The following is a 54,242-nucleotide window of genomic DNA, read 5'->3' as shown; positions in this document are numbered from 1 at the left end:
CGATGTCGTCTATGTGAATTACGGTCTGCCCGAGGATTATGAGGCGCTGGCGCGGATGGGAATCAGCGTGAAGGGCAAGATCGCGCTGGCGCGCTATGGCGGCGGCTGGCGCGGGTTGAAGCCCAAGCTGGCGCAGGAGCAGGGGGCGATCGGCTCGCTCATCTATTCGGACCCGGCACAGGATGGCTATGGCGATGCCGAGGTCTATCCCAACGGCGGCGGGCGGCCCTCGACGGGTGTGCAGCGCGGCTCGGTGGCGGACATGACGCTGTATCCGGGTGATCCGCTCACACCCGGCTATGGTGCAGTGAAGGGCGCCAAGCGGCTCGACCGCGCGACGGCGCCGGCGCTCATGAAGATCCCGACGCTGCCGATCTCCTATGGCGATGCGATGAAGATTTTTGCTGTGATCGGCGGGCCGATTGCGCCGGCGCAGTTCAAGGGCCAGCTGCCGCTGTCCTACCACACCGGCGGGGCGGGCAAGGTGCAGCTGCGGCTGAAGGTGCAGAGCGAATGGTCCCTGAAGCCGGCGAACAATGTGATCGCCAAGCTGGTGGGCAAGGACCGGCCCGATGAGTGGGTGGTGCGCGGCAACCATTTCGATGGCTGGGTGTTCGGCGCGTCCGATCCGCTTTCGGGAATGGTGGCGATGATGAGCGAGGGCAAGGCGCTGGGGGCGATGGCCAAGGCCGGGTGGCAGCCTTCGCGGACGATCGTCTACACCGCCTGGGATGCCGAGGAGCCGCTGCTGCTGGGGTCGACCGAATGGGCCGAGCACCATGGCGACGAGCTGCGGAAGAAGGCGGTGGTGTATCTCAACTCCGATTCGAACGGCCGCGGGTTCTTCTCGGCACAGGGCAGCCACCAGTATCAGAAGCTCGTCAACGCGGTGGCGAACGATGTGAAGGATCCGCAGACGGGGGTGAGTGCAGGTGCTCGCCTTCGCGCGAAAGTGCGTGCCGATGCCTATGACGGGCGCGGGCGATTGAGCGATGCAGCGCTGGTGGCGGCCGAGGCCGGGGGCGACCTGCCGATCGGGCCGCTGGGCTCGGGATCGGACTATTCGGCGTTCCTGCAGCATCTCGGCATCCCGTCGCTCAACATCAGCTATGGCGGCGAGAACGAGAGCTCGGGCAGCTACCATTCGATCTACGACAGCTATGACCATTTCGTGCGCTTCGACGATCCGGGGCTGGTGTATGGCGCGACGCTTTCGCAGACGATGGGGCGGATGGTGCTGCGGATCGCCGAGGCCGAGGTTGTGCCGGTGCGCTTCACCGACCTCGCCGCGACGGTGAAGGGCTATCTGGCCGAGGTGCGGGCACTTGTGAGCAACCGCCAGCGGCAGGACGAGAAGCGCGCGGGCCTGACCGCTGCCGGCATCTACAAGCTGGCGAGCGACCCCAAGGTGCCGGTGGCGGAGCTGCCCGAGGTGGAGAAGACCCCGCAGATCGAGCTGGCGGCGCTGGAGAATGCGGTGGCGACTTTGGAAGCCAGCGCGCGCGCCTATGATGCGGCGTTCGCCGCCAAGGGGGGCAGCCTCGATGCCACTGCGCGCGACCGGCTCAACAAGGCGCTGATGGGGATCGACCAGGCGCTGCTGATCCCCGAGGGGCTGCCGTTCCGGCCTTGGTACCGGCATTCGCTCTACGCCCCGGGCCGCTTCACCGGCTATGGCGCCAAGACCCTGCCCGGCGTGCGCGAGGCGATCGAGGAACGACGCTTTGCCGATGCCAATGCTTATGCGGGGAAGACGGCGGAAGCGATCCTGCGCTTTGCGGCGCGGATCGATGCGGCGCGGGGGGTGATGGGGTAGGAAGGGGCCTCCGGCGGCTGGGGGCGGCGCCCCCAGACCCCTTGCGTTGCGGGTTTGGGGCGTTTGCAAAGCTGTCCGGATGGCGGATATCTGTCGCCCTAGTCAGCGTGCTTGCCCCTCGCGGCACCAGCGTAAGCCCGCCCAAGCAGGACAAGCTCATCCTCGAACTGCTGCGACAACAGGAACTCTGCGTCCTCCAACACGGCAGCGCGCATCGCGCCGAGCAGGGCGCGGCTAAGCACAAAGAGCTGTATCCGATCAAGCGGAGCGGCGCTGCGACTTGCCATACCCGCTTCAGCCTGGGCAAAGGCCATCTGCAACTCCGCTGCTGAGAGCTGACGCAACAACGCCAATACCACCACCCGCCGCGCGCGTGTTCGCTCGCCGAAAGCGCGTAGAAAGGTTCGGATCGCTTGTCGGTCGGGAGCGACGCTGCCTGGTTTGGGTGCTGGATCGTTTCTGAGTTGAGCGCCTACGAGCGCCATCTCTCGTCTGCCCATCTCCACCAGGATCGCATGTTTGTCCGGAAAATAACGGTAGATTGAGCCCACCCCAACGCCGGCGCGTTCAGCAATGGCGTTGGTGTTGAAACCGGGCTCACCCGCGATCTCCAGAATCTGAGCTGCCGCCTCGAGAATCACATCCACGGTTGCCAGCGAGCGCTGCTGGCGCGGCCTAACCCTCTGGATAGCAACAACTTGTTCAGTCATACTTGCCTATCCTTGCCCCTTTTGGAACTGGAGTAAGAAAAGCGGAGCTTTGCTCATAGCGTTGTCGAAGTCGAGGTTGGGGAGATTGTGATGACTTGGGCCAAGGAGCGGTTGGACGCACTTGTTGCCGGCACGGCGGTTACCCCGCCGGTTGTGGAGACGCTGCGCCTTGGCACCCTTCGGGAATGGGGTGAGGGCTGGATCAAGAAGGACTGGGCGCCAGCGCCTGAGCTGCTGAATTCCGACGGTTCGCTGTTTGGCGGCTATATAGCTGCGCTGGCTGACCAGGCACTCGCGTTTGCCGCAATGACCATGGTGCCGCCCGATGCGGCTTTTCGGACCATCAATCTGCACGTCAATTTCATAAGGGTCGGCCGGGCACACCCATTGTGGATCGAAGCTCGGGTCGTGGCGACGACACAGCGGTTGCTTACGGTTCGCGCTGATTTCCGCAGAGATGACGGCACGCTGATTGCCGAAGCCTCCGCGCAGCAGCTTGTTGCACCATTCGGCGCCCGAGCAGAAAGCGGCCAATAGATTGCAAGCGACACTATCGCATTTTGCAAGGGCTGGGCTCGGTGCAGGCATTTGATTGCGCTGCGCGCGGGGATGGCGGCCTGGACGGTCCTTGGGCCCCGGGTCGAGCCCGGGGCGACGGTGAATTTTGGGCTTCATGCCTCCCAAAATGGGGTGCAGGGGACAAGTCCCCTGCCCGCCGGAGGCCCCTTTACTTCGCCTCGGGCGGGGCGGGGAACTTCACGTCGGGGGTGGTCTGGTCGATGTCGTGGCGGATGAGCCAGCGGCCTTTGCGGTCGCGGGTGTAGACGATGAGGGAGCGGCCGGCGTCCTTGTATTCGCGGCCCTGGGTGCGAAGCGTGAACCAGTATTTGTTCATCGAGAGGGCGGTGTTGCCGCGGACTTCGAGGCTTTCTTCGAGGAGCAGGAAATCGGCGTCAGGCGGGGTGCGGAGGCGGTTGGCGAAATAGCCGCGCACGGCGTCCCGGCCGGTGAGTTTGGGCTGGTCGTGGAGGGCGACTTCGGGATTTTCGGCGTAGAGGGCCATGAGGGCTTCGAGGTTGCCGGCCTTGAAGGCGCTGACCCATTCGCGGCCGGCGGCGCGGACGGCATCCTCCTTGGGGCCGGCAAGTGCCGGGGTGGCGACCAGCAGCAGGGCGAGCAGGAGCGGCTTCATTTCTTCAGTTCGCGGGCGAGCGCCTTGGCGGTCTTGGCGCCATAGGGGGGCTTGAAGCCGGCGAGGCCGGCGAGATCGAGTTTCGGCTGCGAATAGACGCTGCGGGCGTGGCTGAACTCCTTGAAGCCATCATGGCCGTGGTAGCGGCCCATGCCCGAGGGGCCGACGCCGCCGAAGGGCAGGTCTTCGGCGGAGATGTGGAAGATGACGTCGTTGATCGTCACGCCGCCCGAGAGGGTGCGGTCGAGCACCAGCTGGGCTTCGTCCATGTTGGTGCCGAACCAGTAGAGGCCGAGGGGGCGATCGCGGCGATTGACGGTGGCGATGGCGTCGTGGATCTTGTCATAGGCCTGCACCGGCAGCAGGGGGCCGAAGATTTCCTCCTGCATCACGGTCATCTCGTCGGTGGCGTTCTCGATGATGTGGAGGGGCATCTTGTTGCCGTTCTGGCTGGCGAAGTCTTCGTTGGCCGGGTTGACGATGTGGACGGTGGCGCCCTTGGCGCGGGCATCCTCGACATGCGCCTCAAGCCGCGCACGGTGGCGATCGCCGAGGACGCTGGTGTAATCGGGGTTGGCGAGCATCGTGGGATAGAGCTTGCCCGTGGCGGCCTTGAGCGCGCCGATGACGAGGCCCTGCATTTCATGGGGAACGAGCAGATAATCGGGGGCGAGGCAGATCTGCCCGGCGTTCATCAGCTTGCCCATGGTGATGCGTTCCGCGGCGGATGCGACATCGGCGGTGCGGCTGATGATGGTGGGGGACTTGCCGCCGAGCTCGAGGGTGACGGGGACGAGGTTCTTTGCGGCGGCGGCCATGATGTGGCGGCCGACGGGGGTGGAACCGGTGAAGAGGAGATGATCGAACGGCAGGCCGGAGAAGATGCGGCCGACGGTGGCATCACCGGTGACGACGGCGACTTCGGACGGATCGAAATAATCGGCGATGAGCTTCGCCATCAGCTCGGAGGTGACGGGGGTGAATTCGGAGGGCTTGATGAGCGCGCGGTTGCCGGCCGCGAGCACGCCGGCCAGCGGTGCGAACGTGAGGTTGACCGGGAAATTCCAGGGACTGATGATGCCGACGACACCCTTGGGGCAATAGTCGATCCGCGCCTTGGCGCCGAGCAGACCGAGCGGGAAATCGAGGTTGCGCTTTTCGGGCGCCATCCAGACTTCGACATATTTGAGGGCGTGCTTGAGCGGCTTGACCGAGGCCATGAGGTCGGTGACCAGCGACATTTCGCGGCTGCGGTGGCCGAAATCCTCGCTCATCGCGTCGACGAGCGCATCTTTATGCGTGAGCAGCAGGTCGAGGGCGCGCTCGAGCCGGCTGCGGCGGGCATCGGCCTTGACCGGGCGCTCGGCCTCGAAGGCGGCGCGCTGGCGGGCGAGCAGCGTGAGCATCGCGGTCTCGGGATCGTTGATCTTGATGGCGGTGGCCATGTGGCCCTCCCTGAAATGACAATATGAACGTGAGCGATGTGGGCAGTGCTTGCAAGGGTGCCGACTGCCGCGCATCGTGCTGCGCAAGCATAACATGCCTTGAGGGGAAATTTCATGGCCGCATGGCCCGCAATGTCGATCGCACAGGCACACGCGGCACTCACCGCCCCCGGGCAGATGCTCGAGATCGAGACGGTGATGATCGAGGGGCGGCCGGTGAAGGCGTGGAAGCATGCACCGCCATCATTGGCGCATGTGTTTGCCGCCGGGCGCGGGCATGGGGACAAGATCTTTCTCGTCAACGAGGACGAGCGGGTGAGCTTCGAGGCGTTTGCCCGCGCGACGCTGCAGCTGGCGGAGCATTTCAAGGGGTTGGGGCTCGCCAAGGGGGACCGGGTGGCAGTGATCATGCGCAACCTGCCCGAATGGCCGGTGGCGTTCTTTGCGGCAGCGCTTTGCGGCGCGATCGTGACACCGCTCAACGCCTGGTGGACGGGAGCGGAGCTGGAGTTTGCGCTGGGCGATTCCGGCACGCGCTTCGTGGTGATCGATGGCGAGCGGCTGTCGCGGCTTTCGGAGCATCTCGGGTCGCTGCCGGGGATCGAGGCAGTGCTGGTGGCGCGGGGCGATGGGCAGGAGACGGCCGATCCGCGGGTGTCTGCGCTGGAAGACGTGATCGGGACGCCGCATGGCTGGGCGGCGCTGCCTGACCGGTCGCTCGGCGAGATCATGCTGCAGCCCGAGGACGAGGCGACCTTGTTCTACACCAGCGGCACCACCGGCAAGCCCAAGGGGGCGCTCGGCACGCACCGCAACATCGTGTCCAACATCATGGCGAGTGCGTGCTCGGGGGCGCGCGCCTATCTGCGGCGGGGCGAGATGCCGCCGGTGCCCGACCCTGCTGGGCCGCAGAAGGCGACGCTGCTCTCGGTGCCGTTCTTTCATGCGACCGGCTGCCATGCGGTGCTCTCCCCTTCGCTCTTCGCCGGCGCCAAGCTGGTGCTGATGCGGAAGTGGGAGCCGCTGGAGGCGATGCGGCTGATCGAGGCCGAGCGGGTGACGGGATGCGGCGGGGTGCCGACGATCGCCTGGCAGATCATCGAGCATCCCGATCGGCATCGTTTCGATCTCTCCAGCCTCGAGACGGTGAGCTATGGCGGCGCGCCTTCCGCACCCGAGCTGGTGCGGCAGATCAAGGCGGTGTTTCCCAAGGCGATGCCGGGCAATGGCTGGGGGATGACCGAGACGAGCGCCACCTTCACCAGCCATGTCGGCGAGGATTACGAGCATCGCCCCGACAGCTGCGGGCCGGCGGTGCCGGTGTGCGAGCTGCAGGTGCGCGATCCGGACGGGCGTGTGCTGCCGCCGGGCGCGGTCGGCGAGCTGTTCGGCTATGGGCCGAATGTGGTGAAGGGCTATTGGAACCGGCCCGAGGCGAATGCCGAGACGTTCGTCGATGGCTGGGTGCGCACCGGCGATCTGGCGCGGCTCGACGAGGAGGGCTTCTGCTTCATTCTCGACCGCGCCAAGGACATGCTGATCCGCGGCGGCGAGAACATCTACTGCGTCGAGGTGGAGAGCGCGCTCTACGAGCATCCGGCAGTGATGGACGCAGCGCTTGTCGGCCGCCCGCACCGGACGCTGGGCGAGGAGCCGGTGGCGTTCGTGACGCTGGCACCGGGGGCAGATGCGAGCGCGCTGGAGTTGCAGGCGCATGTTGCCGCCCGGCTGGCGGCGTTCAAGGTGCCGGTGGCGGTGATGCTGCAGGCCGAGCCGCTGCCGCGCAATGCCAATGGCAAGATCCTGAAGCGCGACCTGAAGGCGCTGCTGGAGGCGTGAGGGGGGAGCCCGCGGCTTCGCTTCGGGAACCAGATGCTTGTGCACAAGTTGACATGCTCAATCATTCGAGGATGTGACCATGGGCAAGGGCTGTTTGTTGTGGATGATCGGAGTGCCGTTGCCGGTGGTGCTGCTTATCTGGTTCTTCTTTTTCTAGACGCGCGGCTGGGCTAGAGAGGGCCGATTCCTTTCAGAAAGCCCCTTTCCCATGAAGTTCTTCGTCGACACGGCCGATATCGCCGAAATTACTGCGCTTGTGGAAACCGGCCTGCTCGATGGCGTGACGACCAACCCGTCGCTTATTGCCAAATCGGGGCGCAATTTCCTCGAGGTGGTGAAGGAGATTGCCGACATTGCGCATGGTCCCGTGTCTGCCGAAGTGGTGGCGACGGACTATGCGACGATGCTCAGGGAAGCGGAGGTGCTCCGCAAGCTGGCGCGCAACATCTGCATCAAGCTGCCGCTGACCATGGACGGGCTGCGCGCGTGCAAGGCGCTTTCGGGCGAAGGCACGATGACGAACGTGACGCTGTGCTTTTCGGCAAACCAGGCGTTGCTCGCTGCCAAGGCGGGAGCGAGCTTCATATCGCCGTTCATCGGCCGACTCGATGACATCAGCCAGGACGGGATGGAACTGATCGCCGACATCCGGCTGATCTACGACAATTACGAATTCAAGACCGAGATCCTGGCGGCGAGCGTGCGGCACCCTGCGCATGTGCTGGCGGCCGCGAAGATCGGCGCCGATGTGGCGACGATGCCGGCGGCAGTGATTCGCGCGCTGGCCAACCACCCGCTGACCGACAAGGGGCTGGAAGGCTTTGCCACCGATTGGGCGAAGTCCGGCCAATCCATCCTTTGAACGGTTCGATCATTTGAGCGGCAGCCGCCCGCTGGCCGCGGCGGCAGCGGAATGGCTCGACCAGTGCGCGCACCAGCGGCGGCTCTCGCCGCACACGCTGCGCGCTTATGCGGCGTCGATCGAGCGCTTCGAGGATTTTCTGTCGCGGCATTTCGGCGGGGCGGTGACGCTCGTGCATCTGGAGGCGCTGACCGCCGCCGATGTGCGCGGCTTTCTGGCGATGCGGCGGGGCGAGGGGCTGGCCAGCACCAGCGTGGCGCGCGAGCTTTCCGCACTCCGCACCTTTGCGCGCTTCGTGCGGGGATCGGGCCTGAAGCTGGAGGCGCTGGCGGGGGTGAAATCGCCCAAGCTGGCGCGGCGGGTGCCGCGGCCGCTGAGTGCGCCCGATGCACATGCGCTGCTGGCGATGACGAATGATGGAGACGCGCCGGAATGGGAGCGACTGCGCGATACGGCCGTGCTGCTGCTGCTGTGGGGAGCGGGGCTGCGGATTTCCGAGGCGCTGGCCTTGAGCGTGGCAGATCTGCCGCTCGGCGAGGTGCTGACGATTTCCGGCAAGCGCGGCAAGGTGCGGCAGGTGCCGCTGCTGCCGGTGGTGCGCGAGGCGGTGGATGCCTACCGGGCGCTGATGCCGTTCGCGGTGACCGAAGGGGCGGTGTTCCGCGGGCGGCGGGGCGGGCCGCTCGATGCCGGGCATATACGGGCAGCGATGCGCGCGGCGCGGCCGGCGCTGGGACTGCCGACAAGTGCGACGCCGCATGCACTGCGCCACAGCTTTGCGACCCATCTGCTTGGCGCGGGGGCGGACCTGCGGGCGATCCAGGAGCTGCTGGGGCATGCATCGCTGTCTTCGACGCAAATCTATACGGCGGTGGATGCAGCGGCGCTGCTGGATGCCTATCGCGGGGCGCACCCCCGCGCCTGAGGCGGCAGCGGCGACCGGTGGCTGGGCCAGCCGGTCGCCGCAGCGCTCATTCCTTGTTGTCGCGGTTCTCGTTGCGGTCCCCGGCGATGGCGCCGGCGGCACCGCCGACGAGGGCGCCACCGACGGGGCCGACACCGACCGCCTGGCCGGCGACGGCACCGGCGCTGCCGCCGATGAGCGCGCCGCTGCGGCCGCTGTTGCAGGCACCGAGGGCCAGAAGGGCGGTGGTGAGAAGGATGGGGGTCGTCATTCGCATCGGGAGGCTCCTGTGGTTTCAGGCCCCGCTTGCATCGACGACATCGGCACCCCGTGCGAACCAGACTCCCGGCCTGGAAGCGAGGGTGACCAGCAATTGCTCGATCGCGTCGATGCGATAGGGCAATCCGCTTATATAGGGAGTCAGATGAACCGGGAGCAACCGGCCGCCGTGCGCATCGACCTCGCCATCGAGCCAGTCGTGCGCATCGAGGAGCTGCTCCTTGAAGCTGGCGGCGCTCTGCTGGCAGGTGGCGATGATCTGGCGATCGGACAGTTCGTGGTTGAGGGGGAGGTTGACGAGCGCGCCGGCGGGGGTCGTCATGCGGTAGGGCAGCTCGTCGTTGACCCAATCGAGACAGTAGCGAAGCCCGGCTTCGGCGAGCAGGCGGGGGGTGTTCCAGCTTTGCGAGCGGGCGATGCTCAGCCAGCCCGAGGGGCGGACGCCGGTGACGGCGTGGAGGACTTCGAGCGAGGCGGTGATGAGGGCACGTTCGTCGGCTTCCGGCAGGCCGGTGGCGATGGTGCCGTTCATGTCGGTCGAGTGCGCCACCACTTCATGGCCGGCGGCGACGATGCTGCGCGCCAGATCGGGGAAGCGCGCCGCCCAGCGGCTGTTCATGGCGAAGCTGGCGTGCGCGCCGACCTTGGCCACCGCTTCGACGAGGCGCGGCACGCCGAGGCGCGAGCCATAGTCGCGCGCGGTGAAGTGGCGATAATCGGGGAATGGCGTCTGCATGTGGCCGGGGGCGCGGAAGGGCGTATCAGTGGGGGTGAGCGGGAAGAATTCGCAACTGATGACGATGACGACCGCGACACGCTTGCCGTTCGGCCAGGTGATGGGCGGGCGCGTGTGGAGGGCGGACCAGGGGAAGAGATCATGGTCGAGCCCGCGGCGGCGGTGCGGGTATTCGAGGTAGCTCGGATCGAGGCTCATTCCCCTGCCCTCCCCCCGGTTCGCCATGCATCGGCGATGGCACCGGCGGTGGTGATCCAGGCGCGGCCATCGGCGGCGATGTGGCGAAGCACCTCCTCGAAGGGGCCGATGCGGTGCGGCTGGCCGATGAGATAGGCGTGGAGGGGGATGCACATGACCGTGCCGCTGTTTTGGCCCTCGCGGGCGAGGCGGTCGAACTGGTCGATGAGGGCTCGGGCGTATTCACGCGGGCTCATGTTGTAGATGAAGAAGCCGTAGTGATCGTTGACTTCGAGGCTGTAGGGCATCGAGATCAGGTCACCCGAAGCGGTGCGCACCCGGCCAGGGCGATCGTCGTGGTAGAGGTCGCAGGTGTAGTCGAGGCCGTATTCGGCGATCAGGTCCATGGTGCGCGGGGTGTGGGTGAGGGCGGGGGCCAGCCAGCCGCGGATGCGCTGGCCCGTGGCGGCCTGGACCGTGGCGATGCTGTCTTCGATGATCGCGCGCTCCTGGGCCTCGTCCATGTCATAGGCGTAGCGGGTGTTGTAGATGCCGTGACTGAAGAACTCCCAGCCGCGGGCGTTGGCATCGGCGACGACCTCGGGGATATGGTCGCAGAGCGCCACCGACAGGCTGACCGAGCCGGGGAAGCCGTGGCGCGACATGGCATCGGCCATGCGCCAATGGCCGACGCGGTTGGCGTGGTCGCGGTGGCTGTAGCCGACGACATCGGGATGCGGGCGTGCCCAGCTCTTGCGGCGCGGGTGCGGCGGCGGATCGAGCTCGTAAAATTCGAGGTTGGGGGCGACCCACACGGCGCAGGTCTTGCCGCCGGGCCAGCGGATGGGGCGCGGGTCAGGGATGGGGTCGTAGAGCTGGGGGTCGGAAGGGGCGGGAGGATTGGGCATTTGTCCGGACAATAGCCGGGGTGATGCGACGATGCATCGGTTTTTCGGGGCTTGTCGCGCGGGGAAGAGTGCGGAACACTCACGCCATGCGGATGAATGGCCTGTTGCGCTGGGGGCTCTGGGTGCTGGCGCTCGGCTGCGGGCCACTGCTGCTGTTCATGGCGGCGCATGTGGTGGGGCTGACAGAGCCAAATCCCAACCCGGTGGGGCTGGGGATGCTGTTTTTCGTGACCGTGTGGCCCGGCGTGGCGCTGGTGGTGGCGGGGCTGATGCTGGCGGTGCTGCGGCGCTGAAGGCTCAGGCGCCGGTGAGGATGCGGTCCACCAGCTGCTTCACCGTCGGCACGAAGCCGTTCGAATAGAACGGGTCCGAGGCGAAGCGATAGGCGCTGTGGCCGCCGAACATGAGGTTCTGCTCGGTGTCCCCGCCATGCGCGATGTCCTGCAGGGTTTTCTGGATGCAGAAGCTTCGCGGATCGGCGAGGCGGCCGGTGGTGTTGGTCTCGGTATCGGACCAGCTCGAAAAGGCGCATTGGCTGAGGCAGCCCATGCAATCGGCCTGGTCCTTGCGGATCATCGCCTTTGAATCGGGGGTGACGAAGACCAGCGTGTTGTCGGGAGTCTTGAGCGCGTCGGTGAAGCCTTCGCCGTGCCATTCGCGGGCGCGCAGCAGATCATCGCGCGTCACCCAATAGCGCTTGGCGCCGACGCCGACATCGAGCTGAAATTGATGATCGCCGGTGGCGGTGGTGGAGAAGGCGACCTGCCGCTCCGACCGGGCTTCGAGATCGCGCAGGAAGGGGTTGCGGACGGCGGAGGAATAGAAGCCGGTCGGCGAGAATTTGTGGAGGAGGACGTCGCCCTTTTCGAGCGTCATCAGCCTGGCCTTCCAGCCTTCGGGAATCGGGCTTTCCTTGGTGAGCAGCGGGCGGGTGCCGAACTGGAAGACGATGGTGCCGAGCTCGGGATTGTCCAGCCAGTCGGTCCATTCGTCGAGGCGCCAGACGCCGCCGGCCATGATGATGGGCACGGAATCGCTGATGCCGGTTTCGCGCATGGTGGCGCGCAGATCCTTGACGCGGGGATAGGGGTCCTGCGGGACGCGCGGGTCTTCGGCGTTGCTGAGGCCGTTGTGGCCGCCGGCGAGCCAGGGGTCTTCATAGACGACGGCACCCAGCCATTCGGCGGCCTTGCTGTAGGCGCGCTTCCAGAGCGCGCGGAAGGCACGGGCGCTGCTGATGATCGGGTAATAATGCACGCCGTAGTGCGCGGCGATCTCGGAGAGCTTGTAGGGCATGCCGGCACCGCAGGTGACGCCGTTGACCATGCCTTTGGTGCGCTCGAGCACGCCGTGGAGGACACGCTGGGCGCCCCCCATCTCCCAGAGCACGTTGATGTTGATGCCGCCGATGCCGCGCTGCAGCTCGGAAGACGCCATTTCATAGGCGCGGGTGACCTGCTGGGCGGCACCCTCGATGGCATATTCCACCAGCTCCTCGTGCCGCTCGCGTCGCGTGAGAGCATTGTAGACCTGCGGGATAATCTTGCCGGTGGGATCGTAGCTGTCGGCGTTGACGGCCGAGATGGTGCCGACGCCGCCGGCCATCGCCCAGGCGCCGGAGGACTGGTGGTTGGTTGCCGCCACGCCCTTGCCGCCTTCGACGAGCGGCCAGACTTCGCGGCCGCCCATGGTGATGCTGCCGATGCCCTGCAAGATTGTCATTATCGTCCCTTCACTGGCTTCCATGCTTGGGACAGGGCGGCAATGCAAGCGCCTGCGGCCTTTGCGCCGCAATGTTCACGCAGCGAACGGAACGGTTTCATGATTGCTGCCGAGCCACTCGGCCGGCGGATCGACTTCATCGGAGATGACGTGGAAGCGGGTGACCGTTGCCGCGCCAAAGGCTGTGGAAATGGCGACATCGGCGGCATCGCGCCCCACCGCCATCAGCACTCGGCCGTGGCGCGGCGTGACATGGCGGGCATCGACATCCCACCAGCGGCCACCGAGCCACACCTGGGTCCAGCCGGAAAAGTCCATGGGGCCGGGCACGCGCGGCCAGCGGATGTCTCCGAGCCAGCCGGTGACGTAGCGCGCCGGAATGTGCATGGCCCGGCACAGGGCGACCGAGAGATGCGCGAAATCGCGGCACACGCCCTCGCCGTCGGTGAGAGCATCATGGGCGCTGCGATCCCCGCGCGCGCAATTGTAATCGAAGCGGATGTGGCCGTGGACGAAATCGAGGATGGCCTGGACGCGCGGCCAGCCATCGGGAAGCGCGCCGAACTGCTGCCATGCCATGGGAGACAGCTTCTCGACCTCGCAGTAGCGGCTGGCGAGCAGGAAGATGAGCACGTCGTCGGGCAGGTCGGCGATCGGGTGCTGGACAGCATCGACCGGAAGCACGTCGGGCGAATCATCGCCTTGCACGAGAAAATCCGACTGGAAGCGGATGGGGCCTGCGGGTGCGGTGAGCCGGTGCGCGCGATTGCCGAAGCTGTCGATATAGCTGCGCACCGGCAATGCCGGCGACACGGTGAGCGCATCGTTGCTGAGCAGGCGGCTGCCCTGGCTTGGGTGGAGACTGAGCATCATGATGAGTTCGGTCGGCTTGGGGCAACTGAACTGGAGATCGAAGCCGACGCGAAGCTGCATTGATGCGCCTTTAGCGGGAGGATGCGCATGGACAACGGCAGCCCCTGCAGCTGGTTCCCTGGGGCCGGTCTCCTGGGTCAAGTGTCAGCGCCTGGGCGCCGAACCGTCGCGGACCAGCCTGGCGAAGATCCACCAGCTGCCGATGCCGTAGAGACACAGGTTGAGGAGGATGAGCCAGACCCAGAAGCCGACCGGATCGAGCCCCTGGACGATGCCGAAGCGCGGGTTGGAGGATATTTGCGATACGCCTGCCATGGCGAGGCCCAGCCAGCTGAAGGCCATGTTGATCTTGTGCGCGCGGAGGTGCTTCGGCTCACGCCGGCGCAGCCAGCGCCGCAGCGCGACCGTGCCGGCGATGAGCGAATAGAGGCCGACAAACGCCAGGATGTAGAAGGGAAGGAACGGCGTGCCGGGGCGGAAGGTGGCAAGCGCGGTGAGCAGGGCGAGCAGCATGGCGATGATGTAGATCCGCCCGAGCAGGGCGTGGCGTGGCGTGCCCTGGCCGATGGTGAGCTGGTGGAGCCCCAGCGGCAGCGCGATGGAGGAGGCGACGAGATGGGCGAGGATGAGCGGCGAGAGATTGGCGAACATGGCGAGGTCCCCTGTTGACCGGACCGGTGTTCCGCAGGTGGCACGCTTGCTGCAACGCCGGTTTCGCCTATTCTGCCTGCGCTTTCGCCAACCTTGTCCGTTGCAGGATTGACGCTTCGTGGAATCGACCCGCACCCCTTCCCCGCGTGTGACCACCGTTGCCAGCCTTGCTGCCGTGCTGGCGTGCGTGCTGGCCGGGCCGTTCGGGACACAGGTGCTGCCGCTGCCAGCGCGGGCGCTGTTCTGGCTGCTGCTGATCGGCTGGAACAGCGCCAAATGGTGGGGCTGGTACAGCTGGGTCGGCGAGCGCGCCGAGGGGCGGCAAGAGGCGATCACCACGGCAGTGCTGGGGGCGGTGCTGCTCAACGCGCTGCTGCCGGTGGAGATCGAGACCGCCTATCGGCTCGTCGGCATGCCGCTCAGGTTGGACTGGTGGGCGTTGTTCGTGCAGGCCGTGCTGATTTCGGCGAGCATCTCGGCGATTGCGGTCGTGCTGCGCACCCCGCGGGCGTCGCACAGCCTGCCCGGCCAGCAAGTAGCGGCACCGCCGACCGAACGGGTGCCACCGCTCGCCACGCGTGCCAGGATCGCCGACCTTTCGGACATACGGCTCGTTCTTGCCGAGGACCATTATCTGCGGCTGGTGCTCGCTGATGGCCGCCAGCCGCTGCTGCTCCACCGCTTCGGCGATGCGCTCGAAGACTTGGCGCCGGCGGACGGGCTGCAGGTCAGCCGCAGTGCCTGGGTCGCATCCGCGATGGTGCGTGGCGCGGTGCGCGACGGGCGGCGGTGGAAGCTGGTGCTGCACGATGGACGTGAGGTGCCGGTGAGTGCGTCGCATCTGGCGAGGGTGCGCGCGCGCGGCTGGCTGCGGCCAACAACCTGACATGAAAAGGGCCGCCCCGGGGGGCGGCCCTTTCCGTGTTCGAGGTTGGACGATCAGTCCTTGCCGCCGGTCAGGAAGTCGGGAAGGCTGCCGCCCTCGCCGTCTTCGCTGCGCGGGGCGCGCTCTTCGCGGGGAGCACGGTCGGGAGCACGATCGCTCCGGGGACCGCGATCATCGCGGCCACCATCACGACCCGAATCCCTTCTGGGGCCACGATCATCGCGGCCGCCATCGCGACGGGGACCACGGTCGCCATCGCGGCGTGGGCCACGATCCGAACGCGGCGCACGATCGTCGCCACCTTCACGCGGCGGGCGGGTGTCGGCGATTTCCTCGCCGGTGTCCTGGTCGACGAGGCGCATCGAGAGGCGCACCTTGCCGCGATCGTCGATGCCGAGCACCTTGACCTTGACCTGCTGGCCTTCGTTCAGGACATCCTTCACGACCGCGACGCGCTCGTTCTTGATTTCCGAGATGTGCACCAGGCCATCGCGGGCGCCCATGAAGTTCACGAAGGCGCCGAAATCGACCATCGACACGACCTTGCCGGTGTAGATCTTGCCGACCTCGGGCTCCTCGACGATGCCGAGCACCCAGGCCTTGGCGGCATCGATCTGCGCCGGATCCGACGACGAGATCTTGACCGTGCCGTCATCGTCGATGTTGACCTTCGCACCCGTGGTGGCGACGATCTCGCGGATGATCTTGCCGCCGGTGCCGATGACATCGCGGATCTTCGACTTGTCGATCTGGAAGCTCTCGATGCGCGGGGCGTGCGCCGACATTTCGGTGCGGGTGGTATCGAGCGCCTTGGCCATTTCGCCGAGGATGTGCGCGCGGCCTTCCTTGGCCTGGGCCAGGGCGACCTTCATGATCTCCTCGGTGATGCCGGCGATCTTGATGTCCATCTGCAGTGCGGTGACACCTTCCGAGGTGCCGGCGACCTTGAAGTCCATGTCGCCGAGATGATCCTCGTCACCGAGAATGTCCGACAGCACGGCGAACTTCTTGCCTTCGAGGATCAGGCCCATGGCGATGCCCGCGACCGGACGGATGAGCGGCACGCCGGCATCCATCAGCGCCAGCGACGCACCGCAGACGGTGGCCATCGACGACGAGCCGTTCGACTCGGTGATGTCCGACAGCACGCGCACCGTGTAGGGGAAATCCTCCTTCGACGGCAGCATCGGGTGGACAGCGCGCCAGGCGAGCTTGCCATGGCCGACTTCGCGGCGGCCGGGCGCACCGAAGCGGCCGACTTCACCGACCGAATAGGGCGGGAAGTTGTAGTGGAGCATGAAGCGCTCGTAGCGCAGGCCATCGAGGCCATCGATCATCTGCTCGGCATCCGAGGTGCCGAGCGTGGTGGTGACGATCGCCTGGGTCTCGCCGCGGGTGAACAGCGCCGAGCCATGGGTGCGCGGCAGCAGGCCGACTTCCGAAACGATCGGGCGGACGGTCCTGGTGTCGCGGCCATCGATGCGGCTGCCGTCCTTGAGGATGGCGCCGCGGACGATTTCGCCCTCGAGCTTCTTGAACAGCTTGCCGGCCTTCTGCTGGGTGCTGCTGTCCTTGTCGGCGAACATCGGCTTCAGCTTTGCCTTGGCGTCGGCGAGCGCCTGCTGGCGCTCGGACTTCTGGGTGAGCTTGTAGGCGGCGGTGATGTCCTTGCCGACGGCCTTCTTGATGGTGGCAAGCATCGCGCTGTCATCGGCGATCTTGAGCTCCCAGGGCTCCTTGGCGGCCTTTTCGGCGAGATCGATGATTGCGTCGATGACCGGCTGGATGCCGCGGTGGGCGAACATGACCGCACCGAGCATCTCGTCTTCCGAAAGCTCCTTGGCTTCGGATTCGACCATCATCACCGCATCATGCGTGCCGGCGACGACGAGATCGAGCCGGCCTTCGGCGATCTGGGTCTTGGTGGGGTTGAGGATGTATTCGCCTTCGACGAAGCCGACGCGGGCGGCGGCAATCGGGCCCATGAAGGGCACGCCGGAGAGCGTGAGCGCTGCCGAGGCGGCGACCATGGCGACCATGTCGGCCTCGTTCTCGCCATCATAGCTCAGCACCTGGGCGATGACGTTGATCTCGTTGTAGAAACCTTCGGGGAACAGCGGACGTAGCGGGCGATCGATGAGGCGCGAGGTGAGCGTCTCATGCTCGGTGGCGCCGCGTTCACGCTTGAAGAAGCCGCCCGGGATGCGCCCGGCTGCGGAGAACTTCTCCTGATAATGGACGGTGAGCGGGAAGAAATCCTGGCCCTCCTTGACCGACTTGGCGGCGGTGACGGCGCAGAGCACAACGGTCTCGCCATAGGTGGCCATCACGGCACCATCGGCCTGGCGGGCGACCTTGCCGGTTTCGAGCTTGAGGGTGCGGCCACCCCATTGGATTTCAACGGTATTGATATCGAACATGTGTGTCTTCCTGTCGGCCCTTGGCCAGATTGCCTCGGGCGGCCTGTTGGTCCCCTATCGGGACCATGCCCGGTGCCGACCCCCATGGCCGGCCTGCCGGAAAAAGCGAACGGCCCCGGTTGGGGCCGTTCGGTGCTGGCTACTTGCGCAGGCCCAGCTTGGTGATGAGATCGGTGTAGCGCTGCTGGTCGATCTTCTTGAGATAGTTCAGGAGCGAACGGCGCTTGTTGACGAGCACGAGCAGGCCACGGCGCGAGTGATTGTCCTTGGCGTGCGTCTTGAAATGCTCGGTGAGATTGGTGATGCGCTCGGACAGGATGGCGACCTGGACTTCCGGGGACCCGGTGTCATTGGCGCCGCGTGCGTTCGAGCTGATGACTTCGGCCTTGCGTTCTGCTGCAATCGACATCGGTTACTCCTTCAAATCAGACGTTGAACCCGCGCAAGACCCGGACCTGGTTCTGGTCGATCTCGACAAGCGCCACGGGAACAGGGCCGAGGCAGGCGAGATAGGTGCCGGGTGCGGCGGGGTGTCCCGTCAGGAGGCGCCCTTGCTTGAGCGCCGCCGCCTGATCGGGATCGATTGCAAGAGCCGGGATGTCGTCCAGCCCCGCCATCAGTGGCAGGATGACCTGTTCTGGGCCGGGGTCCTGCACCAGAAGCGCCAGATTGTCCAGCGATAACGCCTGATCCAGCCCGAACGGACCGGCCTTTGTCCGCCGCAGCATCGTAACATGGCCGACGGTGCCGAGGGCCAGCGCGATGTCACGCGCGAGGCTGCGGATATAGGTGCCCTTGGAGACGCTGGCCGAGATTGTGGCGCTGTCCGGGGTGGTGGCGAGGACGGTGAGGCTGTGGACTGTGACATGGCGGGTGGCGAGCTCGACCGTCTCCCCGGCGCGGGCGAGGGCATAGGCGCGGACGCCATCGACCTTGAGGGCGGAATAGGCGGGCGGCACCTGGGCGATCGGGCCGGTGAACTGGGGGAGGATGGCCTGCAGCGCCTCGGGCGTCGGGCGCACGGCGCTGGTGGCAATCACCTCGCCCTCGGCATCCTCGGTCGAGGTGGCGCTGCCCCAGCTTATGGTGAAATCATAGCCTTTGGTGGCATCGAGCATCCGTCCGGCGAGCTTGGTCGCTTCGCCCAGCGCAATCGGCAGCACGCCGGTGGCAAGCGGATCGAGCGTGCCGCCGTGGCCGATCTTGGGTTTGCCATGCCCCGCCTGGCGCAGGATGCGCTTGACCGCAGCGACGCCCTGCGCGCTCGACAGGCCGAGCGGCTTGTCGAGGATGATCCAGCCGTGGAGGTCAGTCATCGGCTGCCATCTCCAGCATCGCTTTCACACTCGCCTTGAGAGCCGGAAACTCGTCGACCACGATGAACCAGATCAACGATGGATCGACGCGCTCATAGGCGTGTCGCAGCCAGTTGCCGATGTCGGCCACGCGCCGCCACGGCACATCGGGATGCATTGCCGTAAGGGCAGGATCGAGATGGCGGCTGGCTTCGGAAATGATCTCGATGCCTCGTTCGACAGCGTTGCGAAGGAGCCAATCGGTCTCGAAATGCGCGGCCTCGACTTTCGCCAAAGCCGCTTCGATGGCGCCGATCTCGCGTTGCATATCGAGCAGCCGCAAGCGCTGCGATCGCTTCACCATCAGAAAATCTGCACGGCCTCGGCTTCGATGCGGTCTCGCAGATGCGGATGGATCGATTTGCGCGTCATTACGTCGGCGCGGCAGCCGAGAAATTCTTCGATTTTTTCCCGCACGGCCATCACGTCGAAGAGGTTGAAGCGCGCGGGCGACGGATCGAAGAAGATATCGACGTCGCTGGCAGCGGTCGCTTCATCACGCGCAGTGGAGCCGAACACGAAGAGCGACGCGACGCCTGCCTGCCGGAGGGCATCGGCGTGCGCCTTGAGGCGGCTGCTGGTTTCTGCGCGGCGCATGGCTCTGGATAGCATGTCGGCCGTCGCGCGTCAGCCGGCGATCGCAGAATGGTTGGGATCATTGCGGCTGTCCATATCGAAGCCGGGGAGAACAGTCATCGGCGGATCGCTTTCAGGAAGCCGGCTTCGGCATAGGCCAGGATGGCGCGGTCCGAGGTGATGAGCGGCAGATCGAGGGCGCGTGCGGTGGCAATGATCCAGCGGTCGGCGGGATCGTTTGGGTGGCCCGGCGGCAGCAGTGCTGCCTCGATCGCCATGTCGGTGCCGAGCGGCACGGAGGTCACCCCCAGCGCTGCCAGCGCGCGATCGAACCAGCGCCGAGGGTCACCGCCGAACAGCGCGCCGGTGCGCTGGGTGTGGACCGCCAGAAGCCCGATTTCCCAAGCCGAGGTGACCGATACCATCAGCCGTCCGGAACGGCTGGCGCTGTCGATCGCCTCGCGGGCAGCCGCGCGAAACGGCCAGCCCTCGGCGAGGCCGATGAGGGCATTGGTATCGAGCAGGATCACAGGAGTTGCTTGAACTTCTCTTCGAGGCGGGCGGGCAGGTCGTCATCGCCGGCGGCTTCCCAGCCATGATCGGCGGACAGGCCGGTGCTTCCGCTGAGCTTGCCGATGATGGCGTCGAAACCGGCGGCTTCGGGCTCGGGGGGCGGCGCCAGCACGCTCACGACGCGGCCGCGCTTGGTTACCAGCACGCGGTCGAGTTCGCGCCGCGCCAGCCGGTTCATCAGCTCGAGGCAGCGTGCCTTGAAGTCGGTGGCTGTGATGGTTTCTTCGCGGCGCGCGGCCATGATCGGTCTCCAACTGGTCAGCAATATATGACCAGTTCAGCGACGGGACAAGGCTGCGATTGCGGCCTTGAGCGAATCAGATTCTTCGCCGGGGAGCAGGCTGAAGATTGCCGTGTCGCGCAGATGGCCGGTCCAGGTGCGCTTGTTGGCGCGCAGCACGCCTTCGCGGGTGGCGCCGAGCTTGAGGACGGCGGCCTGGCTGCGGGTGTTGCGGACATCGATATCGAAGTGGATGCGGATGACGCTACAGGCGCGGGCATGGCCGATCATCAGCGCCTTGAGCGCCAGGTTGAAGCCGTCGCCCCGCACCGCGGGTGCCAGATAGGTGAAACCGATGGCGACGCTGCGGCTGGCGTCGTCCCAGCCGTACCAGCTGGTGCAGCCGACCATCGCGGCGCCGTCGAAGATGGCATAGGCGCGGTTTGCGGGGGCGGTGAGCTTTGCCAGCCCGGCTTCGAACTGGTCGCCGTTGAGCGACACCGAATAGATGTGCCAGATGTCGGGATCCTGCGCGCAGGCGGTGCGCAGCAGCTCGGCGTGGATGGCGGTATCGAACCGCTCCAGCCGCACCCGGCCGGCGGCGAGCGGCACGTGGAGTGCGTCAATCAGCGTCGTCATGCTCGTCGGCGAGCGGGGCTGGTTTGGGCTCGGGCGGGATGAGGTCGCGGGCGATGGCGGGGCGCTTGAGGACGGCTTCGATGCGCGCGCTCGCCTCGAAGCTTTCATCGACGCGGAAGCGCAGGTCGGGCGTGTATTTGGTCGCCAGCCGCCGCGCGACTTCGCCGCGCAGGAACTTGGCATGGCCGGCGAGCGCCTTGACGATCGCCTGGTCGTCGTTGTTCGCCAGCGCCTTGATGAACACCGTGGCATGGCGAAGATCGGGGGACATCCGCACCTCGGACACGCTGACGAGGCTGCGCGCGATCATCTCGTCGCGCAGGTCCCCACGGCCGATCACCTCGGCGAGGGCGTGGCGCACCTGCTCGCCGATGCGGAGCAGGCGCACCGAACGGCCCTGTGCGTCGGGGGTCGCCCTTGCCAACTACAGGATCCGTTCGCGGCTCTCGACCTCATAGGTCTCGACGATGTCGCCGGCCTTCACATCGGACGAGTCGAGCAGCGTGATGCCGCATTCGAGGCCGACCTTGACCTCGGGAACGTCATCCTTGAAGCGCCGCAGCGTCGCGATGTTGCCGGTGTAGATGATGACATCGTCGCGCATGACACGCGCCCGCAGCGCCTTGCGGATATAGCCTTCCGTCACACGCAGGCCGGCGGCCTTGCCGATCTTGCCCGCCTGGAAGACATCGAGCACCAGGGCGCGGCCGACGACGGTCTCGTGCATTTCCGGACCGAGCTGGCCGGCCATCGCCGCCTTCACATCATCGACGAGATCGTAGATCACGTCGTAATATTTGAGCGCCACGCCATCGCGCTGGGCGAGTTCGCGAGCCTTGGCATTGGCACGGACGTTGAAGCCGATGATCGGCGCACCCGAGGCGCGGGCGAGCGTGACATCGCTCTCGGTGATGCCACCGACCGAGGACAGCAGCACCTTGGCGCGGATGAGATCGGTGCTGATCTTGTTGACCGCACCGGCGATGGCTTCCGCCGAGCCTTGCACGTCCGCCTTGATGACCAGCGGGTACTCGGCGACCTTGGCCGCACGGAGCACCGAGAACATCGTTTCCAGGTTTGCCGGCTCCTGCGCGATGCGCTTGGCGTTGGCGAGGCCGGCACGATATTCTGCCACTTCGCGGGCCCGGGCTTCGGACTCGACGACCGTGACGGGGTCTCCGGCGAGCGGCACCCCGGTCATGCCGAGCACTTCGACCGGCGTCGCGGGCAACGCGGTCTTCACCTGCTTGCCGCTGTCGTCGGTCATGGCGCGGACCTTGCCCCACTCCTGGCCCATGACGAGGATATCGCCCTGCTTGAGCGTGCCGCGGCGCACGAGCACCGAGGCGAGCGCGCCCTTGCCCTTGTCGAGCTTCGCTTCGATCACCGAGCCTTCGGCGGCGCGGTCGGGGTTGGCCTTCAGTTCCATGACTTCGGCCTGCAGCAGGATCTTCTCGATCAGCTCGTCGAGACCGGTCTTGGCGATCGCCGAGACTTCGACATCCTGGACGTCGCCGCCCATCTCCTCGACCTGCACATCCTGCTGGAGCAGGTCGGTGCGGATCTTGGCGGCGTTGGCGCCGGCCTTGTCCATCTTGTTGATGGCCACGATCATCGGCACGCCGGCCGCCTTGGTGTGCTGGATCGCCTCGATCGTCTGCGGCATGATCCCATCGTCCCAGGCCACCACGATCACGACGATATCGGTGACCGAGGCGCCGCGGGCGCGCATGGCGGTGAAGGCCTCGTGGCCCGGCGTGTCGAGGAAGGTGATCTTCTCGCCGCCCGAGGTCACGATCTGATAGGCGCCGATGTGCTGGGTGATGCCACCGGCCTCGCCCTTGACGACACTGGTGCCGCGAAGCGCATCGAGCAGGCTGGTCTTGCCGTGATCGACATGACCCATGATCGTGACCACTGGCGGCCGGGGCAGCAGATGCTCATCGGTATCGGCCGCACCCACCATGCCGATTTCGACATCGGAATCGGAGACGCGAACGATGTTGTGACCGAATTCGGTCAGCACCAGTTCGGCGGTGTCCTGATCGATTTCCTCATGCGCCGCGGTCGGCACGCCCATGCGGGCGAGCAGGCGGACGACATTGCTGGTGCGCTCGGCCATGCGGCCGGCGAGCTCCTGCACGGTGATGCTGTCGGGCACGGTGACATCGCGGACCTGCTTGGCCTGGCTGCCCAGACGGCCACGCTCCTTCTCGCGCGCCCGGCGAAGGGCTGCGAGACTGCGAACGCGGGTGGAATCTTCCGATTCGAGGGCCCGGGTGACGGTGAGCTTGCCGGACTTGCGGCGATCATCGGCACTGCGGAGCTTGCCGCCGGGCTTGGGGGCATCGGGCTTGCGGCCGGGGATGGCACGCACACGCATGCCGTCCTCGTCCTCGAGCTCGCCGCTGGGCATGACGGGGGCAGGATCGGGCTCGGTGAGGATGCGGAGCTGCTCCTCTTCCTCGCGGGCACGCTTTTCCTCGAGGCGCAGCCGCTCGGCTTCGGCATCGGCGACGCGCTTGGCTTCCTCGCGGATTCGGGCTTCTTCACCCAGGCGCAGCCGCTCTTCTTCGGCCTGGCGCATCAGCAGCGCTGCACGCTCCTGCGGGGTGAGGTTGCTCGGCGGCGGGCGACGCACGGGGGCAGCCGGCCGTGAGGGGGCGGGAGCCGGAGCCGGACGCGCAGCGGCGGGAGCGGGAGCGGGGGCGGGAGCGGGAGCTGGTGTTGGCGCAGGTGCAGGTGCTGGCGCAGCCGCTGCGGGCGTCGGCTCCGACGGGGTCGGGCGAACCGGCAGGGGCGCACGCTCGACGGGACGGAACATCACCGGCGGCGGCGTGGGCCGTGCCGGCTGGGGTTCGGCAGCTTGCGGGGCAGCCGCGCGCCGGGCCTCGGCAGCGGGTGCCGCTGCCGGCGCAGATGCAACGGCGGAGGTGGGGGCGGGGGCTGGTGCCGGTGCGGGTGCCGGCGCCGTGCTGGCGACCGCCGGGGCGGGGGCGGGTGCGGGGGCTGGCGCAGGTGCGACCTCGGCAGCGGGCGCATCGCCCGGCCGGTGCAACACGCGCTGGCGCTTGACCTCGACCACCACCTGCTTGGTGCGGCCGTGGCTGAACTGCTGCTTCACCTTGCCCACTTCGACCGCCTTGTTGAGGCCGAGGGGGGCGCGCATGCCCAGCTTTGGTTTGGTGTCGTCACTCATACAGGTCGCGCCTAATGCCTTTCATCAGCGCCCTCGGCAACCGCCGATGGCACCTCGTCTTCAAATTCAGTCATTCCGGGCAGCGCTTCCGGCCCCTCAAAGGCCATCAAGCGTGCCAGCGCCGCGGATACACGCGCGGCGGCACCCGCATCGACAAGTGCCGCACTTACTACATTTCCGCGCCCCAAGGCCACCGACAATGTGGCGCGGTCGAAGGGCAGGTTCAAGGTCCGCGAATCGGGGCAGGCCGCGCGTCGCTTCATTTCCAGCTTGCCCGATCCATCCTCGCCGGCATCGGCGGCGTGGAGGAGCAGCTCGACGCGTCCCTTGCCGAGCGCATCCGAAATCCGCTCATGCCCCCAGACCAGCAGCCCGGCGCGGGCGCAAAGCCCGAGCTGGTCGAGCAGCCGCTTGCGCAGGCCGGCGGCGATATCGTCCGCCAGTGTCGGCGAAAGCACGATCGGCTCATGCTTGAGGGCGCGCACCAGCGTGCCCTTCAATTGGCCGCGCGCCATGGCTTTTTCGATGAGGGGTCGATCAGCGCGCACCCAGGCACCGCGCCCGGGCAGTTTTTCGCCGAGGTCAGCCGCCACCTGCCCGTCCGGCCCCAGGGCCAGGCGGACAAGTTGCTCCTTCGGCCCGCTGACGCGGGTCAGGATGCAGCGGCGTTCGGGTGCCTCTGTCAGATTCCGGGGAAGATCATTGTCCGCCATCCGCCGGGGCGTCCCCTTCGTCGGAGGCTTCGTCTTCGAACCAGTGCGCGCGGGCGGCCATGATGATGCGGTTGCCATCGTCCTCGGTCAGCGGGGTGTCCTTGAGGATTCCCGAGCGGCCGACGAGTTCGTCGGTGGCGAGATCGCCCAGATCGTCGAGCGTCTTGACGCCCTTCTTGCCGAGCACCACGAGCATCGCCTCGGTGAGGCCCTGGATTTCGGCGAGCGCATCGTCCACGCCGAGCGCACGACGCTCTTCGCGGGCCGTGGCGTCGCGGCGCTCGAGCGCTTCGACGGCACGGCTCTGCAGCTCGCTCGCCACTTCCTCGAGGCCCTCGATGCTGGCGATTTCGTCGAGCTCGACATAGGCGACCTCCTCGAGCTCCGAAAAGCCTTCGGCGACCAGCAGCTGTGCCAGCGTCTCGTCGACATCGAGTTCGGATTCGAACATCGTCGACTTCTCGACGAACTCCTTCTGGCGGCGCTCGCTCTCGTCGGCCTCGGTCATGATGTCGATCTGGCGACCCGTGAGCTGCGACGCGAGGCGGACATTCTGGCCACGGCGGCCGATGGCGAGGCTCAGCTGATCGTCGGGGACCACGACGTCGATGCGGTTGTCCTGCTCGTCGAGCACCACCTTGGCGACTTCGGCAGGCTGCAGTGCATTGACGACGAAGGTGGCGACATCGGGCGACCAGGGGATGATGTCGATCTTCTCGCCCTGCAGCTCCTGCACCACCGCCTGAACGCGGCTGCCCTTCATGCCGACGCAGGCGCCGACGGGGTCGATGCTCGAATCGCGGCTGATGACGCCGATCTTGGCGCGGCTGCCCGGATCACGCGCGACGGCCTTGATCTCGATGATGCCGTCGTAGATCTCGGGGACTTCCTGCGCGAAGAGCTTCTTCATGAAGTCCCCGGCGGCGCGACTGAGGAAGATCTGCGGCCCGCGCACTTCGCGGCGCACGCTGAGGATGAGGCTGCGAACCCGGTCACCGGGCTTGAGCACTTCGCGCGGGATCTGCTGGTCGCGGCGGATCACGCCCTCGGCCTTGCCGAGATCGACGACGACATGGCCGAATTCGGCGCGCTTGACGACGCCGATGATGATCTCGCCGGCGCGGTCCTTGTATTCCTCGAACTGGCGCTCGCGCTCGGCATCGCGCACCTTCTGCACGATGACCTGCTTGGCGGCCTGGGCGGCGATGCGGCCGAATTCGACGGGCGGCAGCGGATCGACGATGAAATCGCCAAGCACAGCCGACTTGTCCTTCTTGAGTGCTTCCTTGACGCCGATCTGCTTGAAGAAATCCTCAGGCTCCTCGACGACTTCGAGGACGCGCCACAGCCGGGTTTCGCCGCTCTTGGCGTCGATCTTGGCGCGAATGTCGTTCTCGGCACCATAACGGGCGCGCGCCGCGCGCTGGATGGCGTCTTCCATCGCCTCGATGACGATGCCGCGGTCGATCGACTTTTCGCGTGCCACGGCATCGGCAATGGCGAGCAGCTCGGCGCGGTTGGCAGTGATGGCGGTGGCCATGGGGTGTGTCCTTCGGTTCGGCTCAGTTGTCGTTTTCGGCGTCGGTCTCGATGCCCGGCTCGTCGATCATTTCATCGGCGTCGCCCATGTCGAGCGGGCGGGTGGCGGCGATGAGCTTGTTGGTGAGCACCAGCTTGGCGCTGACGATCTGGCCGAAAGGCACATTCATCTTGCCGGTGCCCGGCATGTCGAGATGCACCATGTCGCCTTCATGGCCGATTATCACGGCCTTCATCGCAGTCGTCTTGCGCGAGATGGTGCCATCTTCGGCAGCGGCGGCGAGCTTGAGGCGCACCTCATGGCCGGCCCAGCGCGCCCAGTCCGCCAGGCGGGTGAGCAGGCGGTCGATGCCCGGTGAAGAGACTTCGAGCGAATACTCGCCCTCGATCGGATCGGCGGCCTCGAGCGGCTCGTCGAGCGCACGGCTGATGGCGCTGCATTGCGCGATGGTGAGTTGGCCGGTGACGGGATCCTCCGCCATGATCTGCAACGTCTGCGAGCCCCCGGCGCGGCCGTTCATCTGCACGCGCACGAGCGCGAAGCCGAGATCGGCGACGATGGGGGCGATGATCGCTTCGAGAGTGGTGTTCAGGCTCAAGACAGGTCAGATTCCGCTAAGGCGATTGATGGACACATGAAGCGGGGCGCGGCGGCAGGAAACCCTGCCGACCTCACTCGGTTACCCATGTGGAAGTTCGATCGCTATACTGCGCCCGTTCGCGCCGGGCAAGCCCGACCCGCATCCTGTGAATTTCGCCTGTGGAGAATTACATGTCACGACCGACCACAACGACGGCAACCTTCGCCGCAGCCATGGCGTTGCTGCTTGGCGCGGCGGCCGCCACTGCCCAGACTGCCGACCCCAAGGACAAGGGCAGCGACAAGATAAACGACGGTGATCGCGCGCTCGACACGATGGAGAATATTGCGACCAAGCCGCTGAAAGACCTCAACTTGATGAAAAAGAAGGTTCCGCCCGAGCTGGAAGCGATGATGGAAAATCCCTATGCGCTCACCGGGCTGAAGACGTGCCGGCAATATGCGGCCGAAGTCACCAAGATCACCGAGATGGTCGGGCCCGATGTCGACTCGGCGGAGGCTCGCGCCGACAAGAAGAAGCAGACGCCGGCAGAGTTCGCCTTTGGCGCCACCGAGGCGATTGCGGGGAGCCTGATTCCGTTTGCCGGGGTGATCCGTTTCGTTTCCGGCGCGCAGAAGCGCGAGCGCTATGCGCAGGCGGCGGTTTATGCGGGCACGGTGCGGCGGTCGTATATCAAGGGCACGGCGCGGGCGAAGGGGTGTAAAGTCTGAATGCGGCGACGAAATAGCGAAGCTATTTCGCGACTCGCATCAGACCCGGCCGGCGAGGCGGGCAGCTTCGCTGACCGAACTCGTCCGACGTCGGCGCAGGCTTTGCCCGCGCTCTTTTCTTCTTGTTCTTCTGGCGGCGTGGCTGGGTGAAGCAAGAGGGAGGGACGGAAGGAAGAACAGGGCGCGGGCAAAGCCCGCGCCGTCGGACGGGGCGTGCTTGCGCGAGTCGCAAAATAGCGCCGCTATCTTGTCGCCGCGCTGCGCAAGAGCGCGGGCAAAGCCCGCGCCGTCGGACGGGTTCGGGCGCAGAAGGCGCGCCCGCCCCGCCGGCCGTGCTTGCGCGAGTCGCAAAATAGCGCCGCTATTTTGTCGCCGCGCTGCGCAGCGGATGCCGTTCATTCACCAGGGCGATCAACGCCCGCCCAGCCACATGCGTGTAAATCTGCGTCGTCGCGATATCGGCATGCCCGAGCAAAGTCTGCACCACCCGCAGGTCGGCCCCGCCCTCGAGCAGGTGCGTGGCGAAGGCATGGCGCAGCACGTGCGGGCTGATGCGCGCTGGCGGGATGCCCGCCTCGGCAGCCAACCATTTGACCAGCTGCCAGAGGCGCAGCCGGGTGAGATGGGCCTTGCCCGACGGGAACAGCCAGCGCGCATCCGCCGGCACATTCGCCACATGCGCCGCCACCGCAGCCTCTGCGGCGCGGCCGATCGGCACCAGCCGCTCGCGGCCACCCTTGCCGGCGAGGACCAGATGCCCCCTGCCCGGCCGCACCGCATGGCGCGGCAGGCTGACCAACTCGGAAGCCCGAAGGCCTGAACCATAAAGCAGCTCGATGAGCGCCTGCAGCCGCACCAGCCGGGCATCATCGGGGGACGCTGCACATCGCGCGGCAAGCGTCGTGAACAGCGCCTCGACATCGCCGGGCCCGAGTGATTTTGGAAGGGTGCGCGGTTGTGCGGGCATTGCCAGATCACGCCCCGGATCGTCGCTGCGGATGCCCTCGCGCAGCAGGAACGACATGAACTGCCGCACGGCCGACAGCTTGCGCGCTGCCGATGCGCGCGCCAGCGGCATCCAGTGCGCGGCCAGCCTGGCCAGAGCCGCGGCGTCGGCAACGGCGAGCCGGCCTTCAAGGGCGGAGGATGCCTGTGCGAGATCGGACGCATAGGCGGAGAGGGTGTTGCGTGCGGCGCCGCGCTCGCTGGCGAGCATGTCCAGGAAAAGGGCGATGAGGCTCTGGTCGCTCTCGGCCATCAGGCGCGGGTAAGCGCTTCGGCGGCGATCAGCCGCGCATCCTGCACGCGGCCGGCGCGGGTGAGCGCCTCGGTGATCCGCCACAGGTGCAGCGCCGGGACATCGGCCCAGGCGCCCTGCAGGCCGGTGGCGGTGAGGATGGCCACTTCGCCCGGCCGCCGCGCCGTGCCGGCGGCGCTGATGGCACGGCTCCAGCTGGTTTCCGCCTTGGGCAGCAGATCGTCCTTGAGGCCGTTCCAGCCGCTTTCGCGCGCCAGACCCAGCCCGGCAAGCGCGGCGAGCAGCCGTGCTGCGCTGCGGTCATCGGCGTTGGTCGCATCCTGCCAATCGCTGAAAGCGTCTGCCGTGGGGGCGATGCCGCCGCTCACCGCCAGCAGCGCCCAGGCACGGGCGCGCACCGGGGCATCGGCTTCGCTCGCAACGCGCCACCAGCTGCGCGCGCGTGCGGTGTTGCCGGCGGCGAGCAGGCTGGCGATGATGTCCGCACTGTCGGCGGCCACGCTGGCGCTCACCGGCAGCCGGGCGGCGGCGGGGGCGGTCTGCAGCAGCCCGGCGTAGCGTGCGGCTTCGATGGTCATGCCTTCGGCGGATTCGTCCCAGATCGCCTTCATTGCCGCCACGCGTTGCACGGGGCCGGCGCCGGCAAAGGCCTGGCGCAGCCGCGCGCCGCGGCTGGTGTCCGCATCGTCGGGGGCGAGCGCTGCTATCCCCGAGACGAATTCCTGCACCGAAAGGCTGCCCTGCACCGCAGCGGGACCGAGGCTGGCGAGACGAACTGCCGGGGCCAGCGCCGGCTGGCGAACGAACCAGCCGTGCCGGCCGGCGCCGAGCGACGTCAGCCGGTCCGCAGGGACCTGCACGCCGGCGGCCATCGACACGCCGTAGCGATAGGGAGTTATGCGGGGCGCCTCGGACCATTCGATGTTGGTGGCGCGGCCGCCGCCACCAGCAACGACGGCGATGCGCTCGCCGAGGCGCACATCGAAGGCGGAAATGCCGGTCTGGCGGTTGCGCAGCGAATCGAACAGCGCGGCAGCCGAGATGTCATCGCCTTCGAGGGCTGCGCACATGCCCATGGCGAGCTCCCACATCGTGTCGGCACTTGCCTGCCGCCCGGCGCGGGCGATGGGGCACAGTGCGCCGAGATCTCCGGCTGCCAGCGCCACCTGGCCGGCAATGCGCGTAGTGTTGCTGGTGTGCGCTTCGACGGGCAGCCGGCTGATGAGGAGCGAGGCGGCGTCGATCTCGCCCATCCGCAGCAGCAGCCAGGCGCGCGCCGCGACCCAATCGCCGGCGCGAATGCGCGATGGTGCCGTTGCCCGGGTGATGAGGGCGCGGCGCAGGCCGATCGACGCCCAGCGTGATGCAACGGGCGCATCGATGCGGCGCGCGAGGGCGGCAAGGTATCGACCGTCCGAGCCGGCGAACACTGCATTGCCCCAGCCGCCACTGGCCGTGTCGAGCACGCCGGTCATTCGCGCATCGAGGACGGGGTCGTTTGCAAAGGGATCGGGGGCTTCCGCGGTGCCGGGGAGCTCGACGCCATCGAGTGGTGGCTGCAGCAGCGCGTCGCCGGACAGCACCTCGGGTGCGGCCGCGCCGACAGGTGGGGGCGGTGCGACGCCGGGGAGCGGTGCGGCTTCGGTCTGCCCCTCGTCCGACTGGCGGAAGGCTTCGGGCAGCAGCGACCTTGGTGACGGCGCTGGCGCTGGCGGGGGCTCCGGTTGTTGGCCGACCACCGGCGTGACGAGCAGTGCTGCCGTGGCGACGAGCAGCAGGCCGCGCCGCGCGCTGGCGGTGCGAGGGACCGGGCTGCGGGGAGCCGGTGTGCGGGGGGATGGTGTTTCGCCCATGGCGGCAGCTATAGCGGGGGGGATGATGGAGTGCGACGCGAAAATCTCTTCGGTTCGGTCGGTGGCCGGAAAGCTCCGCACCGCTGCCTTGCGGCCGATCACGCTTGTCGGGCTGATGGGGGTGGGAAAGACGACGGTGGGCAAGCGGCTCGCCACGCGGCTGGGGCTGCCGTTCGTCGATGCCGATGCCGAGATCGAGGTGGCGTGCGGCATGACCATTCCCGAGATTTTCGAGCGCTTCGGCGAGGCGCATTTTCGTGATGGCGAGCGCCGGGTGATCGCGCGGCTGGTCGACGGGGCGCCCAAGGTGGTGGCCACCGGCGGCGGCGCCTTTGTGCAGGCCGATACCCGCGCGCTGATTCTGGAGCGCAGCCTGGCGGTGTGGCTCGATGCCGATATCGAGACGCTGGTGGAGCGTGTGCAGAAGCGGGATACGCGGCCGCTGCTTGCAGGCTCGGACCCGGCGACGGTGCTGCGCGCGCTGGCCGAGGTGCGCGCGCCCTTCTATGCCGAGGCGCCGATCACCGTGAGGAGCAGCGGCGGGCCGCACGCCGAGACCGTCGAAGCCATCATCGCCGCACTTTTTGCCGCGAACCGGGGACGCAAATGATCGTCGATGTCGCGCTGGGCGCGCGCACCTATCCCATCCATATCGAAGCCGGGCTGCTGGCGCGTGCCGGGGCATTGCTGGCGCCGCTGGTGGCGGCGAAGCCGGGCGGCAAGCGGCTGGCGGTGGTGACCGACCGGGCGGTGGCGGGCCTGCATCTGCCGGCGCTCGAGGCCAGCCTGGCAGCGGAAGGCATTGCCGTCGATGCGATCGTGCTCGAGCCCGGCGAGGGGGCGAAGAACTGGGCCGGGCTGGAGCGGGTGTGCGAGGGGCTGCTGGCGCTTGGGGTGGAGCGGCGCGATGTGGTTGTGGCGCTGGGCGGCGGCGTGGTCGGGGATCTGACGGGCTTTGCAGCCAGCATCCTGCGGCGCGGCTGCGGGTTCGTGCAGATCCCGACCACGTTGCTGGCGCAGGTGGACAGTTCGGTGGGCGGCAAGACCGCGATCAACGCGGCAGCGGGCAAGAACCTGATCGGCGCCTTCCACCAGCCGGCGATGGTGCTGATCGACCCGCAGGTGCTCGCCACGCTGCCGCCGCGCGAACTGCGCGCCGGCTATGCCGAGGTGGTGAAATACGGCCTGCTCGGCGATGCCGGCTTCTTCGACTGGTGCGAGGCCAATGCGGCGGCGGTGCTGGCGGGCGATGCGGCGGCACAGGCCGAGGCGATTGCCGTCTCGTGCCGGGCCAAGGCGCGGATCGTCGCTGCCGACGAGCGCGAGACCGAGGATGTGCGCGCACTGCTCAACCTGGGCCACACCTTCGGCCATGCCTTCGAGGCTGAGGCCGGCTTTTCGGACCGGCTGCTGCACGGCGAAGGCGTGGCGCTGGGCATGGCGCTGGCCTTTGCCTTCTCGGCCCGCCTCGGGCTCTGCCCGGCCGCCGATGCCGCGCGGGCGCAGGCGCATCTGGCAGCGCATGGCTTCACCCTTTCGCCGGCGGCGCTCGGCCTGGCGGCACCGCCGGCGAGGCTGATCGCGCACATGATGCAGGACAAGAAAGTATCGGCCGGCCGCCTGCCCTTCATCCTGGTGCGCGGGATCGGCCAAGCCTTTGTGGCGCGGGACGTGGCGCTGGCGGAGGTGGAGGCGTTTCTGGCCGAGGTGGTGGGCTGAGGTCCTGGGCTGACGTTCAGCGCAGCTCGAACACTTCGCCCTCGGCAGGCCTGAAGCCCTTCAGCCTCGCCGCCGCCACGGTGTCATCGGCCAGGTTGGCGCGCCAGAAGTCGGTGGTGGCGGGAAGGAGGCGCGCGGCGATGCTGGCGGTCAGGTTGCGTGCGGAGCCGTCGAATTGCATGTGGGTGGCTCGGCCCAGGACCAGCAGATATTTGTCCCCGGCCGGCAGGTGCGGCCAGAGCGCGGTGCGCGTCTTTACATTGGCGGCGCGGGCGGCGGCGTCGGCATTTTCGGGAGCGCCGTCGAGCGCGCCGGTGACGAGCATGAAGGGCATGGCGATGCCGGCGGCGCTTGTGGGCAGCGCGGCCGCAGGCGCCAATGCCGAGCCGCTGATCGCAAGGGCTGCGCGAAACGGGGGCAGATTGCTCATCATCAGCCCCGGAAGCGCCTGGCCAGCCATGATCTGCGCCACCCAGGCGCCCATGCTGTGCCCGGCGATTCCCGCATTGGCCGCATCGATGCGCGACGTGATGCAGGCACCCAGCGTGTCCCCGCCGGCCAGCAGCGCATGGACGAGTGCCACATCGCCGAGCCGCGCCGCCACCTGGCCGCCGCTGGCGCCGGCGCGCACACGGGCAGCGCTTGCCCGCTGGCCGGCGGCCGGATCATCCTCCGCCTTCGCCAGCGCCGCCGCCTCGCGATAGACGGTGGCATCGGAGCCGGGGTGCTCGATCTGCACGGTGGCGATGCCGGCGGCGGCCCAGGCTTCCGCATAGCGGCGGCCCTGTGCCAGCCCGCCGCCGAGGCCGGGGCTCCAGATCACCACCGGCAAAGCCGCACCCGCCTCCGGCAGGGTGACCGCGACCGGGATGCTGCGCTGCCGTGCGGGATCGCGCACAAGGCTTTCGCAGCGCGTCGCCAGCGCCGGGCCGGAAACGAGGAGACCGGCCAGCAGCGCCAATGGCACGAGTGTGTGGTGGCGACCTCTGCCTGATGCGGAAACACTCATCCCCGGCCTCGATCGCTGCGACCGTCAGCACTCAAGCAGGCCACCCCGCAGCGCGCAACCCCGCGCGGCGCCGCGGGTCAGGCGATGACCATCTTTCGCGCGCCGCGCGCGACCGTGGCGGCGCGCGTGCCGCTGGTGGCAGTGCTGACGCTGCGGATGCCGGACATGAAGGTCCACTCGTTCGTCACCTTCTCGGGGGTGAAGCTGACGGTCATGTAGCCGCGCTGGCTGGTGTCGCACCATTTGAGCTCGGGGCTGGCGCCGACCAGCGCGTCGCGGATCTTTGCCGGATCGGACTTGAGCGCGCTTTCATAGCCCGGCGAGGTGACCGACTGGACTGCGAATTCGACGCCGGCGGGCTTGCCGTCGTTGGCGAGGTCGAACGCCCAGGCGTTGTGGCTGTCCCCGGCCAGCACCACCAGGTCGGCATTTGCCTTCTGGGCGGCGGCGAGCAGGCGGCGGCGGGCGGCGGGATAGCCGGCCCACATGTCCATGGCGGCTGAAACGCCGGCCTGCGATGCCGCCAGCCCCGCCGCGACAAAGCCCTTGGCGCGCGGATCGGCATCGGGGCTGAGGAACTCCATCGCATTGGGCGGGGTGAGCACATTGCCCATGATGACCTGCTGGGCGAGGAGCTGCCACTTCTGCCCGGCCTTGACCGAGCTGGCGAGCGTATCGAACAGCCATGCTTCCTGGTCGGCGCCGAGCAGCTGGCGGTCGGCCGCACCCAGCGGGCCATCGCGGAACTGGGCGATGGCAGTGGGGCCGGCGCGCAGCACGGGGACGATATCGAGCTGCTGGTCGCGGCCATGGATGCGCGTGTCGACGGTAATGAGGCTGACGAGATTGCCGATGTCGTAGCGCTGCCACATGCGGTCGGCCTGCGGCAGCCACTCCTTGTGCGCCTTGGTGGCGGCGGCGAGCCGCACGGCGTAATCACCTTCGTTCGGCTGGTGGTTCTGGGCGCCGGCCTTCCAGCTGTCGTTGCAGATCTCGTGATCGTCCCAGATCGCGATCATCGGGAAGTTGCGGTGCAGCTCCTGCAGTGCCGGATCGATGCGGTAGCTGGCATAGCGCTGGCGATAATCGTCGAGTGCCACCATCTCGTGCGCGGGCTCGATGGTGCGGCCTTCGAGCGCCTCGGCCACGCTCGGATAGGCGCCGCGCTGATATTCGTAGATGTAATCGCCGAGGTGCACGACCAGATCGATGTCGGTGCGCTGGGCGATATGGGCATAGGCGTTGAAATGGCCGAACGGCTTGTTCGAGCAGCTGACCACCGCGATGTTGAAGCGGCTGAGCGGCCCTTGCCGCAGCGTGCGGGTGCGGCCGACGGCCGACTGGGTGCCATCGGGGGCGGTGAAGCGGTAGAAGAGCCAGCCGCTCACCGGCAGCCCGGCGATGCGTGCCTGGGCGGTTCCCCAGCTCGCCGGCCCCGCCACCACTTCGCTGCGGGCGACGATGTCGGTCATGCCCGGATCGCGCGCGACTTCGACCTTGAGTGTGGCATCGCGGCCATCGGCACTGGCATAGCGCGTCCACAGTCGGATCGAATCGGCGCCGGGGTCTCCCGATGCCACGCCGTGCGTGAATCCCGAGGCCGGCCAGAGCTGCGCCAGTGCGGGGCGCACCGGCAGCAGCAGCCCGGCCGCGGATGCAGCGATGAAGGCGCGACGATCGAGGGCGAGACGCATTGCAGTTCTCCGGATAAGGAATGCTGGCCCCGTTAATGCGGGAATGTGACAGTTTGTGAGGATGCCCCGCGTGGCAAGGATGCGCAACAAGGCCGACCTGCCGACGAAGGACTGCGCCGCCTGCGGGCGGCCGTTCAGCTGGCGAAAGAAATGGGCACGCGACTGGGAAAATGTGCGCTATTGTTCCGACGCATGTCGCAGCGGGGCCTATGCCCGCGCGAAGGGAGGATGATGACCATGGCCACCCAGATGAAGCCGCAATCGGTGCAGGAACAGGTTTCGGACGCGGAATGGGCGCTGCGCGTCGATCTCGCCGCCGCATATCGGCTGGTGGCGATGCATGGCTGGGATGACCTGATCTTCACGCATCTCTCGGTGCGGGTGCCGGGGCCGGAACATCACTTCCTCATCAACCCGTACAATCTGATGTTCGAGGAGATCACCGCGTCGAGCCTCGTCAAGATCGATGTCGATGGCCATCCGGTGATGGAAACGCCGTACCTGACCAACGCTGCGGGCTTCACCATCCATTCCGCCATTCATATGGCGCGCGAGGATGCGCATGCGGTGATCCATCTTCACACTCCCCATGGGCAGGCCGTGGCTGCACAGGCGGAGGGGCTGATGCCGATCACCCAGACGGCGATGCTGATCCGCGACGAGCTGGCCTACCATCATTACGAGGGGGTCGCGACCGACCTCGAGGAGCGCGAACGGCTGGTGGCCGACCTCGGCACCAAATCGGCGATGATCCTGCGCAACCATGGCACACTCACGGTGGGCGAGACGGTGGCGGAGGCCTTCATCAAGATGTACTTTCTGGAGCGCGCCTGCGAGGCGCAGTGCCTGGCGCTGGCCGGCGGCACCGCGCTGCTCAATCACCCGCCGCAGGGGACGCCGGAAAAGGCGGCGAACCAGGGACGCGCCGGGCTGAAGCTGGTGGGCAACATGCTGGCGTGGCCGGCGCTGCTGCGCAAGCTCGACCGGGCGGATGCTTCCTTCCGGGATTAGGTCGCTGCCCAGGCGGCGTTGAGCAGCTCGCCGAGCGCCGTGCGGTCGATGTCCTTGAGCTTCTTGATGTAGAGGCAGCCGGCGCCGCGCTCGTGCTTGCCGAGGCGGGCAAGGATCGCTTCGAGCGGCGCCAGATCGCATGCGAGATAGATGACATTGGCAGCCTTGCGCGGGCTGAAGCCGATTCTGCAGATGTCTCCCTCGCGGCCGCTGGCGTATCGGTAGTGATGACTGCCGAAGCCGATGATGGCACTGCCCCACATGGCCGGCGGCAGCTGCGCCACATCTGCCATGATCGCGCAAAGCTGCTTCGCATCGTCGCGCCGGCCTTCGGGGGCAACGCTTTCGAGAAAGGCATCGACGGACGATTCGGTCGCGGTCGTTGCCATGGCCCTGCCCTACTCCGCCGGCTTGGCCAGCAGCGCTGAAGCGGCGGCAGCCTTGACGACATCGGCTTCATCCCATTTGGCGATCACCGCCGTTGCCACGGCATTGCCGATGACGTTGGTGGCGCTGCGGCCCATGTCGAGGAAATGGTCGACGGCGAGGATGAGCAGCAGCCCGGCTTCGGGGATGCCGAAATAGGGCAGCGTGGCGGCGATGACGACGAGCGACGCGCGCGGTACGCCGGCGATGCCCTTGGACGTGATCATCAGCAGGCCGAGCATGAAGATCTCCTGCGCCAGTGTCAGCTCGATGCCATAGGCCTGGGCGATGAAGATGCTGGCGAAGGCGCAGTACATCATCGAGCCATCGAGGTTGAAGCTGTACCCCAAGGGCAGCACGAAGCTGGTGATCCGCGTCGGCACGCCGAAGCGATCGAGCGCCTCGATCATCTTGGGGTAGGCGGCTTCGGACGAGGCGGTGGCGAAGGTGATGAGGAAGGGCTCGCGGATGGTGCCGATGAGCCGCTTGACGTTGGCGGCACCGATGACGAAGGCACCGGCGCTGAGCAGCAGCACCCAGAGCATCCCGAGGCCGAGATAGAAGCTGCCGATGAACTTGCCGAAGGTGATGATGATTCCCAGCCCCTCGACCGCGATCGAGGAGGCGACGGCGGCGAAGACGGCAAAGGGTGCAGTCTGCATCACATAGCCGGTGATCTTCAGCATCAGGTGCATCAGCGCATCAAGCCCGCGGATGATCGGCGCGCCCTGCTCGCCGATGGCGATGAGGCCGACACCGGCGAACAGCGAGAAGACGACGATCTGCAGGATCTCGTTGGTCGCCATCGCTTCGAAGATCGATTTGGGCACGAGGTTGGGGAAGAAGGTCGTCGCGTCGAACGCCGCCTTGGTGATCCCCGACGATGCCGCGGCATCGGGCAGGGTGAGGCCGACACCCACACCCGGCTGCAGGATGTTGACCATCAGGATGCCGAGCGACAGCGACGCCACCGAGGCGACGATGAACCAGGCGAGGGTGCGCGCGAAGGTGCGGCCGATCGAGCCGCCCGAGCCCATGTGCGCGACGCCGACGATGAGGGTGGAGAGCACCAGCGGGGCGATGATCATCTTGATCAGCCGCAGGAAGAGCTGGGTGATGATGCCGAGATAGCGGGCGATTTCGCGCGTCGCCTCGGGCGAGCCGGCGGTCAGGTTGATGATGTATCCCACCACCAGCCCCAGCACGAGGGCGATGAGGATGTTTCGGGTGAGTTTGTTGGTCGCCATGCCGGGACGCTGGAAGCGGGGCGGCGTATCGTCAACCCCTTTCTGTGCGGCATGCGTTGGGCTACCACGTCGGCCATGAAGACACTTGCAGCGCTCGCCCTTCTCGTCAGCACTTCGGTTCAGGCCGCTCCGGCAGACGAGGCGCGCACGCTGCTCGAAAAGTCGGTGGGCTTCGCCACGGTGAAGGGGCGCGGCCAGGGGCTGGCCTATGCCGAGTTCCTGCGCGGCGAGCTGCTGGCGATGGGCTTTGCACCGGCTGACGTGACATTGACGGCGAAAGGCGATGAAAGCCGGCTGCACGCGGTGTGGCGCGGGACCGGGGAAAAGCCGCCGATCGCCATCATCAGCCATATGGATGTGGTGGAGGCCAAGGCCGCCGATTGGACGCGCGACCCGTTCGTGGCGACGGCGGCGGATGGTTTGCTGTTCGGGCGCGGCGTGGCGGACAACAAGTTCGACCTGTCGATGTCGCTGACGGCAATCGCGTCGCTGCGCCGCGAGGGGTTCAAGCCGGGGCGCGATGTCCACCTGTTCTTCTCGGGCGACGAGGAGACCGATGGCCTCACCGCCGCCCCCCAGGCGCTGGAAGCGAAAGCGGCGGGCGTGGTGATGGTGCTCAACACCGATGCCGGCGGCGGCGAACTGGACGATGCCGGGCGGCCGCTTGGCTATGGGCTGCAGGCGGCGGAAAAGACCTATGCCGATTTCACGCTGCAGCTCACCGGCCCCGGCGGCCATTCGAGCCGGCCGACGGGGGACAATGTGATCACCCGCCTGTCGGCGGCTGCGGCGCGGATCGGCGGGCACAAGTTCCCGGTGGCGCTCTCGCCGATCACGCGCGGGATGCTGGCCGAGCAGGCGCGGCGGCGCACCGATGCGCTGGGCGGGCAGATCAAGGCGCTGCTGGCGAACGAGCAGGACGCGGCTGCCATTGCGGCGCTGACTGCCGATCCGGGCACGGTGGGGCTGATCCGCACCACCTGCGAGCCGACGATCTTCGAAGCCGGCCATGCCCCCAATGCGCTGCCGCAGCGCGCCAGTTTGATCGTGAATTGCCGGATTTTGCCGGGGACCGATGTGAAGGCGGTGCAGGCGACGCTCACCGAACTGGCGGGGGACCCGGCGATCACGGTGAAGCCGGTGTCCGACTGGCCGGCCACCCCGGCTTCGCCGCTCACCCCCGAGATCACCGGTGCGGTGCGCAAGGCGGTGCAGGCGCGCTTTGCCGGGCTGGAGCCGACGCCGGACATGTCGGCGGGGGCAACCGACAGCGTGTTCTACCGCGCCCAAGGTATCCCGAGCTACGGCGTGTCGGGGCTGTTCATGCGCTCGGCGGATGCGTTTGCGCATGGGCTCAACGAGCGAGTGCCGCTGGCGGCGATTGCGCCGGCAGTGGAGCATTGGCGGACGCTGATCAGGGAAACAGCGAAATGATCGGCACGCGCATGGTCGAGGACGGGCGCACCGCGCGCGAGATCTTCGAGGATGTGATGGCCAATCCGGCGCGCGCGCGGTTCGGGTTCGGCGGCAAGCTCGCCATCGTCAACGTCGATTTCCAGAACGCCTATACGCGGATCGACCGCTACAAGACGGCGTACGAGACCGACCCTCGCCAGATTGAGCATGCCAACACAATCAGCCGCCTCGCCCGGGCTGCAGCGATGCCAGTGGTGTGGACGCGCGTGGCTTTCGCCGACGACGCGTCGGACGCTGGCGTGTGGGGCACGCGCACCGATACGCCCGACAGCCTGCAGAACATCAAATATGGCTCGGACCGGCATGCCTATGACGAGCGCTGCGACATCCAGGCGTCCGACACGCAGTTCACCAAGCGCATGCCTTCGGCGTTCCACGAGACGCCGCTGCAGTCCTTGCTCGTGTGGCACCAGGTCGATACGGTGGTCGTGACCGGCGGCAGCACGTCGGGGTGCGTGCGCGCGACCGCGGTCGACAGCCTGTCGCGCGGCTACCGGACGATCGTGCCGATCGAGACGACCGCCGACAAGCATGCCAGTTATCACTTCGCCAATCTGACCGACCTGCAGCTGAAATATGCCGATGTGGTGCCGGTGCAGGAGGTTGCCGACTGGCTGGAGGCGCGGGGCTAGTGTATTGTTGTCGCGTGTTTTTATCGCAAAACCGGTGCCCAGTTTTGCGAAACACGCTCTAAATTTCGACGCAGATCTTGCCGAAATGGCCGCCGCTGGACTGCAGCTTGAAGGCTTCGGCGAGTTCTGAAAGCGGAAAGCGGCGATCGTCGATGATCGGCTTCAGCCCGGCCCCCTTCAGCCCGGAGGCGTCGATGGCGCGGATCATGTCCTGCTGCTGGCGCCTTGTGCCGACGGTGATGCCGATCAGCCGCACCTGCTTGGCCATCAGATGTACCGTGGAGATGGGCCCGGCATAGCCCGCCAGCACGCCGATGAGCGAGATATGACCGCCGACCGCCACCGCGATGATCGATTCGGGCATGGTGCCGGCACCGCCGATCTCGACGATGTGATCCACCCCGCGGCCGCCGGTGAGCGCCAGCGCCGCCTTCCCCCAATCGGGTGTGGTGCGATAGTTGATGACATGGTCGGCGCCGAGTTCGGTCATCCGCGCCAGCTTTTCGTCGGATGACGAGGTGGCGATCACCGTTGCGCCCATGATCTTGGCGAATTGCAGTGCGAACACCGACACACCGCCGGTGCCCTGTACCAGCACCGTCTGGCCGGCCTTCAACTGGCCCTCGACGACGAGGGCACGCCAGGCGGTGAGCCCGGCGCAGGTGAGCGTGGCGGCCTCGGCATGGGTGTAACCCACTGGCACATGGGTGAAATCGGTGGCGGGGCGGGTGACTTCCTCCGCGGCGAAAACGTCCGCACCGTCGCCGGGCACGCTGGCGAAGCCAGCCATCGAGGGGAGGCCATCGGGCCAGGCGGGGAAGAATACCGACACCACCGGGTCGCCCGGCTTGAACTCGGTAACACCCTCGCCGACCGCCAGGACTTCGCCTGCGCCATCGGACATCGGGATGCGGCCGTCGGGCGTGGGGATGCCGCCCATGACCACCATGTAATCATGATAGTTCAGGCTCGATGCGCGGATGCGGACCTTGATCTCGCCCTTGCCCGGCGCGGGGGCGTCGGGGAGGTCTTCGAGGCGGAGGTTGTCGAGACCGGCGGGCTTGTAGAGGCGGATGGCGTGCATGGGAGGGCTCCTTTGGGGGGAGCTTAGGGGTGTGGAAGGGTGGCGGCGACTGGCTTTGGAGGGAGGGGGGTCTAGCAAAGGGTCGCGGCAAAGCCGCGACTGACGTCAGACGAGTTCGGCTGGCTAAGGGCCAGCCGCCTCGCTGGCCGAGCTTGCGCGAGTCGCAAAATAGCTCCGCTATTTTGTGCCGCGCTGCGCTACACCCACTCCTCCAACACCAGATCCGGCGGCCGATGCCCGTCCGCCCAGACCCGGATATTGGCAATGACCTTCTCGCCCATTGCCTGGCGGCCCTCGAAGGTGGCCGAGCCCATGTGCGGCAGCAGCACCACGCCGGGGAGTTCCAACAGCCTGGGATCGACCGCCGGCTCGCGCTCGAAGACATCGAGGCCCGCACCCGCGATGCGGCCGGCGGCCAGGGCTTCGCACAGCGCATTCTCGTCGACGATCTCGCCGCGCGCGGCGTTGATGAGATAGGCGTGGCGCTGCATCAGCGCGAAGCGGCGGGCGTCGATGAGGTGATGCGTTTCGGGGGTGTGCGGACAGTTGAGGGTGATGAAATCGACCCGCGCCAGCATGGCATCGAGGTTCTGCCACCACGTCGCTTCAAGCTCGCTCTCGACTTCGGCGGGGAGGCGGTGGCGGTTGTGATAATGCACCGTGAGGCCGAAGGCGCGGGCGCGGGTGGCGACAGCGCGGCCGATGCGGCCCATGCCGATGATGCCGAGGCGCTTGCCGGTGATGCGGTGGCCGAGCATGCCGGTAGGGCTCCAGCCGAGCCATTCGCCGCTGCGGACCAACTTCTCGCCTTCGCCCAGCCGGCGCGGCACCGAGAGGATGAGCGCCATCACCATGTCGGCGGTGTCGTCGGTGAGCACGCCCGGCGTGTTGGTGGTGGCGATGCGGTGGGCGCGGGCGGCCGAGAGGTCGATATGATCGACGCCGACGCCGAAATTGGCGAGCAGCTTCAACCGCCCGCCGGCAGCACCGGCAGCGAGCACGGCGGCGTCGATCTCGTCGGTGACGGTGGGCACCAGCACGTCGCAGCGGCCGGCGGCATCGGCGAGTGCTGCGGCACTCATCGGCGAATCGTCGAGGTTGAGCTCGACATCGAAAAGCTCGGCCATCCGCGTTTCCACCGGCTGCGGCAGCCGACGGGTGACGATCACCTTTGGGCGGGGGACCTTGGGGCGGGGACGTGCGGACATATGCAAGGCTTGCCCGCACGCCTTGTGTGCGTCAAGACGGCATCCATGCCCCCTTCCCTCCGCCTCACCCTGCTGTGCGGCCTGCTCGCCGCTTCTGTCGCCACACCTGTTCGCGCGCAGGAAAATGCCGATGGCACCACCACGCTGCCGGTGCCGCGATTCGTATCGTTGCGCTCGAACAGGGCGATGATGCGCGCCGGGCCGGATGACCAGCGCTTCCCGATCCTGTGGGAGTATCGCCGCAAGGGGCTGCCGCTCGAGGTGGTGCGCGAATATGGCATCTGGCGGCAGGTGCGCGATGTCGATGGCACCGTCGGCTGGATGAACAAGGCGCTGCTCACCGGCACCCGCACCGCGGTCGTGACGGAACGCGAGCGCATTCTTTATGTTGCACCCAATACACGCTCGCGGGTGGCGTGGCGGATCGAGCCCGGCACGGTCGTCAACATCACGCTGTGCGAGGATGTGTGGTGCCGCGTGTCGAACGAAGGCCGATCGGGCTTTATCCTGCGCGCGCATCTTTGGGGGACCTACCCGAAGGAAGTGATCACCAACTGATGGCATTGCACCCTGTTCTCGAAGCCGTGACCGCGCGAATCATTGCCCGTTCGGCGGGGCCGCGTGCGGCGTATCTGGACCTGATCGACCGCGAGAGCGAGGCAGGGCTGCGGCGCGGAAGCCTGAGTTGCGGCAATCTCGCGCACGGCTTTGCCGCGGCCCTCGACGACAAGGCGACGATCCGCAGCGGTGCTGCTCCCAATATCGGGATCGTGACGGCGTACAACGACATGCTTTCGGCGCATCAGCCCTATGGCCGCTATCCTGAGGCGCTGAAGATCTTTGCCCGCGAAGCGGGGGGCACGGCACAGGTAGCGGGCGGCGTGCCGGCGATGTGCGATGGCGTGACGCAGGGCCAGGCGGGGATGGAGCTTTCGCTGCTCAGCCGCGACGTGATCGCGATGAGCACGGCGGTGGCGCTGTCCCACGCGATGTTCGAGGGCACGGTGCTGCTCGGCATCTGCGACAAGATCGTGCCGGGCCTGCTGATCGCCGCGTTGCGTTTCGGGCATCTGCCGGCGCTGTTCATTCCATCCGGGCCGATGCGATCGGGGCTGCCGAACAAGGAAAAGGCCGCCGTGCGCCAGCGCCATGCTGCGGGCGAGGCGAGCCGCGAGGAGCTGCTCGATGCCGAGAGCCAGTCCTATCATTCGCCGGGCACCTGCACGTTTTACGGCACCGCCAATTCCAACCAGATGTTCCTCGAGATGATGGGGCTGCAGCTGCCGGGCAGCAGCTTCGTCAACCCCGGCACGCCGATCCGCACCGCCATCACCCGCGCGGCGATGCACCTTGCGGTGGCAAACACGCGCGACCCGGCCAAGGCGTTCGGGCGGCTGGTCGATGCGCGCAGCATCGTCAACGCCATCACCGGGCTGCTGGCAACCGGTGGCAGCACCAACCATGCCATCCACCTGCCCGCCATCGCGCGCGCGGCAGGGCTGATCATCGACTGGCAGGATTTCGACGATCTTTCCTGGGTTACCCCGCTCATCGCGCATGTCTATCCGGGCGGCAGCGCCGATGTGAACGCCTTCCATGCCGCCGGCGGCATGGCCTTCGTGATTTCGGAACTGGTGGGGGCCGGGCTGGCGCATGGCGACATTGCCACGATCGCCGGTCCGTTTTCGGACTGGACCAAGGTGCCGGTGATGGACGGCGAGACGCTCGGCTGGACCGAGGGACCGAAAGCCACCCAGGATGCATCGGTGCTGGCCCCGGTGGCGACGCCTTTCGCAGCCGAAGGCGGGATGCGGCTGCTGGCAGGCAATCTCGGCCGCGCCATCATCAAGACCAGTGCCATTCCCGATGATCGGCACAGCATCACCGCGCCGGTGCGGATTTTCCATGACCAGGATTCGGTAATTGCCGCCTTCAAGGCGGGTGAACTCGACCGCGATGTGATTGTCGCGGTGCGCTTCCAGGGGCCGCGCGCCAACGGCATGCCCGAGCTGCACAAGCTCACCCCCACGCTGGGGCTGCTGCAGGACCGCGGGCACCGGGTGGCGCTGATCACCGATGGGCGCATGTCGGGGGCGAGCGGCAAGGTGCCCGCCGCCATTCACCTCATCCCCGAAGCCCATGCCGCCGGGCCGCTGAGCCGGCTGCGCGATGGGGACATGGTCACGGTCTGTGCCGACACGGGGGTGATATCGGCCGATGCCGACCTTGCCAGCCGGCCCCCTGCCCCGCCGCCGCCGGCTCCCGACGGGCTGGGACGCGAGCTGTTCAGGCTGATGCGCCACGCCAGCACGGATGCCGAAGCCGGGGCGTGTTCGCTGCTCGTTTGAGCTTCAGACCCGCATCAGGCTGTCGGTGAAGCAGCGGCGCCACCAGATGACGCTCTCGTCGCGGACATTCTCGAACATCGGCCGCCAGCGGGCGACCCTCTCCTCGCGGCTCATGGCGAGCGCCTTGTCGATGGCATCGGCGATGTCGTCGGGGCTGTAGGGATTGATGAGCAGCGCGCTGTCCAGCTGCTCGGCCGCACCGGCGAAGCGTGACAGGATGAGGACGCCGGGATCTTCCGGATCCTGCGCCGCCACGAACTCCTTGGCCACGAGGTTCATGCCATCGCGCAGCGGGGTGACCAACCCGATGCGCGCGGCGCGGTAGATACCCGCCAGTGCGGCGCGCGGGTAGCTCTGGTTGACATAGCGCAGCGGCACCCAATCGACATCGGCGAAGGCGCCATTGATGCGGCCCGACAGCGAATCGAGCTGCGCGCGAATGATCTGATAGCTTTCCACCGTGGCACGCGACGGCGGTGCGATCTGCAGCAGATAGACATTGGCGTGCGCATCGGGCCGGGTTTCCAGATAGCGCTGATAGCCGTTGAACCGTTCCTCGAGGCCCTTGGAATAGTCGAGCCTGTCGACGCCGATGATGAGGCTGCGGCCGATCGAGCTCTCGACCATCCTTGTGTAGGCCGCCTGCGCCTGTTCGCTCGTGGCATTGGCGATGAACTCGTCGGCATCGATGCCGATCGGGCAGGCAATGACACGGATCGTCCGCCCGCCGACAGTGACGAGATCGTCCTCGCCGATCGATCCTCCCATTTCGCGGACCACATAATCATGGAAGGTTTCGAGCCACTCGCGGGTCTGGAAACCGACGACATCATAGGCGAACAGCGCATCGACCAGCCGGCGGTGCTCGGGGAGTGCTGTCAGCAGCCGTGTCGGCGGCCAGGGGATGTGGAGGAAGAAGCCGAGCCTGTTGGTCAGCCCCTGCTGCCGCAGCATCCACCCCAGCGGGATGAGGTGATAATCATGCACCCAGATCAGGTCGTCCGACTGGATGTGCGGCGCGATGACATCGCCGAACAGCCGGTTGACCCGCTCGTAGCCGCCCTGGAATTCGCGCTCGAATTCGGTGAGCCCGAGGCGATAGTGGAAGAGCGGCCAGAGCGTGCGGTTGGCATAGCCGTCATAATATTCCTCGACGTCCTGCTCGGGCAGGTCGATCGTCGCCGACGTGACGCCGTCGAAGGTCTGGAAGTTCGGCTCGCCGGTCTCTCCCGTTTCGCCGGACCAGCCGAACCATACGCCATCGGCCTCGCGCAGTGCTGCGCTGAGCGCCACCGCCAGCCCGCCCTGCGCACCCGGCTTGTCTGCCGTCGGCGCCGAGACGCGGTTGGAGATGACGATGAGCCTGCTCACCTTATGGCGCTCCAGGGCTTGCTGAGCAAAACCGCACAATTGATCATGCCCACCAACGAATAAGTTTGCGGATAGTTGCCCCAGAGCTCGCCGGTGACGGGATCGATGTCTTCCGACAGCAGCCCGGCGGCAGTGCAGCGCGACAGCATTTCCTCGAAGAGCGCGCGCGCATCGGCATCGCGACCGGTGAAGTGCAGCGCCTCGATCAGCCAGAAGGTGCAGACGTTGAAGGCGGTGTGCGAGAGCCCGAAATCATCCTCGGTGGCGTAGCGCAGCATGTGCGAGCCGCGCCGCAGCCCGCCCTCCACGGCCGCCAATGTGCCGCGAAAGCGCGGATCATCGGGAGACAGGAAGCGCAGGTCGAGCAATTGCAGCAGGCTGGCATCGAGGTCGTCTCCGGCGAAGGTTGCCGACAGCCTGCCTGTTTCGGGGCGCCATGCCGCTTCCTCGATCCGGGCGCGCATCACCGCGGCCCGCTCGCGCCAGAATGTTTCGCGTTGCGTGATTCCGAGCACTTCGGCGACATTGGCCAGCCGGTCGCATGCCGCCCAGCACATCGCCGCCGAATAGGTGTGGACATGGCTTTTGGTGCGAAGCTCCCACAAACCCGCATCGGGTTGATCGAACTTCTCCCACGCGCGCTCGCCGACGGGCTCGAGGGCGTGGAAATCCTCGAGCGTTGCGATCCGCAGCAGCCGATGATCGAAGAACGCCTGAGCGTTGGACAGGATGATCTGGCCATAGGCATCGTGCTGGACCTGCTCATAGGCCTGGTTGCCGACGCGGACCGGGCCCATGCCGCGATAGCCGGCGAGCGCGCTGGCCTCGCGCTCGACGAGGAGCGCCTCGCCGCCGACACCATAGAGCGGCTGGATATGGCCGCTGGCGGCATTGTCGACGATGTTGCGCAGATATTCGAGATAGGTTTCGAGCACATCGAGGGCGCCGAGGCGGTTGAGTGCCTGCACGGTGTAATAGGCATCGCGCACCCAGCAGTAACGATAATCCCAGTTGCGGCCCGACCCGGCATGTTCGGGGATCGAGGTCGTCATCGCGGCGACGATGGCGCCGGTCTCCTCGTGCTGGCAGAGCTTGAGGGTGATCGCCGAGCGGATGACCGCCTGCTGCCATTCATGGGGCGTGGCGAGGCCACGTACCCAGTGGCGCCATTCGTCGATGGTGCGATCGAGCATGGTTTCGAGGCCGGCGGCGAGATCATCGGAAAAGCTCTCGTCCGGCCCGAGGAAGAAGTAGAGCGGGCGCTCGACGCGGAAAACCGTCTCGTCCTCGATCCAGTTGATCGGTGCCGTGGTGGTCAGGCGCATCACGCCATCGCCGACGAGATAGCGGATATGGTTGGAGCCGCGGGTGGTGCCGGCGCGCGCGGTGCCCCATTGCCGCGCCGGGCGCAGCGCCACGCGGATGCGCGGGCTGCCGGCCAGCGGACGCACGATCCGCACGAATGCCACCGGCCGGTACATGCGGCCGGTGCGCTTGAAGCGCGGGCAGAAATCGAGGATTTCCACGGCATTGCCACGACCGTCCTCATGCACGGTGCGCAGCACCGGCGTGTTGCGCAGATACGCCTGATGGCTTTCGGTGGCGCCGTCGAGTTCGATCTTCCAGTGCCCGAAGGCGGCGGCGTCGTCCGGTGCTACGCCGCCGAGCAGGCTGCAGAACAACGGATCGCCATCGACGCGCGGAATGCACCCCCACACAAAGTCGCCGGCGCGGTTGATGAGCGCCGAGACCTGGCAATTGCCGATGGGCCACAGGTCGAGCGTGGCCACGCCCGAAGGGTCGATCATGCCGCCTGCTCCAGCCAGCCGCGCACCGCTGCGACGTCGTTCAGCCTGTACAGGGCCGCCGTGGGGCGCTCGGCACCGACGAGGATGCCGTGACCGCCGAGCGCGCGCACGGCCTCGAAGCCGGGCTCGTCGGTGAGGTCGTCCCCCACGAACACCGGGACGCTGCCGCTGAACGGTGCCTGCGCCATCAGCATGGCGATGCCGCTGCCCTTGTCGTGCCCGCCGGTGCGCAGTTCGATCATCATCTTGCCCGGTTGCACGGCAAGCCCGGAGGCGGCGGCGAGGTCGTGCGCCAGGGCCAGCGCGCGTTCCTCGGCGTGCGGGGCGAGGCGCCAGTGGATCGCCACGCCGAGCGTCTTCACCTCCACGACCACGCCCTCCTCGCCAGCAAAGGCCTGGCGGATGGCCTGCTCGGCGCCCTCCAGCGCCGGCGGGCGCGCGGGGGCCAGCCGGTGGCCGCCGGCGGCGACTTCGGCACCATGGCTGCCCACCAGGGCAATCCCGCCCAGCGCTGCGCCGAAAAACTGTTCGAGCTGTGCCACCGAGCGGCCGCTCACCAGCGCGACGCGGCCGGCAAAGCGCACCGCGAGCGCTTGCAGGAGTGCAGCAAGGTGAGGATCGACGATGATGGAATCGGGCCGATCGACGAGCTCGACAAGCGTTCCGTCGAAATCGAGCAGGACGGCATCGCGCGATGTGGACAGGGAGGGGGGCGCTGCCGGCGCCAGATCGAAACTGGTTTGGTAGGACATCGGGCAACCCTAGTCGCTTCGGGGGTTGTGCGTGAACCCCTCACCGGCCGACGAGATGCAACCCGCGTCCGTGCCGGCCCAGCCAGCGCTTGCTTTCCCCGGCGCGCGAATCGAGCTCCGCGACCAGCGCCCAGAAGCCCGGGCCATGGTTGGCGTGGACGAGATGCGCCACCTCATGCGCCACCACCGATTGCCGGACCCAGGCCGGCGCCAGGATGAGCCGCCACGAATAGTTGATGCTGCCGGTGCGGGCGTTGCAACTGCCCCAGCGGCCGACCGGATCGCCCAGCGCCACCCGGGCCAGTGTTCGGTCCACGCTGGTGGCCAGACACTGTGTTTCAGGAAGCAGCGCCGCACGCGCCTCGCGCAGCAGCCAGCGCTTCACCCGGTCCGCCACCCCGGCCGCCGGGCCGCCGACAAGCAGCCGGTCTCCGGCGCGCAGCACGCGGAGGCTGCGCGCTTCATCCCAGTCGACGAGCAGCTCGCCGCCGTCGAAGGGCAGCCGTGTGCCATGGACGAACGGGACGGCGACCGGCCATTTCGCGACCTGCGCCGCCAGCCAGCCGCGGTGGCTCTCGAGCAGGTCGATCGCCTCGCGCACCCCGCCGCGCGCCGGCAAGCTGATCTTGACCGCACCTGCGATGGCGCAGGGCTTGAGGCGGATGGCGCGGGCCTGGGCATAGCGGGTGGCGACGACCGGCAGCGTGCGACCGTTCACGACCACCGCTTCGGGCAATCGTGAAAACAGCCTCAAAGCTCGTTCTCGATGATGTGGTTTTCGAGATCCCCGGCATCGAGCTCGGAGATGACCTTGCCTGCTACCGAAATGCCGGCCTTGCGGACCGAATCCGGATCGCCGCTCACCAGCGGGTGCCAGTCTGCCAGCCCCTGCCCCCGGTGGACGCGCAGATAGGCGCAACTGTCGGGAAGCCATTCGATCTCGTCGAGTTTCGCCGGGGTGAGCCGCACGCACTCGGGCACATGCGCCTTGCGGTTGGCATAGTCGCTGCACATCGCGGTCTTCACGTTGAGGAGGCGGCAGGCGACGTTGGTGTGGAAAATCTCGTCGGTCTCCTCGTCTTCGAGCTTGTGGACGCAACATTTGCCGCAGCCGTCGCACAGGCTCTCCCACTCCTTGCGGGTCATCCGCTCGAGCGGCACGGTCTCCCAGAACGGCTTATCGGACATGGGTGTTCAGCATCGCCGTCAGTTCGGCGGCCTCGCTGCCATGGGGCAGGAAGGCCACCGGGCGGCCTTCGGGATCGAACAGGTAGAAGACGGCGAAATGATCGACGAGGTAATTCTCCGGATCGCGCGTCTCGGCCTTTTTCGCATAGATGCCGAAGGTCTTCATTGCCGCTGCCACCGCCGGCTCGGACCCGGTGAGGCCGATGAAGCGCGGGTGAAAGGCCTTGACGAAAGGCTTGATGGCCTCGGGCGTGTCGCGCGCCGGATCGACCGTGGTGAAGATCGGCGTCACCTTCGCGCCACGCGCGGGGTCGCTGGCCTCGAACTGCTGGAGGGCACGGCCGATGACCGCCATGTCGGTGGGGCAGACATCGGGGCAGAAGGTGTAGCCGAAATACATGAGGCGCCACTGACCCCTGAAATCGGCGTCGCTGCGCGGCTGGCCATCCTGATCGACGAGCTGGAAGGCGCCGCCGAGCGAACTGCCGACCAGATTGCCCTGGGGGCTGCTTTGGCTGCCGAACTGCTGCCAGCCGATCCAGCCGGCAAGGGCGACGGCCAGCACCAGCGCCACGATGCGGGCGCGTTTCAAGATACTGTTCATCGAGGGTTGCCGGGGCTATGCCATGTCATCATCGCGAAATAAGCCGGCATCCCGCACTTGTCGATGCGGCGCGGCGTTCGGGCTGGAGGAGAGTGAAATCGTGAACCTGGTGATGCGCACCCTTGCGGCAGCAGTGCTGCTGGCCGGCTCCCCGGCTGCGGCGCAATTTTCGGACAGCTACAGCTTCATCAAGGCAGTGAAGGACAAGGATGTCGGCAAGGCCACCGAGCTTGCGGAAAAGCCTGGCACCATCGTTGCCAATGCCCGCGATGCCGACACGGGCGAAGGCGGCATCCATATCACCACCCGGCGCACCGACCTGCCCTGGGTCGGCTTCATGCTGAAATACGGGGCCAATGTGAACATGAAGGATCGCGACGGCAACACCCCGCTGATGCTTGCGACGGTGGCGCGCTGGACCGATGGCGTGAACCTGTTCGTGCGCGTCAAGGCGCAGCCCAATCTGCAGAACCGGCTGGGCGAGACGGCGCTGCTGAAGGCCGTGCAGGCGCGCGACCTGCAGATTGTCGAGATGCTGCTCGGCGCCGGCGCCAACCCCGACCTCGCCGACAACAGCGGGACCTCGGCCCGCGACGTCGCCAAGGCCGATCCACGTGCCGCAGCCATTGCCAAGCGGCTGGCGGAGGTGGCGGAGAAGAAGGTGCGTCCGGCGCAGGGGCCGTCGATCTGAGGCCGGCTGCCGCGAAATTTTGCGAGCGCTGCCCGCGTTTTCGTCGCATGGCGGGGTGCGACATGAGTCGCTAGAGGGCGATCATGGAAATTCCGTCAATCGCTGCCGCTGCGTTCGACCGGCCGGGGGTGAAGGTTCGCACGCTGGCGTTCCTGCGCTGGATCGCGGTGGGGGGCCAGTTCGCGACGCTGATCGTGGTGGGGCTGGGGCTCGGCTATCCGCTGCCCTGGCCCTCGCTGATTGCAGCGCTGGCGGCGTCTGCCGTGCTCAACATCGGGCTGGTGACGCTTTACGGGCGCCATGCGCGGCTGCAGGGCATGGACCTGGTGCTGCATCTGGCGTTCGACCTTGTGCAGGCAGGCGTGATGCTGTTCCTCACCGGAGGGCTGGCCAATCCGTTTGCCGTCCTGCTGATCATGCCGGTGACGATTGCTGCCACGCTGCTGCCGGCGCGCGCGATGGCGGTGCTCGGCGGGCTGGCCGCGCTCATTCTGGCAGCACTCTGGGTGTGGGCGCGGCCGCTGCCCTGGGAGGGCGGGACGCCCCCTGATTTTCCGATGATGTATCGGATCGGCGTGGCAACCTCGATGGCGCTGGCGATCGGCTTTCTTGGTATTTATCTGTGGCTCGTGTCCGCGCAGGCGCGCGACCGGGCACGGGCCCTTGTGGCGACCGAAGCGGCGCTCACCCGCGAGGCCAAGATGAGCGCGCTCGGGAGCCTTGCCGCGGCTGCGGCCCATGAGCTTGGCGGGCCGCTCGGCACCATCACGCTGATCGCGCGCAGCCTTTCGGATGCGCTGGGCGACGACCCCGAATTCGGCGACGATATCCGGCTGCTGGAAAGCGAAGCGGCTCGGTCGCGCGGCATCCTCGTGCGGATCGCGCGGCGGGCCGAGGCGGAAGATCCGTTTGCGACGCTCGGTCTCGATGTGCTGCTCCACGAGGTAGCGCGCAATGCCGAGCCGGCGCGGGTGCCGATCCGCGTCCATGCGCCGGGCGCGCTGCCGCATGTGAAGCGCTCGCCCGAGCTGCTGCACGGGCTTGCCAATCTTGTCGGGAATGCCGTGCGCCATGCTGGCTCGGCGGTGGAGCTGCACGCCACGGCCAGTGGCAGCGACGTCCATATCATCGTGCTCGACGACGGCCCGGGCTTTCCGGCCGAATTGCTGCCGCGTTTCGGCGAGCCCGATCTGGGGCCTTCGAAATCGGGCAGCGGCGGCACCGGCCTCGGCATTTTCATCGCCACGACATTGCTTGAGCGCACTGGAGGCCGCCTCGCCTTTACCAACCGCCGCGACGGTGGGGCGCAGGTGGACGTTCGGTGGCCGCGACCCCATATTGAAGCGACAGGACAGGAGTGAACACCATGGCGACCATGCCCACGGACAGCGAGATCACACCGAGCAGCGCGCCACTGATGCCGCTGCTTCTCGTCGATGATGATGCCCCCTTCCGCCAGCGCCTCACGGTCATGCTGCAGCGGCGGGGCTTTGCGGTGACTGCCGCCGGCAGCCTGGGCGAAGCGCGGGTCGAAGCGGCGCGGCTGAAGCCCAGCCATGCCGTGGTGGACATGCGACTCGATGACGGCAATGGCCTCGATCTCGTCACCGAGCTTCGCGCGATGTCCCCCGACATGCGCATCGTCGTGCTCACCGGCTATGGCAACCTTGCCACTGCCGTGGCTGCCGTGAAGGCGGGTGCGGTCGATTATCTCGCCAAGCCGGCCGACCCGGAGGACATTGTTCGGGCGTTGTCGGCCGACGAGGGCGAGCGCCCGGAAGCGCCGCCCGAGCCGATGTCGGCCGACCGGGTTCGCTGGGAGCATATCCAGCGGGTGTACGAGCTTTGCGATCGCAATGTGTCCGAGACCGCGCGGCGGCTGAAGATGCATCGGCGGACGCTGCAGCGGATCCTCGCGAAGCGCTCGCCACGCTGAGGCTTGTCAGCTGTTGGGGACGATCTCCACGATCATGTCCCCTGGCTTGAGGGTTCTGGCTCCGTCTTCCCAGAAGCCGATGGCCAGCTCGCCACGGTAGATGCGGAGGCCGAGACCGCTTTCGAGGTCGGCGAGCGACTTGCCGATCTCGGTGGGTGCGACCGGTCGCTCGTTGAGCGACACGCGGCCGTCGGTTGCAGCGAGATCGGCCAGATAGTCGGCCGTATGGGGTCCGTGGCAGGCGCCTGCCAGCAGCAGTCCCGCAAAGCTTGCAGGATTGATGACCGTGTCGGCACCCGCAGTGCGCGCCAGTGTTTCGTTGTCGACATGGCGAATGACGGTCCGGATCGGAACATCCGGGGCCAGGCCGTGCGCGGTGAGGGTGACGAGGATCGAGGTATCGTCGCGGCCGGTCGACACGATGAGAGCGCGCGCTGTCTTGAGGCGCGCGGCTTCGAGGGTCGCGTTGCGCGTGGCATCGGCGTCCATCACGTTGACGCCGAGTGCCACCGCGGCGGCGCGCGCCTTTTCATTCTGTTCGATGACCAGGATTTCCTGCGGCAGCGATCCGCGGCGGAGAAGCTCGCTCACCGCTTGCGAGCCGCTCTCGCCATGGCCCGCCACGATGATATGGCCCTTGAGCTGCTCTTGAATTTTGGTCATGCGAAATGTCTCCCAGGCACCCTTGATCAGGAATTCATACGCCGAACCGACAAAGAGCAGCCAGACGAACAGCCGGATCGGCGTGACGACGAAGGTTGCGAACAGGCGCTGGCCCTCCGAGACGGGCACGATATCGCCAAAGCCCACCGTCGCCACGGTGATCATGGTGAAATAGAGCACATCGGAGAAGCTGATGACGCCATCGAGGTTGTCGTGCAGCCCGTCGCGTCCGAACCAGTGGCCGGCGATGGCGATGGCGATGAGCGAAGCGACCATGAGCACCCGAATGCCGAGCGAACGCCACGGCGAGACCGGGCTTGCACGGGTGAGGATCATTGCCATGGCAGCCTTTGTAGCGGCGCGCCGTGAAAGGAAAAGGGTGGCAGCGCGGCGGCTGATCAGGAAAGAAATTTGCTTGCACTCGCCGCCGCCCGGGTGGAGAACGCATCCTTGGGGACTTTCTCGGCGTATCGATATTTGAACGGGTTGCACCCGCCGGATGCCGATAGCTGGATGTGGGGGCAGAGTTGTACTTCCGGGGGGGAAGCAGGGCACGACGCCCGAAGCGCATGCCGTGCCTTGGCTTTGCGCTGGCGCTGGCCACCGTTGCCGGCCCGCTTCTTGCCCAGCCCGCCGTTCCGTCTGGCGTCATTCCCGGCCGCGATGTTCTTGAGGGGCAGGTTTCGCCCGAGCGGCCGCGCGAGGGTCGGCGGGTGCG

57 protein-coding genes (1 of these 57 running past the window's edge) are annotated in these 54,242 nt (G+C 67.2%); 19 read left to right on the top strand and 38 right to left on the bottom strand.

Features of this window, described 5'->3' with window-relative positions; translation table 11 throughout:
• A protein-coding gene (locus FHS79_RS11790; RefSeq protein WP_207792329.1) for a transferrin receptor-like dimerization domain-containing protein crosses the window boundary here: on the top strand, positions 1 to 1,816 show its 3' portion. The gene continues 419 nt to the left of window position 1, outside the view; the window shows 1,816 of its 2,235 coding nt (coding positions 420–2,235); its start codon lies beyond the left edge, outside the window; it ends in the stop codon at positions 1,814 to 1,816.
• 98 nt (positions 1,817 to 1,914) lie between these two features.
• Here FHS79_RS11790 and FHS79_RS11785 read toward each other — a convergent pair whose 3' ends face one another.
• Positions 1,915 to 2,526 (bottom strand): TetR/AcrR family transcriptional regulator, encoded by a 612-nt coding sequence (locus FHS79_RS11785; RefSeq protein WP_184200093.1) that lies wholly within the window; start codon positions 2,524 to 2,526, stop codon positions 1,915 to 1,917.
• A gap of 153 nt (positions 2,527 to 2,679) precedes the next feature.
• Here FHS79_RS11785 and FHS79_RS11780 point away from each other — a divergent pair, with 153 nt between their 5' ends.
• Positions 2,680 to 3,063, top strand: a complete 384-nt coding sequence (locus FHS79_RS11780; RefSeq protein WP_207792328.1) for a PaaI family thioesterase — start codon at positions 2,680 to 2,682, stop codon at positions 3,061 to 3,063.
• A gap of 190 nt (positions 3,064 to 3,253) precedes the next feature.
• On the opposite strand, the gene FHS79_RS11775 is transcribed toward FHS79_RS11780, so the two are convergent.
• Entirely contained in the window at positions 3,254 to 3,718 is a 465-nt protein-coding gene (locus FHS79_RS11775; protein WP_184200087.1) for a YybH family protein, read from the bottom strand.
• Positions 3,715 to 5,163, bottom strand: coding sequence for a coniferyl aldehyde dehydrogenase (locus FHS79_RS11770; RefSeq protein ID WP_184200084.1), 1,449 nt, complete (start codon positions 5,161 to 5,163; stop codon positions 3,715 to 3,717). The genes FHS79_RS11775 and FHS79_RS11770 overlap by 4 nt, the downstream gene beginning before the upstream one ends.
• Positions 5,164 to 5,277: 114 nt before the next feature.
• Between FHS79_RS11770 and FHS79_RS11765 the strand changes: the two genes are divergently transcribed.
• From FHS79_RS11765 to FHS79_RS11755, 3 genes are all read left to right on the top strand, one after another.
• Positions 5,278 to 7,002, top strand: coding sequence for a class I adenylate-forming enzyme family protein (locus FHS79_RS11765; protein WP_184200081.1), 1,725 nt, complete (start codon positions 5,278 to 5,280; stop codon positions 7,000 to 7,002).
• Between the two features lie 208 nt (positions 7,003 to 7,210).
• Positions 7,211 to 7,864 (top strand): fructose-6-phosphate aldolase, encoded by a 654-nt coding sequence (gene fsa / locus FHS79_RS11760; RefSeq protein ID WP_184200078.1) that lies wholly within the window; start codon positions 7,211 to 7,213, stop codon positions 7,862 to 7,864.
• Between the two features lie 13 nt (positions 7,865 to 7,877).
• Positions 7,878 to 8,789 carry a tyrosine recombinase XerC gene (locus FHS79_RS11755; protein WP_243452845.1) on the top strand — a complete coding sequence of 304 codons (912 nt, stop codon included), beginning with the start codon at positions 7,878 to 7,880 and terminating at the stop codon, positions 8,787 to 8,789.
• Between the two features lie 46 nt (positions 8,790 to 8,835).
• On the opposite strand, the gene FHS79_RS11750 is transcribed toward FHS79_RS11755, so the two are convergent.
• The 3 genes from FHS79_RS11750 to FHS79_RS11740 are packed head-to-tail and all read right to left on the bottom strand — an operon-like array spanning position 8,836 to position 10,868.
• Positions 8,836 to 9,045 (bottom strand): hypothetical protein, encoded by a 210-nt coding sequence (locus tag FHS79_RS11750; RefSeq protein ID WP_184200075.1) that lies wholly within the window; start codon positions 9,043 to 9,045, stop codon positions 8,836 to 8,838.
• Between the two features lie 18 nt (positions 9,046 to 9,063).
• Entirely contained in the window at positions 9,064 to 9,981 is a 918-nt protein-coding gene (locus tag FHS79_RS11745; RefSeq protein WP_184200073.1) for a polysaccharide deacetylase family protein, read from the bottom strand.
• Positions 9,978 to 10,868 (bottom strand): polysaccharide deacetylase family protein, encoded by an 891-nt coding sequence (locus FHS79_RS11740; RefSeq protein WP_184200070.1) that lies wholly within the window; start codon positions 10,866 to 10,868, stop codon positions 9,978 to 9,980. Before FHS79_RS11740 ends, FHS79_RS11745 begins: the two co-directional genes overlap by 4 nt.
• An 86-nt stretch (positions 10,869 to 10,954) precedes the next feature.
• Between FHS79_RS11740 and FHS79_RS11735 the strand changes: the two genes are divergently transcribed.
• Positions 10,955 to 11,161 (top strand): hypothetical protein, encoded by a 207-nt coding sequence (locus FHS79_RS11735; RefSeq protein ID WP_184200067.1) that lies wholly within the window; start codon positions 10,955 to 10,957, stop codon positions 11,159 to 11,161.
• A 4-nt stretch (positions 11,162 to 11,165) separates the two neighbouring features.
• Here the strand turns inward: FHS79_RS11735 and FHS79_RS11730 are convergent, their stop codons facing one another.
• The 3 genes from FHS79_RS11730 to FHS79_RS11720 form a co-directional block, all read right to left on the bottom strand.
• Positions 11,166 to 12,590 (bottom strand): NAD(P)H-dependent flavin oxidoreductase, encoded by a 1,425-nt coding sequence (locus FHS79_RS11730; RefSeq protein ID WP_184200065.1) that lies wholly within the window; start codon positions 12,588 to 12,590, stop codon positions 11,166 to 11,168.
• Between the two features lie 75 nt (positions 12,591 to 12,665).
• Positions 12,666 to 13,169 (bottom strand): transglutaminase-like domain-containing protein, encoded by a 504-nt coding sequence (locus FHS79_RS19455; protein ID WP_424022266.1) that lies wholly within the window; start codon positions 13,167 to 13,169, stop codon positions 12,666 to 12,668.
• Positions 13,170 to 13,607: 438 nt separating this feature from the next.
• Complete coding sequence (locus FHS79_RS11720) at positions 13,608 to 14,114, bottom strand: DUF2306 domain-containing protein (protein ID WP_184200058.1); 507 nt, start codon at positions 14,112 to 14,114, stop codon at positions 13,608 to 13,610.
• Positions 14,115 to 14,232: 118 nt separating this feature from the next.
• Between FHS79_RS11720 and FHS79_RS19330 the strand changes: the two genes are divergently transcribed.
• A complete protein-coding gene (locus tag FHS79_RS19330; RefSeq protein ID WP_184200055.1) occupies positions 14,233 to 15,000 on the top strand; it encodes a LytTR family DNA-binding domain-containing protein in 768 nt (255 codons plus the stop codon).
• A gap of 53 nt (positions 15,001 to 15,053) precedes the next feature.
• Here the strand turns inward: FHS79_RS19330 and pnp are convergent, their stop codons facing one another.
• The 13 genes from pnp to FHS79_RS11650 form a co-directional block, all read right to left on the bottom strand.
• Positions 15,054 to 17,420 (bottom strand): polyribonucleotide nucleotidyltransferase, encoded by a 2,367-nt coding sequence (gene pnp, locus FHS79_RS11710; protein WP_184200051.1) that lies wholly within the window; start codon positions 17,418 to 17,420, stop codon positions 15,054 to 15,056.
• 139 nt (positions 17,421 to 17,559) lie between these two features.
• Entirely contained in the window at positions 17,560 to 17,829 is a 270-nt protein-coding gene (gene rpsO, locus FHS79_RS11705) for a 30S ribosomal protein S15 (RefSeq protein ID WP_184200048.1), read from the bottom strand.
• Between the two features lie 16 nt (positions 17,830 to 17,845).
• Positions 17,846 to 18,736 (bottom strand): tRNA pseudouridine(55) synthase TruB, encoded by an 891-nt coding sequence (truB, locus tag FHS79_RS11700; RefSeq protein ID WP_184200045.1) that lies wholly within the window; start codon positions 18,734 to 18,736, stop codon positions 17,846 to 17,848.
• Positions 18,729 to 19,079 carry a HepT-like ribonuclease domain-containing protein gene (locus tag FHS79_RS11695; protein ID WP_184200042.1) on the bottom strand — a complete coding sequence of 117 codons (351 nt, stop codon included), beginning with the start codon at positions 19,077 to 19,079 and terminating at the stop codon, positions 18,729 to 18,731. The genes truB and FHS79_RS11695 overlap by 8 nt, the downstream gene beginning before the upstream one ends.
• On the bottom strand, positions 19,079 to 19,372 hold the full coding sequence (locus FHS79_RS11690) for a nucleotidyltransferase family protein (protein ID WP_184200039.1): 294 nt from the start codon (positions 19,370 to 19,372) through the stop codon (positions 19,079 to 19,081). Before FHS79_RS11690 ends, FHS79_RS11695 begins: the two co-directional genes overlap by 1 nt.
• Positions 19,373 to 19,467: 95 nt before the next feature.
• Positions 19,468 to 19,881, bottom strand: a complete 414-nt coding sequence (locus FHS79_RS11685; protein ID WP_184200036.1) for a type II toxin-antitoxin system VapC family toxin — start codon at positions 19,879 to 19,881, stop codon at positions 19,468 to 19,470.
• Complete coding sequence (locus FHS79_RS11680) at positions 19,878 to 20,165, bottom strand: type II toxin-antitoxin system Phd/YefM family antitoxin (RefSeq protein ID WP_184200033.1); 288 nt, start codon at positions 20,163 to 20,165, stop codon at positions 19,878 to 19,880. Before FHS79_RS11680 ends, FHS79_RS11685 begins: the two co-directional genes overlap by 4 nt.
• A gap of 36 nt (positions 20,166 to 20,201) precedes the next feature.
• Positions 20,202 to 20,783, bottom strand: a complete 582-nt coding sequence (locus tag FHS79_RS11675; RefSeq protein WP_184200031.1) for a GNAT family N-acetyltransferase — start codon at positions 20,781 to 20,783, stop codon at positions 20,202 to 20,204.
• A complete protein-coding gene (gene rbfA, locus FHS79_RS11670) occupies positions 20,767 to 21,207 on the bottom strand; it encodes a 30S ribosome-binding factor RbfA (protein WP_184200028.1) in 441 nt (146 codons plus the stop codon). Before rbfA ends, FHS79_RS11675 begins: the two co-directional genes overlap by 17 nt.
• The gene (gene infB / locus FHS79_RS11665) at positions 21,208 to 23,982 is read right to left on the bottom strand and encodes a translation initiation factor IF-2 (RefSeq protein WP_184200026.1); all 2,775 of its coding nucleotides are present in this window, start codon (positions 23,980 to 23,982) and stop codon (positions 21,208 to 21,210) included.
• 11 nt (positions 23,983 to 23,993) lie between these two features.
• Positions 23,994 to 24,695 (bottom strand): DUF448 domain-containing protein, encoded by a 702-nt coding sequence (locus tag FHS79_RS11660; protein ID WP_184200023.1) that lies wholly within the window; start codon positions 24,693 to 24,695, stop codon positions 23,994 to 23,996.
• Positions 24,682 to 26,235, bottom strand: coding sequence for a transcription termination factor NusA (gene nusA, locus FHS79_RS11655; protein WP_184200020.1), 1,554 nt, complete (start codon positions 26,233 to 26,235; stop codon positions 24,682 to 24,684). Before nusA ends, FHS79_RS11660 begins: the two co-directional genes overlap by 14 nt.
• A gap of 22 nt (positions 26,236 to 26,257) precedes the next feature.
• A complete protein-coding gene (locus FHS79_RS11650) occupies positions 26,258 to 26,833 on the bottom strand; it encodes an LSm family protein (protein WP_184200017.1) in 576 nt (191 codons plus the stop codon).
• Positions 26,834 to 27,006: 173 nt separating this feature from the next.
• Between FHS79_RS11650 and FHS79_RS11645 the strand changes: the two genes are divergently transcribed.
• Positions 27,007 to 27,546: a hypothetical protein gene (locus tag FHS79_RS11645; protein WP_184200013.1), complete on the top strand. Its 540-nt coding sequence runs from the start codon at positions 27,007 to 27,009 to the stop codon at positions 27,544 to 27,546.
• A gap of 361 nt (positions 27,547 to 27,907) precedes the next feature.
• On the opposite strand, the gene FHS79_RS11640 is transcribed toward FHS79_RS11645, so the two are convergent.
• Positions 27,908 to 28,804 (bottom strand): tyrosine recombinase, encoded by an 897-nt coding sequence (locus tag FHS79_RS11640; protein ID WP_184200010.1) that lies wholly within the window; start codon positions 28,802 to 28,804, stop codon positions 27,908 to 27,910.
• Positions 28,804 to 30,657, bottom strand: a complete 1,854-nt coding sequence (locus FHS79_RS11635; RefSeq protein ID WP_184200007.1) for a hypothetical protein — start codon at positions 30,655 to 30,657, stop codon at positions 28,804 to 28,806. The genes FHS79_RS11640 and FHS79_RS11635 overlap by 1 nt, the downstream gene beginning before the upstream one ends.
• Positions 30,658 to 30,682: 25 nt before the next feature.
• On the opposite strand from FHS79_RS11635, the gene FHS79_RS11630 reads away from it, so the two are divergent.
• Together FHS79_RS11630 and aroB are read left to right on the top strand one after the other, a co-directional pair.
• The gene (locus tag FHS79_RS11630; RefSeq protein ID WP_184200235.1) at positions 30,683 to 31,267 is read left to right on the top strand and encodes a shikimate kinase; all 585 of its coding nucleotides are present in this window, start codon (positions 30,683 to 30,685) and stop codon (positions 31,265 to 31,267) included.
• A complete protein-coding gene (gene aroB / locus FHS79_RS11625) occupies positions 31,264 to 32,376 on the top strand; it encodes a 3-dehydroquinate synthase (protein ID WP_184200005.1) in 1,113 nt (370 codons plus the stop codon). The genes FHS79_RS11630 and aroB overlap by 4 nt, the downstream gene beginning before the upstream one ends.
• Positions 32,377 to 32,392: 16 nt before the next feature.
• On the opposite strand, the gene FHS79_RS11620 is transcribed toward aroB, so the two are convergent.
• Together FHS79_RS11620 and FHS79_RS11615 are read right to left on the bottom strand one after the other, a co-directional pair.
• Positions 32,393 to 33,385 (bottom strand): alpha/beta hydrolase family protein, encoded by a 993-nt coding sequence (locus FHS79_RS11620; protein ID WP_184200002.1) that lies wholly within the window; start codon positions 33,383 to 33,385, stop codon positions 32,393 to 32,395.
• Between the two features lie 77 nt (positions 33,386 to 33,462).
• Positions 33,463 to 35,079 carry an alkaline phosphatase D family protein gene (locus FHS79_RS11615; protein ID WP_184199999.1) on the bottom strand — a complete coding sequence of 539 codons (1,617 nt, stop codon included), beginning with the start codon at positions 35,077 to 35,079 and terminating at the stop codon, positions 33,463 to 33,465.
• 79 nt (positions 35,080 to 35,158) lie between these two features.
• Here FHS79_RS11615 and FHS79_RS11610 point away from each other — a divergent pair, with 79 nt between their 5' ends.
• Together FHS79_RS11610 and FHS79_RS11605 are read left to right on the top strand one after the other, a co-directional pair.
• Positions 35,159 to 35,311: a DUF2256 domain-containing protein gene (locus FHS79_RS11610; RefSeq protein ID WP_207792327.1), complete on the top strand. Its 153-nt coding sequence runs from the start codon at positions 35,159 to 35,161 to the stop codon at positions 35,309 to 35,311.
• Between the two features lie 5 nt (positions 35,312 to 35,316).
• A complete protein-coding gene (locus FHS79_RS11605) occupies positions 35,317 to 36,090 on the top strand; it encodes a class II aldolase/adducin family protein (RefSeq protein WP_184199993.1) in 774 nt (257 codons plus the stop codon).
• Here the strand turns inward: FHS79_RS11605 and FHS79_RS11600 are convergent.
• Positions 36,087 to 36,479: a DUF1801 domain-containing protein gene (locus FHS79_RS11600; protein WP_184199990.1), complete on the bottom strand. Its 393-nt coding sequence runs from the start codon at positions 36,477 to 36,479 to the stop codon at positions 36,087 to 36,089. The genes FHS79_RS11605 and FHS79_RS11600 overlap by 4 nt on opposite strands.
• Before the next feature lie 9 nt (positions 36,480 to 36,488).
• Complete coding sequence (locus FHS79_RS11595) at positions 36,489 to 37,763, bottom strand: dicarboxylate/amino acid:cation symporter (RefSeq protein WP_184199987.1); 1,275 nt, start codon at positions 37,761 to 37,763, stop codon at positions 36,489 to 36,491.
• Between the two features lie 75 nt (positions 37,764 to 37,838).
• Between FHS79_RS11595 and FHS79_RS11590 the strand changes: the two genes are divergently transcribed.
• On the top strand, positions 37,839 to 39,197 hold the full coding sequence (locus FHS79_RS11590; protein WP_184199984.1) for a M20/M25/M40 family metallo-hydrolase: 1,359 nt from the start codon (positions 37,839 to 37,841) through the stop codon (positions 39,195 to 39,197).
• A complete protein-coding gene (locus FHS79_RS11585) occupies positions 39,194 to 39,871 on the top strand; it encodes an isochorismatase family protein (RefSeq protein ID WP_207792326.1) in 678 nt (225 codons plus the stop codon). Before FHS79_RS11590 ends, FHS79_RS11585 begins: the two co-directional genes overlap by 4 nt.
• Positions 39,872 to 39,929: 58 nt before the next feature.
• On the opposite strand, the gene FHS79_RS11580 is transcribed toward FHS79_RS11585, so the two are convergent.
• Together FHS79_RS11580 and FHS79_RS11575 are read right to left on the bottom strand one after the other, a co-directional pair.
• A complete protein-coding gene (locus FHS79_RS11580) occupies positions 39,930 to 40,955 on the bottom strand; it encodes a zinc-dependent alcohol dehydrogenase family protein (protein ID WP_184199981.1) in 1,026 nt (341 codons plus the stop codon).
• Between the two features lie 197 nt (positions 40,956 to 41,152).
• Entirely contained in the window at positions 41,153 to 42,163 is a 1,011-nt protein-coding gene (locus FHS79_RS11575; RefSeq protein ID WP_184199978.1) for a 2-hydroxyacid dehydrogenase, read from the bottom strand.
• Positions 42,164 to 42,208: 45 nt separating this feature from the next.
• On the opposite strand from FHS79_RS11575, the gene FHS79_RS11570 reads away from it, so the two are divergent.
• On the top strand, positions 42,209 to 42,721 hold the full coding sequence (locus tag FHS79_RS11570; protein ID WP_184199975.1) for an SH3 domain-containing protein: 513 nt from the start codon (positions 42,209 to 42,211) through the stop codon (positions 42,719 to 42,721).
• Positions 42,718 to 44,511 carry a phosphogluconate dehydratase gene (edd, locus tag FHS79_RS11565; protein ID WP_184200229.1) on the top strand — a complete coding sequence of 598 codons (1,794 nt, stop codon included), beginning with the start codon at positions 42,718 to 42,720 and terminating at the stop codon, positions 44,509 to 44,511. Before FHS79_RS11570 ends, edd begins: the two co-directional genes overlap by 4 nt.
• 3 nt (positions 44,512 to 44,514) lie before the next feature.
• Here the strand turns inward: edd and FHS79_RS11560 are convergent, their stop codons facing one another.
• Genes FHS79_RS11560 through FHS79_RS11535 form a run of 6 tightly spaced genes read right to left on the bottom strand, consistent with a single transcriptional unit; the run spans position 44,515 to position 50,234 of the window.
• A complete protein-coding gene (locus tag FHS79_RS11560; RefSeq protein WP_184199972.1) occupies positions 44,515 to 45,882 on the bottom strand; it encodes a trehalose-6-phosphate synthase in 1,368 nt (455 codons plus the stop codon).
• Positions 45,879 to 47,690, bottom strand: coding sequence for a glycoside hydrolase family 15 protein (locus FHS79_RS11555; protein WP_184199969.1), 1,812 nt, complete (start codon positions 47,688 to 47,690; stop codon positions 45,879 to 45,881). Before FHS79_RS11555 ends, FHS79_RS11560 begins: the two co-directional genes overlap by 4 nt.
• Positions 47,687 to 48,442, bottom strand: coding sequence for a trehalose-phosphatase (otsB, locus tag FHS79_RS11550; protein ID WP_184199966.1), 756 nt, complete (start codon positions 48,440 to 48,442; stop codon positions 47,687 to 47,689). The genes FHS79_RS11555 and otsB overlap by 4 nt, the downstream gene beginning before the upstream one ends.
• Before the next feature lie 40 nt (positions 48,443 to 48,482).
• The gene (locus tag FHS79_RS11545; RefSeq protein WP_184199963.1) at positions 48,483 to 49,160 is read right to left on the bottom strand and encodes a M48 family metallopeptidase; all 678 of its coding nucleotides are present in this window, start codon (positions 49,158 to 49,160) and stop codon (positions 48,483 to 48,485) included.
• A gap of 32 nt (positions 49,161 to 49,192) precedes the next feature.
• Entirely contained in the window at positions 49,193 to 49,630 is a 438-nt protein-coding gene (locus tag FHS79_RS11540) for a YcgN family cysteine cluster protein (RefSeq protein ID WP_184199960.1), read from the bottom strand.
• Complete coding sequence (locus FHS79_RS11535) at positions 49,620 to 50,234, bottom strand: SCO family protein (protein WP_184199957.1); 615 nt, start codon at positions 50,232 to 50,234, stop codon at positions 49,620 to 49,622. The genes FHS79_RS11540 and FHS79_RS11535 overlap by 11 nt, the downstream gene beginning before the upstream one ends.
• Positions 50,235 to 50,334: 100 nt before the next feature.
• Here FHS79_RS11535 and FHS79_RS11530 point away from each other — a divergent pair, with 100 nt between their 5' ends.
• The 3 genes from FHS79_RS11530 (at position 50,335) to FHS79_RS11520 (ending at position 52,861) form a co-directional block, all read left to right on the top strand.
• On the top strand, positions 50,335 to 50,925 hold the full coding sequence (locus FHS79_RS11530; protein WP_341534449.1) for an ankyrin repeat domain-containing protein: 591 nt from the start codon (positions 50,335 to 50,337) through the stop codon (positions 50,923 to 50,925).
• 83 nt (positions 50,926 to 51,008) lie between these two features.
• On the top strand, positions 51,009 to 52,286 hold the full coding sequence (locus FHS79_RS11525; RefSeq protein ID WP_184199954.1) for an ActS/PrrB/RegB family redox-sensitive histidine kinase: 1,278 nt from the start codon (positions 51,009 to 51,011) through the stop codon (positions 52,284 to 52,286).
• A gap of 5 nt (positions 52,287 to 52,291) precedes the next feature.
• Entirely contained in the window at positions 52,292 to 52,861 is a 570-nt protein-coding gene (locus tag FHS79_RS11520; protein ID WP_274603681.1) for an ActR/PrrA/RegA family redox response regulator transcription factor, read from the top strand.
• A gap of 6 nt (positions 52,862 to 52,867) precedes the next feature.
• Here the strand turns inward: FHS79_RS11520 and FHS79_RS11515 are convergent, their stop codons facing one another.
• A complete protein-coding gene (locus tag FHS79_RS11515; RefSeq protein WP_184199950.1) occupies positions 52,868 to 53,860 on the bottom strand; it encodes a potassium channel family protein in 993 nt (330 codons plus the stop codon).
• A gap of 62 nt (positions 53,861 to 53,922) precedes the next feature.
• Positions 53,923 to 54,242: hypothetical protein (locus tag FHS79_RS18535; protein ID WP_207792325.1), on the bottom strand; the 320-nt coding region annotated here is incomplete at its 5' end.

The organism is Polymorphobacter multimanifer (assembly GCF_014205635.1).
In the GTDB taxonomy this organism is placed as follows: domain Bacteria; phylum Pseudomonadota; class Alphaproteobacteria; order Sphingomonadales; family Sphingomonadaceae; genus Sandarakinorhabdus; species Sandarakinorhabdus multimanifer.
Note: the sequence above shows the minus strand (reverse complement) of the source record. Positions and strands in the feature narration are given on the sequence as shown.

Excerpts from the sequence above, each read along its gene's own strand:
- FHS79_RS11535 (WP_184199957.1), bottom strand. The coding sequence starts at position 50,234 with ATGAACAGTATCTTGAAACGCGCCCGCATCGTGGCGCTGGTGCTGGCC.
- FHS79_RS11675 (WP_184200031.1), bottom strand. The coding sequence starts at position 20,783 with ATGACGACGCTGATTGACGCACTCCACGTGCCGCTCGCCGCCGGCCGG.
- FHS79_RS11620 (WP_184200002.1), bottom strand. The coding sequence starts at position 33,385 with ATGAGTGTTTCCGCATCAGGCAGAGGTCGCCACCACACACTCGTGCCA.
- FHS79_RS11555 (WP_184199969.1), bottom strand. The coding sequence starts at position 47,690 with ATGATCGACCCTTCGGGCGTGGCCACGCTCGACCTGTGGCCCATCGGC.
- fsa (WP_184200078.1), top strand. The coding sequence starts at position 7,211 with ATGAAGTTCTTCGTCGACACGGCCGATATCGCCGAAATTACTGCGCTT.
- FHS79_RS11765 (WP_184200081.1), top strand. The coding sequence starts at position 5,278 with ATGGCCGCATGGCCCGCAATGTCGATCGCACAGGCACACGCGGCACTC.
- FHS79_RS11525 (WP_184199954.1), top strand. The coding sequence starts at position 51,009 with ATGGAAATTCCGTCAATCGCTGCCGCTGCGTTCGACCGGCCGGGGGTG.
- FHS79_RS11605 (WP_184199993.1), top strand. The coding sequence starts at position 35,317 with ATGGCCACCCAGATGAAGCCGCAATCGGTGCAGGAACAGGTTTCGGAC.
- FHS79_RS11615 (WP_184199999.1), bottom strand. The coding sequence starts at position 35,079 with ATGCGTCTCGCCCTCGATCGTCGCGCCTTCATCGCTGCATCCGCGGCC.
- infB (WP_184200026.1), bottom strand. The coding sequence starts at position 23,982 with ATGAGTGACGACACCAAACCAAAGCTGGGCATGCGCGCCCCCCTCGGC.
- FHS79_RS11640 (WP_184200010.1), bottom strand. The coding sequence starts at position 28,804 with ATGGCCGAGAGCGACCAGAGCCTCATCGCCCTTTTCCTGGACATGCTC.
- FHS79_RS11595 (WP_184199987.1), bottom strand. The coding sequence starts at position 37,763 with ATGGCGACCAACAAACTCACCCGAAACATCCTCATCGCCCTCGTGCTG.
- FHS79_RS19455 (WP_424022266.1), bottom strand. The coding sequence starts at position 13,169 with ATGGCATGGCAGCAGTTCGGCGCGCTTCCCGATGGCTGGCCGCGCGTC.
- FHS79_RS11570 (WP_184199975.1), top strand. The coding sequence starts at position 42,209 with ATGCCCCCTTCCCTCCGCCTCACCCTGCTGTGCGGCCTGCTCGCCGCT.
- nusA (WP_184200020.1), bottom strand. The coding sequence starts at position 26,235 with ATGGCCACCGCCATCACTGCCAACCGCGCCGAGCTGCTCGCCATTGCC.
- rpsO (WP_184200048.1), bottom strand. The coding sequence starts at position 17,829 with ATGTCGATTGCAGCAGAACGCAAGGCCGAAGTCATCAGCTCGAACGCA.
- FHS79_RS11540 (WP_184199960.1), bottom strand. The coding sequence starts at position 49,630 with ATGTCCGATAAGCCGTTCTGGGAGACCGTGCCGCTCGAGCGGATGACC.
- otsB (WP_184199966.1), bottom strand. The coding sequence starts at position 48,442 with ATGTCCTACCAAACCAGTTTCGATCTGGCGCCGGCAGCGCCCCCCTCC.
- FHS79_RS11695 (WP_184200042.1), bottom strand. The coding sequence starts at position 19,079 with ATGGTGAAGCGATCGCAGCGCTTGCGGCTGCTCGATATGCAACGCGAG.
- FHS79_RS11580 (WP_184199981.1), bottom strand. The coding sequence starts at position 40,955 with ATGCACGCCATCCGCCTCTACAAGCCCGCCGGTCTCGACAACCTCCGC.
- FHS79_RS11775 (WP_184200087.1), bottom strand. The coding sequence starts at position 3,718 with ATGAAGCCGCTCCTGCTCGCCCTGCTGCTGGTCGCCACCCCGGCACTT.
- FHS79_RS11680 (WP_184200033.1), bottom strand. The coding sequence starts at position 20,165 with ATGGCCGCGCGCCGCGAAGAAACCATCACAGCCACCGACTTCAAGGCA.
- FHS79_RS11600 (WP_184199990.1), bottom strand. The coding sequence starts at position 36,479 with ATGGCAACGACCGCGACCGAATCGTCCGTCGATGCCTTTCTCGAAAGC.
- FHS79_RS11630 (WP_184200235.1), top strand. The coding sequence starts at position 30,683 with ATGGAGTGCGACGCGAAAATCTCTTCGGTTCGGTCGGTGGCCGGAAAG.
- pnp (WP_184200051.1), bottom strand. The coding sequence starts at position 17,420 with ATGTTCGATATCAATACCGTTGAAATCCAATGGGGTGGCCGCACCCTC.
- truB (WP_184200045.1), bottom strand. The coding sequence starts at position 18,736 with ATGACTGACCTCCACGGCTGGATCATCCTCGACAAGCCGCTCGGCCTG.
- FHS79_RS11575 (WP_184199978.1), bottom strand. The coding sequence starts at position 42,163 with ATGTCCGCACGTCCCCGCCCCAAGGTCCCCCGCCCAAAGGTGATCGTC.
- FHS79_RS11735 (WP_184200067.1), top strand. The coding sequence starts at position 10,955 with ATGCGGATGAATGGCCTGTTGCGCTGGGGGCTCTGGGTGCTGGCGCTC.
- FHS79_RS11770 (WP_184200084.1), bottom strand. The coding sequence starts at position 5,163 with ATGGCCACCGCCATCAAGATCAACGATCCCGAGACCGCGATGCTCACG.
- aroB (WP_184200005.1), top strand. The coding sequence starts at position 31,264 with ATGATCGTCGATGTCGCGCTGGGCGCGCGCACCTATCCCATCCATATC.
- FHS79_RS11720 (WP_184200058.1), bottom strand. The coding sequence starts at position 14,114 with ATGTTCGCCAATCTCTCGCCGCTCATCCTCGCCCATCTCGTCGCCTCC.
- FHS79_RS11740 (WP_184200070.1), bottom strand. The coding sequence starts at position 10,868 with ATGCCCAATCCTCCCGCCCCTTCCGACCCCCAGCTCTACGACCCCATC.
- FHS79_RS11690 (WP_184200039.1), bottom strand. The coding sequence starts at position 19,372 with ATGCGCCGCGCAGAAACCAGCAGCCGCCTCAAGGCGCACGCCGATGCC.
- FHS79_RS11645 (WP_184200013.1), top strand. The coding sequence starts at position 27,007 with ATGTCACGACCGACCACAACGACGGCAACCTTCGCCGCAGCCATGGCG.
- FHS79_RS11660 (WP_184200023.1), bottom strand. The coding sequence starts at position 24,695 with ATGGCGGACAATGATCTTCCCCGGAATCTGACAGAGGCACCCGAACGC.
- FHS79_RS11610 (WP_207792327.1), top strand. The coding sequence starts at position 35,159 with ATGCGCAACAAGGCCGACCTGCCGACGAAGGACTGCGCCGCCTGCGGG.
- FHS79_RS11585 (WP_207792326.1), top strand. The coding sequence starts at position 39,194 with ATGATCGGCACGCGCATGGTCGAGGACGGGCGCACCGCGCGCGAGATC.
- FHS79_RS11785 (WP_184200093.1), bottom strand. The coding sequence starts at position 2,526 with ATGACTGAACAAGTTGTTGCTATCCAGAGGGTTAGGCCGCGCCAGCAG.
- FHS79_RS11515 (WP_184199950.1), bottom strand. The coding sequence starts at position 53,860 with ATGATCCTCACCCGTGCAAGCCCGGTCTCGCCGTGGCGTTCGCTCGGC.
- FHS79_RS11635 (WP_184200007.1), bottom strand. The coding sequence starts at position 30,657 with ATGGGCGAAACACCATCCCCCCGCACACCGGCTCCCCGCAGCCCGGTC.
- FHS79_RS11520 (WP_274603681.1), top strand. The coding sequence starts at position 52,292 with ATGGCGACCATGCCCACGGACAGCGAGATCACACCGAGCAGCGCGCCA.
- FHS79_RS11750 (WP_184200075.1), bottom strand. The coding sequence starts at position 9,045 with ATGCGAATGACGACCCCCATCCTTCTCACCACCGCCCTTCTGGCCCTC.
- FHS79_RS11745 (WP_184200073.1), bottom strand. The coding sequence starts at position 9,981 with ATGAGCCTCGATCCGAGCTACCTCGAATACCCGCACCGCCGCCGCGGG.
- FHS79_RS11730 (WP_184200065.1), bottom strand. The coding sequence starts at position 12,590 with ATGACAATCTTGCAGGGCATCGGCAGCATCACCATGGGCGGCCGCGAA.
- FHS79_RS11590 (WP_184199984.1), top strand. The coding sequence starts at position 37,839 with ATGAAGACACTTGCAGCGCTCGCCCTTCTCGTCAGCACTTCGGTTCAG.